The organism is Mesorhizobium sp. M0145, from assembly GCF_040322355.1.
Classification (GTDB): Bacteria; Pseudomonadota; Alphaproteobacteria; order Rhizobiales; family Rhizobiaceae; genus Mesorhizobium.
The window spans coordinates 55843-111012 of sequence record NZ_JAMYTK010000004.1 but is presented as its reverse complement, the minus strand read 5'-3'; the positions used below and the strand labels follow the sequence as shown (position 1 = coordinate 111012).

Annotated in this window: 55 protein-coding genes and 3 pseudogenes (2 of these 58 cut by a window edge); 13 read left to right on the top strand and 45 right to left on the bottom strand. The window is 62.1% G+C overall.

Annotated features, from left to right (window positions below; all coding sequences use genetic code 11):
• The 6 genes from NKJ28_RS09565 to NKJ28_RS09540 all read left to right on the top strand — a co-directional run.
• A protein-coding gene (locus tag NKJ28_RS09565) for a DMT family transporter (RefSeq protein ID WP_352635207.1) crosses the window boundary here: on the top strand, window positions 1-565 show its 3' portion. It extends 341 nt beyond the left edge of the window; only the last 565 of its 906 coding nucleotides appear in the window; its start codon lies off the left edge, out of view; it ends in the stop codon at window positions 563-565.
• A 147-nt stretch (window positions 566-712) separates the two neighbouring features.
• Entirely contained in the window at window positions 713-1432 is a 720-nt protein-coding gene (locus NKJ28_RS09560; RefSeq protein ID WP_352635205.1) for a FadR/GntR family transcriptional regulator, read from the top strand.
• A gap of 51 nt (window positions 1433-1483) precedes the next feature.
• Window positions 1484-2458, top strand: a complete 975-nt coding sequence (locus NKJ28_RS09555) for a sialic acid TRAP transporter substrate-binding protein SiaP (RefSeq protein ID WP_502893778.1) — start codon at window positions 1484-1486, stop codon at window positions 2456-2458.
• Window positions 2459-2602: 144 nt separating this feature from the next.
• Entirely contained in the window at window positions 2603-3175 is a 573-nt protein-coding gene (locus NKJ28_RS09550; protein ID WP_352455843.1) for a TRAP transporter small permease, read from the top strand.
• 3 nt (window positions 3176-3178) lie between these two features.
• Entirely contained in the window at window positions 3179-4585 is a 1407-nt protein-coding gene (locus tag NKJ28_RS09545) for a TRAP transporter large permease (protein ID WP_352635202.1), read from the top strand.
• A gap of 8 nt (window positions 4586-4593) precedes the next feature.
• On the top strand, window positions 4594-5631 hold the full coding sequence (locus tag NKJ28_RS09540; RefSeq protein ID WP_502902175.1) for an L-idonate 5-dehydrogenase: 1038 nt from the start codon (window positions 4594-4596) through the stop codon (window positions 5629-5631).
• A gap of 188 nt (window positions 5632-5819) precedes the next feature.
• Here the strand turns inward: NKJ28_RS09540 and NKJ28_RS09535 are convergent.
• The 13 genes and pseudogenes from NKJ28_RS09535 to NKJ28_RS09475 all read right to left on the bottom strand — a co-directional run bounded on the left by NKJ28_RS09535 (window position 5820) and on the right by NKJ28_RS09475 (window position 12861).
• A pseudogene (locus NKJ28_RS09535) lies at window positions 5820-6129 on the bottom strand (type II toxin-antitoxin system RelE/ParE family toxin).
• On the bottom strand, window positions 6126-6386 hold the full coding sequence (locus tag NKJ28_RS09530; RefSeq protein ID WP_352452153.1) for a CopG family ribbon-helix-helix protein: 261 nt from the start codon (window positions 6384-6386) through the stop codon (window positions 6126-6128). The pseudogene NKJ28_RS09535 and the gene NKJ28_RS09530 overlap by 4 nt, the downstream one beginning before the upstream one ends.
• A 56-nt stretch (window positions 6387-6442) precedes the next feature.
• Entirely contained in the window at window positions 6443-6841 is a 399-nt protein-coding gene (locus NKJ28_RS09525; RefSeq protein ID WP_352635198.1) for an ABC transporter permease family protein, read from the bottom strand.
• A complete protein-coding gene (locus tag NKJ28_RS09520; RefSeq protein WP_352635196.1) occupies window positions 6838-8580 on the bottom strand; it encodes a relaxase/mobilization nuclease domain-containing protein in 1743 nt (580 codons plus the stop codon). The genes NKJ28_RS09525 and NKJ28_RS09520 overlap by 4 nt, the downstream gene beginning before the upstream one ends.
• Entirely contained in the window at window positions 8577-8828 is a 252-nt protein-coding gene (locus NKJ28_RS09515; protein ID WP_156937256.1) for a hypothetical protein, read from the bottom strand. Before NKJ28_RS09515 ends, NKJ28_RS09520 begins: the two co-directional genes overlap by 4 nt.
• On the bottom strand, window positions 8825-9589 hold the full coding sequence (locus tag NKJ28_RS09510) for a lytic transglycosylase domain-containing protein (protein ID WP_352635194.1): 765 nt from the start codon (window positions 9587-9589) through the stop codon (window positions 8825-8827). Before NKJ28_RS09510 ends, NKJ28_RS09515 begins: the two co-directional genes overlap by 4 nt.
• Before the next feature lie 286 nt (window positions 9590-9875).
• Window positions 9876-10202 (bottom strand): DUF736 domain-containing protein, encoded by a 327-nt coding sequence (locus tag NKJ28_RS09505; protein ID WP_023674284.1) that lies wholly within the window; start codon window positions 10200-10202, stop codon window positions 9876-9878.
• 54 nt (window positions 10203-10256) lie between these two features.
• On the bottom strand, window positions 10257-10808 hold the full coding sequence (locus NKJ28_RS09500) for a S26 family signal peptidase (RefSeq protein WP_352635192.1): 552 nt from the start codon (window positions 10806-10808) through the stop codon (window positions 10257-10259).
• Window positions 10805-11236, bottom strand: a complete 432-nt coding sequence (locus tag NKJ28_RS09495; RefSeq protein ID WP_352635188.1) for a replication initiator protein A — start codon at window positions 11234-11236, stop codon at window positions 10805-10807. The genes NKJ28_RS09500 and NKJ28_RS09495 overlap by 4 nt, the downstream gene beginning before the upstream one ends.
• A gap of 17 nt (window positions 11237-11253) precedes the next feature.
• Window positions 11254-11544 (bottom strand): helix-turn-helix transcriptional regulator, encoded by a 291-nt coding sequence (locus tag NKJ28_RS09490; RefSeq protein WP_352635186.1) that lies wholly within the window; start codon window positions 11542-11544, stop codon window positions 11254-11256.
• A gap of 114 nt (window positions 11545-11658) precedes the next feature.
• On the bottom strand, window positions 11659-12183 hold the full coding sequence (locus NKJ28_RS09485) for a DUF2285 domain-containing protein (protein ID WP_352619337.1): 525 nt from the start codon (window positions 12181-12183) through the stop codon (window positions 11659-11661).
• Between the two features lie 46 nt (window positions 12184-12229).
• Complete coding sequence (locus NKJ28_RS09480) at window positions 12230-12415, bottom strand: transcriptional regulator domain-containing protein (protein WP_352455880.1); 186 nt, start codon at window positions 12413-12415, stop codon at window positions 12230-12232.
• A 167-nt stretch (window positions 12416-12582) separates the two neighbouring features.
• Window positions 12583-12861, bottom strand: coding sequence for a DNA -binding domain-containing protein (locus tag NKJ28_RS09475; RefSeq protein ID WP_023674289.1), 279 nt, complete (start codon window positions 12859-12861; stop codon window positions 12583-12585).
• Window positions 12862-12987: 126 nt separating this feature from the next.
• Between NKJ28_RS09475 and NKJ28_RS09470 the strand changes: the two genes are divergently transcribed.
• A complete protein-coding gene (locus NKJ28_RS09470; protein WP_023674290.1) occupies window positions 12988-13203 on the top strand; it encodes a helix-turn-helix domain-containing protein in 216 nt (71 codons plus the stop codon).
• A 193-nt stretch (window positions 13204-13396) separates the two neighbouring features.
• On the opposite strand, the gene NKJ28_RS09465 is transcribed toward NKJ28_RS09470, so the two are convergent.
• The 6 genes and pseudogenes from NKJ28_RS09465 to NKJ28_RS09440 form a co-directional block, all read right to left on the bottom strand.
• Window positions 13397-13726, bottom strand: coding sequence for a DUF736 domain-containing protein (locus tag NKJ28_RS09465; protein ID WP_352455854.1), 330 nt, complete (start codon window positions 13724-13726; stop codon window positions 13397-13399).
• A gap of 849 nt (window positions 13727-14575) precedes the next feature.
• Window positions 14576-15511, bottom strand: coding sequence for an SLOG family protein (locus NKJ28_RS09460; protein ID WP_352635184.1), 936 nt, complete (start codon window positions 15509-15511; stop codon window positions 14576-14578).
• A gap of 314 nt (window positions 15512-15825) precedes the next feature.
• On the bottom strand, window positions 15826-16872 hold the full coding sequence (locus tag NKJ28_RS09455) for a DUF7146 domain-containing protein (RefSeq protein ID WP_352635182.1): 1047 nt from the start codon (window positions 16870-16872) through the stop codon (window positions 15826-15828).
• Window positions 16872-21230, bottom strand: a complete 4359-nt coding sequence (locus tag NKJ28_RS09450; RefSeq protein ID WP_352635180.1) for a strawberry notch-like NTP hydrolase domain-containing protein — start codon at window positions 21228-21230, stop codon at window positions 16872-16874. The genes NKJ28_RS09455 and NKJ28_RS09450 overlap by 1 nt, the downstream gene beginning before the upstream one ends.
• A 362-nt stretch (window positions 21231-21592) precedes the next feature.
• Complete coding sequence (locus tag NKJ28_RS09445) at window positions 21593-23713, bottom strand: ParB/RepB/Spo0J family partition protein (RefSeq protein ID WP_352635178.1); 2121 nt, start codon at window positions 23711-23713, stop codon at window positions 21593-21595.
• 237 nt (window positions 23714-23950) lie between these two features.
• Window positions 23951-24162, bottom strand: a pseudogene (locus NKJ28_RS09440) (zincin-like metallopeptidase domain-containing protein); the annotation flags it as partial.
• Between the two features lie 149 nt (window positions 24163-24311).
• Here NKJ28_RS09440 and NKJ28_RS09435 point away from each other — a divergent pair.
• Window positions 24312-25154, top strand: coding sequence for a TSUP family transporter (locus tag NKJ28_RS09435; RefSeq protein ID WP_502902169.1), 843 nt, complete (start codon window positions 24312-24314; stop codon window positions 25152-25154).
• A gap of 38 nt (window positions 25155-25192) precedes the next feature.
• On the opposite strand, the gene merBA is transcribed toward NKJ28_RS09435, so the two are convergent.
• The 4 genes from merBA to NKJ28_RS09415 are packed head-to-tail and all read right to left on the bottom strand — an operon-like array spanning window position 25193 to window position 28422.
• Complete coding sequence (merBA, locus tag NKJ28_RS09430; RefSeq protein ID WP_352635176.1) at window positions 25193-27445, bottom strand: bifunctional organomercurial lyase/mercury(II) reductase MerBA; 2253 nt, start codon at window positions 27443-27445, stop codon at window positions 25193-25195.
• Entirely contained in the window at window positions 27442-27690 is a 249-nt protein-coding gene (locus tag NKJ28_RS09425) for a mercury transport protein (protein ID WP_352455860.1), read from the bottom strand. Before NKJ28_RS09425 ends, merBA begins: the two co-directional genes overlap by 4 nt.
• A 1-nt stretch (window position 27691) precedes the next feature.
• A complete protein-coding gene (locus NKJ28_RS09420; protein WP_352455861.1) occupies window positions 27692-27985 on the bottom strand; it encodes a heavy-metal-associated domain-containing protein in 294 nt (97 codons plus the stop codon).
• Window positions 27982-28422 carry a mercuric transporter MerT family protein gene (locus tag NKJ28_RS09415; RefSeq protein WP_352635174.1) on the bottom strand — a complete coding sequence of 147 codons (441 nt, stop codon included), beginning with the start codon at window positions 28420-28422 and terminating at the stop codon, window positions 27982-27984. The genes NKJ28_RS09420 and NKJ28_RS09415 overlap by 4 nt, the downstream gene beginning before the upstream one ends.
• Window positions 28423-28507: 85 nt before the next feature.
• On the opposite strand from NKJ28_RS09415, the gene NKJ28_RS09410 reads away from it, so the two are divergent.
• Window positions 28508-28936, top strand: a complete 429-nt coding sequence (locus NKJ28_RS09410; RefSeq protein ID WP_352635172.1) for a MerR family transcriptional regulator — start codon at window positions 28508-28510, stop codon at window positions 28934-28936.
• 42 nt (window positions 28937-28978) lie between these two features.
• On the opposite strand, the gene NKJ28_RS09405 is transcribed toward NKJ28_RS09410, so the two are convergent.
• The 3 genes from NKJ28_RS09405 to NKJ28_RS09395 all read right to left on the bottom strand — a co-directional run bounded on the left by NKJ28_RS09405 (window position 28979) and on the right by NKJ28_RS09395 (window position 31165).
• Entirely contained in the window at window positions 28979-29911 is a 933-nt protein-coding gene (locus tag NKJ28_RS09405) for an ArdC family protein (protein ID WP_352635170.1), read from the bottom strand.
• 223 nt (window positions 29912-30134) lie between these two features.
• Complete coding sequence (locus NKJ28_RS09400) at window positions 30135-30575, bottom strand: hypothetical protein (RefSeq protein WP_352635168.1); 441 nt, start codon at window positions 30573-30575, stop codon at window positions 30135-30137.
• Window positions 30572-31165, bottom strand: a complete 594-nt coding sequence (locus NKJ28_RS09395) for a hypothetical protein (protein WP_352455866.1) — start codon at window positions 31163-31165, stop codon at window positions 30572-30574. The genes NKJ28_RS09400 and NKJ28_RS09395 overlap by 4 nt, the downstream gene beginning before the upstream one ends.
• 530 nt (window positions 31166-31695) lie before the next feature.
• On the opposite strand from NKJ28_RS09395, the gene NKJ28_RS09390 reads away from it, so the two are divergent.
• Both NKJ28_RS09390 and NKJ28_RS09385 read left to right on the top strand, forming a co-directional pair.
• Window positions 31696-32976, top strand: a complete 1281-nt coding sequence (locus NKJ28_RS09390; protein ID WP_352635166.1) for a tyrosine-type recombinase/integrase — start codon at window positions 31696-31698, stop codon at window positions 32974-32976.
• 505 nt (window positions 32977-33481) lie between these two features.
• Window positions 33482-33682: pseudogene (locus tag NKJ28_RS09385) on the top strand (transposase); the annotation flags it as partial.
• A 746-nt stretch (window positions 33683-34428) separates the two neighbouring features.
• On the opposite strand, the gene NKJ28_RS09380 reads toward NKJ28_RS09385, so the two are convergent.
• From NKJ28_RS09380 to NKJ28_RS09335, 10 genes are all read right to left on the bottom strand, one after another.
• Window positions 34429-35253, bottom strand: a complete 825-nt coding sequence (locus NKJ28_RS09380; RefSeq protein ID WP_352635164.1) for a 3-methyl-2-oxobutanoate hydroxymethyltransferase — start codon at window positions 35251-35253, stop codon at window positions 34429-34431.
• Window positions 35254-35398: 145 nt separating this feature from the next.
• Window positions 35399-36178 carry a TIM barrel protein gene (locus NKJ28_RS09375; RefSeq protein ID WP_352635162.1) on the bottom strand — a complete coding sequence of 260 codons (780 nt, stop codon included), beginning with the start codon at window positions 36176-36178 and terminating at the stop codon, window positions 35399-35401.
• Between the two features lie 6 nt (window positions 36179-36184).
• Window positions 36185-36493 carry a MocE family 2Fe-2S type ferredoxin gene (locus tag NKJ28_RS09370; RefSeq protein WP_023674304.1) on the bottom strand — a complete coding sequence of 103 codons (309 nt, stop codon included), beginning with the start codon at window positions 36491-36493 and terminating at the stop codon, window positions 36185-36187.
• An 11-nt stretch (window positions 36494-36504) separates the two neighbouring features.
• On the bottom strand, window positions 36505-37464 hold the full coding sequence (locus NKJ28_RS09365) for a sugar phosphate isomerase/epimerase family protein (RefSeq protein ID WP_352635160.1): 960 nt from the start codon (window positions 37462-37464) through the stop codon (window positions 36505-36507).
• Window positions 37461-38465 (bottom strand): Gfo/Idh/MocA family oxidoreductase, encoded by a 1005-nt coding sequence (locus tag NKJ28_RS09360; protein ID WP_352635158.1) that lies wholly within the window; start codon window positions 38463-38465, stop codon window positions 37461-37463. The genes NKJ28_RS09365 and NKJ28_RS09360 overlap by 4 nt, the downstream gene beginning before the upstream one ends.
• A 102-nt stretch (window positions 38466-38567) precedes the next feature.
• Window positions 38568-39413, bottom strand: coding sequence for an ATP-binding cassette domain-containing protein (locus NKJ28_RS09355; RefSeq protein ID WP_352457196.1), 846 nt, complete (start codon window positions 39411-39413; stop codon window positions 38568-38570).
• Between the two features lie 52 nt (window positions 39414-39465).
• Complete coding sequence (locus tag NKJ28_RS09350) at window positions 39466-40488, bottom strand: ABC transporter permease (protein WP_352635156.1); 1023 nt, start codon at window positions 40486-40488, stop codon at window positions 39466-39468.
• A 9-nt stretch (window positions 40489-40497) separates the two neighbouring features.
• Complete coding sequence (locus tag NKJ28_RS09345) at window positions 40498-41433, bottom strand: ABC transporter permease (protein ID WP_352571232.1); 936 nt, start codon at window positions 41431-41433, stop codon at window positions 40498-40500.
• A 207-nt stretch (window positions 41434-41640) separates the two neighbouring features.
• On the bottom strand, window positions 41641-42606 hold the full coding sequence (locus NKJ28_RS09340) for a sugar ABC transporter substrate-binding protein (RefSeq protein WP_502902168.1): 966 nt from the start codon (window positions 42604-42606) through the stop codon (window positions 41641-41643).
• A gap of 102 nt (window positions 42607-42708) precedes the next feature.
• A complete protein-coding gene (locus NKJ28_RS09335; RefSeq protein ID WP_352635153.1) occupies window positions 42709-43752 on the bottom strand; it encodes a sterol desaturase family protein in 1044 nt (347 codons plus the stop codon).
• A gap of 195 nt (window positions 43753-43947) precedes the next feature.
• On the opposite strand from NKJ28_RS09335, the gene NKJ28_RS09330 reads away from it, so the two are divergent.
• Window positions 43948-44982 (top strand): LacI family DNA-binding transcriptional regulator, encoded by a 1035-nt coding sequence (locus tag NKJ28_RS09330; RefSeq protein ID WP_023674313.1) that lies wholly within the window; start codon window positions 43948-43950, stop codon window positions 44980-44982.
• Between the two features lie 391 nt (window positions 44983-45373).
• Window positions 45374-45895, top strand: coding sequence for a hypothetical protein (locus NKJ28_RS09325; RefSeq protein WP_352635151.1), 522 nt, complete (start codon window positions 45374-45376; stop codon window positions 45893-45895).
• A 1148-nt stretch (window positions 45896-47043) separates the two neighbouring features.
• Here NKJ28_RS09325 and NKJ28_RS09320 read toward each other — a convergent pair.
• The 9 genes from NKJ28_RS09320 to NKJ28_RS09280 all read right to left on the bottom strand — a co-directional run.
• Entirely contained in the window at window positions 47044-48111 is a 1068-nt protein-coding gene (locus NKJ28_RS09320; RefSeq protein WP_352635149.1) for an ABC transporter ATP-binding protein, read from the bottom strand.
• Entirely contained in the window at window positions 48111-48899 is a 789-nt protein-coding gene (locus NKJ28_RS09315) for an ABC transporter permease (protein WP_352457202.1), read from the bottom strand. Before NKJ28_RS09315 ends, NKJ28_RS09320 begins: the two co-directional genes overlap by 1 nt.
• Entirely contained in the window at window positions 48899-49768 is an 870-nt protein-coding gene (locus NKJ28_RS09310; protein ID WP_352571236.1) for an ABC transporter permease, read from the bottom strand. The genes NKJ28_RS09315 and NKJ28_RS09310 overlap by 1 nt, the downstream gene beginning before the upstream one ends.
• Before the next feature lie 67 nt (window positions 49769-49835).
• A complete protein-coding gene (locus NKJ28_RS09305) occupies window positions 49836-50897 on the bottom strand; it encodes an ABC transporter substrate-binding protein (protein WP_352635147.1) in 1062 nt (353 codons plus the stop codon).
• 39 nt (window positions 50898-50936) lie between these two features.
• Window positions 50937-51923 (bottom strand): PfkB family carbohydrate kinase, encoded by a 987-nt coding sequence (locus NKJ28_RS09300; RefSeq protein WP_352635145.1) that lies wholly within the window; start codon window positions 51921-51923, stop codon window positions 50937-50939.
• The gene (locus tag NKJ28_RS09295) at window positions 51920-52978 is read right to left on the bottom strand and encodes an ADP-ribosylglycohydrolase family protein (RefSeq protein WP_352635143.1); all 1059 of its coding nucleotides are present in this window, start codon (window positions 52976-52978) and stop codon (window positions 51920-51922) included. Before NKJ28_RS09295 ends, NKJ28_RS09300 begins: the two co-directional genes overlap by 4 nt.
• 3 nt (window positions 52979-52981) lie before the next feature.
• Complete coding sequence (locus NKJ28_RS09290; RefSeq protein ID WP_023679209.1) at window positions 52982-53707, bottom strand: GntR family transcriptional regulator; 726 nt, start codon at window positions 53705-53707, stop codon at window positions 52982-52984.
• Window positions 53708-54119: 412 nt separating this feature from the next.
• The gene (locus NKJ28_RS09285) at window positions 54120-54893 is read right to left on the bottom strand and encodes a hydroxymethylpyrimidine/phosphomethylpyrimidine kinase (RefSeq protein WP_023679208.1); all 774 of its coding nucleotides are present in this window, start codon (window positions 54891-54893) and stop codon (window positions 54120-54122) included.
• Window positions 54884-55170: the end of a thiamine phosphate synthase gene (locus tag NKJ28_RS09280; RefSeq protein ID WP_352635140.1), read on the bottom strand. 319 nt of this gene lie beyond the right edge of the window; 287 of the gene's 606 nt are visible here — the last part of the coding sequence; its start codon lies off the right edge, out of view — the gene reads right to left on this strand; its stop codon occupies window positions 54884-54886. Before NKJ28_RS09280 ends, NKJ28_RS09285 begins: the two co-directional genes overlap by 10 nt.

Sequence of the window (55170 nt, the reverse complement as noted above, 5' to 3'; positions counted from 1 at the left end):
CATGCTGCTCGGTGCCTTGGTCATCGGCGAGCGCCCGGCGCCGCGCATTCTCGCCGGCGGCATCATCGGCTTCGCCGGAATAGCGCTGATGTTCTTTCCCGAAATCGCTGCCAACGGGCTTTCCGGCGGTACGTTGGTGGGCCTTCTTCTGTGCCTCTGCGGCACGCTGAGCTTCTGCGCCGGCAATCTCGTCTCCGTCGCAAACCAGCGCCGCGGCTTGCCGCTCGTTTCAACGAGCGCCTGGGGCATGCTTTATGGCACTCTTTGGTCGGCGTTCCTGGCCTTCCTGCTCGGTGAGCCGTTCGTGTTCGCGACGACTGCCTCTTATATCGGCTCGCTGGTCTTCCTCGCCGTCATATCGACGGTCATGGCTTTCGCCGCCTACCTGACGCTGCTCGGACGCATTGGCGGCGCCCGCGCCGGCTATGCGACTGTCATATTTCCCGTCTTTGCGCTTTTGATCTCCACGGCGCTGGAAGGCTATGCCTGGACTGCGTACGCGATCATCGGGCTCGTCCTCGTCGCCGCCGGAAACGTACTGGTCATTCGCGGGGGACGGCGCTGACGCATGCAATGCTTGCGCAGTGCCGCCGCGTTCCGGTTGTGCGGGCCGCGGTTCTATCGAGCTTGACTCTCCGCATCCTCTGTCTAAGCTGCGGTCAATGGGTCAGACCAATGTACCAGGGTTGGCCCGGGAGGGAACTAAACGCTCATGCCGATCCAGGCCGTTGAACCACGCCGGCTTTACCGACAGGTCGCCGATCAGCTCAGGCAGCTGATCGATGCCGGCGAGTTTTCCGTCGGCGACCGCCTGCCGACCGAGCGGGATCTGGCCGACCAGCTCGGAATTTCCCGCCCGACAGTCCGTGAAGCGCTGATAGCGCTGGAGGTCGAAGGCCGCATACGCATCCGCGTCGGCTCGGGTATCTACGTCCTCGATCCGCCGAGCGCCGCCGCCTCCGAACCCGAAGTCGAGGAAGGCCCGTTCGAGCTGTTGCGCGCGCGCGAATTCGTCGAAGGCGCGATCGCCGCCGAAGCGGCCCTCCATGTCCGGCCTGCAGATATCGAACGGCTCGACGACGTGCTGCGCCGGATGGAGGCCATGCGTCACCCCAACAAGATGACCATTGCGCTCGACCGGGAATTCCACACCGCTGTCGCCGGCATTCTCGAGAACGCGGTGCTGGTGCGCTTCATCGGCGAGCTTTTCGACCAGCGCATGAACCCGTACTTCGAACGCCTGTCGATCTATTTCGAGACCAGCGATTCCTGGCAGGTCGCGGCAAAGGAACATCGTGCCGTGCGCGATGCAATTGCCGCGCGCGACCCCGAGCGGGCCAAGGCCGCCATGCAGCAGCATCTGCGCCAGTCGCAAATCAGATTCTCACGCAATTTCGATGAGAGAGCCGCAGCCAAGGAGGTTGCGGAATAGCAGTTGGCCGGGGGGAGATCCGGCCGTCAAGTTCAACCAGGGAGGAATTAGATGCTGAGAAAATACGCAGTTCTGCTCGGTGCGATCGCCGCAATTGCCATACCCATGGCGTCGGCCTCGGCGGAAACGGTCCTGAAATGGGCACATGTCTACGAGACGACGGAGCCCTTCCACACCGAATCCGTGTGGGCGGCCGACGAAATCAAGAAGCGCACCCAGGGCCGCTACGCCATCGACGTCTATCCGGCCTCGCAGCTTGGCAAGGAAGCGGACATCAACCAGGGCCTGATGCTCGGCACCGTCGATATCATCATTTCCGGATCGAGCTTCGCGGCGCGCGAATATCCACCGATCGGCGTCACCTATTTCCCATACACTTTCCGCGATGCCGACCATCTGCTGAAATACACCAAGAGCGACGTCTACAAGGCCCTGACCAAGGGCTATGAGGACAAGACCGGCAATCACATCGCCGCCACCACCTATTACGGGACGCGGCAGACCACCTCGAATCGGCCGATCGCCAAGTGCTCCGACATGCAGGGCCTGAAGATGCGCGTTCCCGACGTGCCGGCCTATCTGGCCATGCCGCGTGCCTGCGGCGCCAACACGGCGCCGATTGCCTTCGCCGAGGTCTATCTGGCCCTGCAGAACGGCACGGTCGAGGCCCAGGAGAACCCGCTGACCACCATCGAGGCGAAGAAATTCTACGAGGTGCAGAAGAACATCGTGCTCACTGGCCATATCGTCGATCATCTAAACACCATCATATCGGCGTCGCGCTGGGCCTCGCTTTCCGATGAGGACAAGAAGATCTTCACCGAGGTGATGCAGGAGGCTGCCGCTCGCGCCACCGCAAAGATCGTCGCCCGCGAAAAGGAACTGGTGCAGGTATTCAAGGACCGCGGCATCAGCGTAACCGATGTCGATCGTGCCGACTTCGAGAAGAATGTGCTGGAGAAGGTCACCTTCGAGGAGTTCGGCTACAACAAGTCCGATTGGGAAGCGATCCGCGCCATCAAGTAGGGCACCGGGAAATCGGATGCTTAATCAAGAGGATAGAGCGGCAATCGGATTTGTTGCTTTAACCTAGCCTTCCGTCCGGCTCCAAATTGCGCCGGACGGCCTTTTCAATCCTTGACGACCCACCAGCTTCGGGAGCCCGCGCCGATGGCCGAGGAACACCACACCGAGATCACCGTCGAAGAGATCGCGCACGCCTTCGAGGAGGTGCCGGTACACGTCGACCTGTCGGACCACGGCATCGAGGACTGGATTACGCTTGCCGTTTTCTGGGGCATGGTCGTCTGTGTCTTCCTGCAGTTCTTCACCCGCTATGCGCTGAACAACAGCCTTGCCTGGACCGAGGAGATCGCCATCAACGCGCTCGTCGTCGTCGTTTTTCTGGGTGCCGCCATGTGCGTGCGCCTTTCGCGCCATATCCATGTCGACGTGCTTTACCACTATCTGCCGGAGCGCGTCGGTCGCTGGCTGGCGCTCGCCGTCGATGTTATCCGCATCGCATTCTTCGCCTACGGATCCTGGCTGATGTGGCGCTACGTCACGATCGTGGCGCATGAGCGCATGGTCACCGTCAACCTGCCGCGGCGCTGGTTCTTCTACGCCGTACTGGCGGGCTTCGTGCTGATGCTTCTGCGCTCGATCCAGGTCTTTATCGGCAATTACCGGCGCGGCTATTCGGTACTCGAGCGTCCTGGTGCGTTCGAGACGGCGGGGGTCTGAGCGATGCTGCTTCTGGTCGGGGGCTTTCTTGTCCTGATGCTCATCGGCGTGCCGGTCGCCGTTTCGATGGCGGCCGCGTCGATCCTTTACCTCGTCATCTACGGCGTCGCGCCCGATATCATCGCGGCCCAGCGCATGATCGCCGGGGTGGAGAGCTTTCCGCTGCTCGCCGTGCCCTTCTTCATTCTGGCCGGCAACCTCATGAACATCGCTGGCGTCACCGGGCGCATCTATTCCTTCGCCCTTGCCCTGGTCGGCTGGATGAAAGGCGGCCTGGCGCAGGTCAACATCATCGGATCGGTGATCTTTTCCGGCATGTCGGGCACCGCGCTCGCCGACGCCGCCGGCATCGGCACCATCGAGATCAAGGCGATGAAGGACCACGGCTATCCTATCGACGCCGCGGTTGGCGTCACCGCCGCTTCCGCCACGCTCGGGCCGATCTTTCCGCCCTCGCTGCCCTTCGTCATCTACGGCATGATGGCCAATGTCTCGATCGGTGCCCTGTTCATGGCCGGCATCCTGCCCGGCGTGGTCATGACCGTGCTGATGATGATTACGGTTGCCATCTTTGCCTACAATCGCGGCTGGGGTTCCGACACGCCTTTCGAGCTTCGGCGGCTCGCCGAAGCGGCGGGCGAGGTGCTGGTGGTGGCTGCCTTTCCGATTGGCTGTTACGTGCTTGTGCAGCTTGGCCTGTCGATCAACATCGCGGTCGGCATCGCGCTGCTGGTGCTGATCGCGGCGGACTGGTATTTCGATTTCTCCGCGGTCATGGCGCTGATGACGCCGGTCATCCTGATCGGCGGCATGACGATGGGGTGGTTCACGCCGACCGAGGCGGCGATGGCGGCCGTGATCTGGTCGCTTTTCCTCGGGCTGGTGCGCTACCGCACGATGACGCTGCGTTTGCTTGCCAAGGCGAGCTTCGACACAATCGAAACGACCGCGTCGGTGCTGTTCATCGTTACCGCCGCATCGATCTTCGCCTGGCTGCTCACCGTCAGCCAGGCGGCACAGCTGTTTTCGAACTTCATTTTCGCGCTCACCGAAAACAAATGGGTCTTCCTGATCCTGGTCAACATCCTGATGCTGGTGGTCGGCTGCTTCCTCGATACGATCGCCGCGATCACGATTCTGGTGCCAATCCTGCTGCCGGTCGCCGCCGTCTACGGCATCAACCCGGTGCATTTCGGGCTGATCATGACGCTCAACCTGATGATCGGCCTTTTGCACCCGCCGCTCGGCATGGTGCTCTTTGTGCTGTCGCGCGTCGCCAAGCTCTCGGTTGAGCGCACCACCATGGCGATCCTGCCGTGGCTGGTGCCGCTTATCGTGGCGCTGCTTCTGATCACCTTCATACCCGCCATTACGCTTTGGCTGCCGACCGAGATGGGACTGATCCGGTGAGCGGCCAGATGATTGCCGCGACGCTGTTCGGCCCGCAGGACCTGCGCGTCGTGGAGCATCCGCTCGAACCGCTGGCACCAGGCATGGTGCGGGTGCGCTTTGGGGCAGGGGGCATCTGCGGCTCCGACCTGCATTATTTCCGCCATGCCCGGACCGGCGACTTCGTTGTGACCTCGCCGCTTGTCCTCGGCCATGAAATCTCCGGCGAAATCGTCGAGATCAACGGCGCGGCACCCGGCCTGGGCGTCGGCGACCATGTCGCGGTCAATCCGTCGCGCTGGTGCGGGCATTGCGCGCGATGCCTGGAAGAGCGCGCCAATCTCTGCGAAAACATCTACTTCATGGGTTCGGCATCGAAGACGCCACATATGCAGGGCGGCTTCGCCAGTCTGTTCGACGCCACGCCCCCGCAATGTTTCAAGGTTCCATTTGATGTGGCCTACCAGGCGGCCGCACTTGCCGAGCCGTTGGCGGTCAGTCTGCACGCCGTCGCGCGGGCGGGCGACATCAGGGGCCGCCACGTCATCCTCTTCGGTGCCGGCCCCATCGGTCTCTTGACCATGCTCGCGGCCAGGCTTGCCGGCTGCGGTGAACTGACCGTCGCCGACATCGCCGCCGCGCCGCTCGCCTTCGCCCGCAGTTTGGGCGCCGACAGGACGGTGGACCCTTCCAGCGGCGACGCCGAGCTCCAGGGGCTTGCTGCCGGCGGTTCGCTTGATGTGGCGTTCGAGATTTCGGGCACCACGGCCGGCCTTGCCGCTGCGATCGCCTGCGTCCGGCGCGGCGGCACGGTGGTCCAGATCGGCAATCTTCCCGGTGGCCAGATTCCGCTGCCGGCCAATGCGGTGATGGCCAAGGAGATCGACCTCAAAGGCGCCTTCCGCTTCGGCAGCGAGTTCGGTCGCGCAGTGGATCTCATCGTGTCGGGGGAGGTGGACGTCCTGAAGCTGATGACAGCGGAGCGCACGCTTTCTTGCGCCCCGGATGCCTTCCGACTTGCCGCCGACCGTTCACAGAGTGTCAAGGTCGTGCTGACCGCGGACTGAATCGTGGTTTTGCCAGATCGTTAGTAGCCATAACTCATTGCGAACGGACGAAACTCAGAACGTGCTCGACGTATATGCTCCCACTCAGGTCTCCGGTTAAACTCGGGAGCAATACCCGGCAGCTTGCTGTCAAAATTGTTGGCAGCAAATCCGCTCGCGATTAAAGCCCCTTCGTCGCGAGATTTCGCTCAGTTCGGCCATTCCTCGTCCTGCCAACCGGGCGCTGCGTGGATCACCCGCAAAATTGAAATGCTTTCCCGGCCGCCCTTGGCGGTCACGGCATAAGCGATGATGTAGGGCAGGCGACTCACAGGCTTTTCATAGGTGCCGGATACACGGCCGGGTCGCCCGGTTGCCATTTCCCCAAGCGCGGCCCCTGCGTCCAGAATTCCGGTCTGCGACCAGGCGCGCAGCGCGCGGATTATCCTGCGAGATATAGGCGATCTGTTCCTTGATGTCGTCCAGCGCACCGCGAGACCACTGAACGGCTCGCGTCACACCTTGCGGCCCGTGCCGGCATCAATCGCGGCATAAATTTCTGCCATGGCCTTATCATGAGACACGATGCGCCCAGCTTCGACATCAGCAAGGCCGCGCTTGATACCTTCAATGATTTCAAGCTCGCGATCGACATACGCTGCGACGGCTTCACCTGCGAGGAACGACTTGCTACGCCGGGTGTCGGTTGCGATCCGGTCGAGCTTTTCCTTTACATCGGGACTGACGCGAATTGTCATAGTGGTGCTAGCGGCCATAGCGGTGTCCTGTGTTGATCTGTGTACACCTTAGCACAGAGCGCCGCGCTGGTCCATTATCCCTTGACCGCCGAGCCGACGATCGAATCCACGAAGAAGCGCTGCAGGAAGGCGAAGAGCATCAATGGCGGCAGCACGGCGAGCGTGGCGCCGGCCATGACCAGTCCTGTATTGAGGGCGCCTCTGTTGTAGCTGAGCAGGCGGCTGAGGCTAATGACGATCGGATAATCCTCTGCATTGCCCTGCAAAACTGTCAGCGGCCACAGATAGCTGTTCCAATGATAGACGAAGGCAAACAGCGCCAGTGCCGCGATCGCGGGCGCCAGACTGAATCGAGGATGCGCAAAGTCCCTGTTTTGCAAGGCAATCGGCGCTTCACTGTGCGGGTACAAATAGAATGTGCGACCGTGCTGGCTTCCCAGCATCAGGATAGAGCATACGCCTGTAACCTTCATAGCCCGATGCCGCGCTTCTTTCCCAGGTTCCAATCCACGCCCCCCGTATCCGAGCACACGACCCCGATGACTTGATTACCCAATCGCTTTTCGAGCGACGGCGACCAGGGCACGAGCTTGAATTCGAGCCCATTGTCGATCATCGCGAGCCGGCCTGAAGCCAGCGAGAAACGCCGCCGGTAAATCCCAGCCACATGATCGCCGTTGGCAGCCTTCGTGAATGAGAGGCCCGTCTCGGCGGCGAGGCGGGCACCGAGCGATTCCACCTCATGATCGTGTAGAGTATCGATCAGATTGCGCACAAGAATGACGCGCTGTCCCTCGCGCCTGGCCAGATCGCGGCTGACAAGGTGGTCGACCCGATCTTGCAGTGCCTGTCTTACGTCCCTGCCAAAGCCGCCGTCACCGAATTCGGCAGGCTCGCGTGCAACGAGTTGGCGATCGAGCCAAGTCGCGCCGGAAGCATGGACCTGCTGTTCGATTGAGAGGTCGGAGCGGACCGCGAGCGTGACCCGGCCACCGCCATTTGCACTCGCATCGCGGCACAACTCCACGACCGAGCCCGGGTCGGAGTCTCCGGCCGCATCAGGGTCATGGAAGCGAATGTGGTGCGTGCGTCCATCAATGCCATCGACGATGGCATAGGCCGCGCCGCGCCGTTCGTCATCAAGGCCGCGTTCGAGCAGTCGGCCGATCACGGGCGCATCAATCTTTTCGGCGGCCAGCACATAGTCGGCCGTCCCTTTTTCTAGCCCATGCACAGTGAGGCTGCGGTGCATGCGCTTGATGATGTCGCCGCGTTCACCGAGGGCGCGCAAAGTGGCCTCGGCCTCTTCGACCACCATCCACTGGCCGGGACGGATCTCGTTCGCGAGGCCCAGGCTTTCCAGTTGCCGCAGCCGGCCGACTTTGAGCCCCAGGAACTCGTCGGGCCGGCGATCAGGGTGTGGCGCGAGATCAATGATACCATGACGGTCGGCGTCACGAACAAGCTGGCGATCGAGCTGCGTCCAGCGCTCAGTGTCGACCTGGTGCTCGATGGCCTGGCGGATGTCGAGGTCCGTGCGGAGCCCAAGCGTCTGGGTGAGAATGTCGCTCGCCCGATCGCGCATGCCCTGGCGGATGTAGTCGCGCGAGATGACAAGGCTCTCGCCATCGTCGGCAACGCCGCGAACGAGGATGTGAACGTGCGGATGTTCGGTGTTCCAGTGATCGACGGCTATCCAGTCGAGCCTCGTGCCGAGGTCGCGCTCCATGTCGACCATCAGGTCACAAGCGAAGTTCTTGAGGTCGCCGAGCTCTATTGCATTCTCCGGCGAAACGATGAAACGGAAGTGATGCCGATCATCCTTGCAGCGGTCGCAGAAGGCGTCATGATCTGCATCTTTGGTGTCGGGACCGAACATCCTCGCCTTCTCACCATCACGTGTAACACCTTCGCGGCGAAGATATTTGAGATGGGTGGCGAGTGGCGCAGACCCTCTGAACTGCCGTACCACACGGGTCTTGACGACGGCGCCGCGTGAGCTGTCAGAGATGAGGCGACTGGCGCGGATGCTCGCTGACCTGCCGCGGCCAAACGTTGAAGCTCGCGGGGAGGTGATCCGACCCTCGCGTGTAAGGTGCCCGCCGGCGCGCTGTGTGGCCGCAAGAGCCTGGAAGATGAAGGGTCGTGCGCGCTGGCCGGCGCGGGAGCGGATGCGACCGGGGCGGACGCGAAAAATATCGTCACGCTTCATGCTAGACGGCCACGAGGTGCGGTTTCCATTGAAAGACTGAAAAATTGGGAATAGCGCACATCGCTGATTGTGCCAGCACATTGCGAAATGAGACGAAAATCGTAAGGAAAACAATCGGCCGAACCGAGCCGGACCTCGCGGCCCTTTATCCTGCCAATCTCTCTGTTCTCATCCACAGCCAACCCTTCCGCCGCAATTTCCGCGACGGAACAGGCCGGAATGCAATTGAGGAGGAACGTGGCGATCATCGCGATATGGCTAAAGAGGGCTGAGCGAATAGGCCGGAAACAGCGTGGTTCGATTGGAAATCGGTTTCACCCGGCCGTGGCTCGATCGCGGTCAGGTCCGCAACAGGATTGCCCATTGGCGACCGCATTGCGGACGAATGAATCGCCGCAAAGATCGTCTCGCCATAACCATTGCCATCCGATGCAGTGGCGTTCCGAATGTCATGGGGATGCGCAAAGATCGTTGCACGGAGCGAGCTGGCTCTGCCCCTTCCCTGCCGCGCGCGCCGCGGACTGAGAACTGCACCATCGAGCAGCGGCGCGAGTTTCCTGACGTAGTCGACCGTCTCGCGTGGCAGCGGACGGCCGGTTATGAGATGTTCCGTGTACCGACCAGGACCGGCATTGTAAGCGGCAAGAAAGCCGCTGCGCCCGAAGCTGTCGAGCATTTCGCGAAGATATGCTGCACCTGCAAGAATGTTGTCACGCGGTTGATAGGGATCGTCACCGAGACGGTATTTGATGCGCAGTTCTTCCCACGTCGCCGGCATGATCTGCATCAAGCCCATTGCGCCCTTGCTTGAAAGCGCACGAACATCGCCGACGCTCTCAACATGCATGACGCCGCGCAGCAACCGCTCTGGAATGGCGAAGCGTTTTGACGCTTCCCGGATATGCCGCGACCACGGGCCAGCCGACAAGATCGTCGACTCGGAGTGCGCCGGCCGTTCACCAGCAGAGGAAGCCGCTGCACCAGTTTCGGGCGCCACGAAGCCGAGCATGACACATGCGGCAAACGTCGTCATGCCTCTGTGGGCTGCATCCCGCAGACCGCAGAACCGATGCGCTGCCAGCCTGCGACGGTGTTCGCTTCCGTTAAGGGCAGGGGCTTGCCGATCGAATCGGCTTTGCCAAAACTGTGATGAAATCGGCGTCCGCAGCCACAAGCAAGTGTCCGGCCCCCTCTGGGCTGCCTCGCGGGCGGTCGGATCGAAGGGTTTGACCGGCGCGCAATGGATCAAAAGGGTTGGCGAGAAAGATTCGTCGAAGGGCTCCAGAAGCATCTGTTCAGCCTCGCCCGTCGCGCTTCGATGATCGGTTCCAGTGCAGGCTCCAGACGCTGTTCTCTGCATCGGACCGAAACAGCTTGGCGCGGATCGGCTGCGTAAAGGACGGGTCGTCAATTGAGACGGAGAGGTAATCCCCAGCCTTGTCTCCGGCGCGGTCCCAAGCCGCACCGACCGCCATCCCTTCGCAATAGATCAGATGGTCGGGCGCGTTTTCGGTTTTGGATTTCTCGGCTGGCAGGATGGCAATCTTCGCCTCGATTGTTAGCGTGGAGAGATTGCCGAAGAAGCCGTCATCATTGCGCGTGAAGGTTCCGATCTGGGTCATTGCAGTGCTCCTTTCTGAGTGTTAGTGCGCGCCGAGCCGAGCCGTCACGGCTCGCTAGCGAGGGGATCGTTGGTGATATCCCAGCACCGGAGTGGTGCGCTCCGTGGTCCAGACGGGAACCGCGCGGCCAACGATCGATGAGAGCGGGAGCGGGCCGAAATAGCGGCTGTCAAAACTGTCGGCTGCACCCGGGTTCATAAGGAAGACGTCGGCCTCGGCAATGTCGCGGCAGCCCTGCCAGATGGGCAGGGGTCGACCGCGACTGTCACGCTCGCGCGCATGTCCATACGTCTTGCCGTTGACGATGATCGTTGTGCCTTGGCGACAGACGGTTGCGCCCCCGAGTGCCAAAATACGCTTCAGGAGCGGCACATTTTTCGGCAGATACCCGCGTCTTGCCATGAAGGCCGCCAATGGCTCGGGCGGCATGATGACGGCGATATTGGCAATACCGATTTTGTCGGCCGGCTGGACCCGATAGAGCCCGACGGGGATGCTCGCCGATGCGTTCCAGATGGATATCGGCGGATGGCTAATCCATGCCGGCGCCGCGGCGAGCACTGCGCCGCCAACCATGGTGGCGATGATCTTTGTGCGTTTGCTCATGACTCGATCCCGGGGCGCAGCAGGCAAGCTTTAAGACGCTTGCCCGTGTATGGACTCGGCTGCTCGCGTGCGGCTATCCGGCTGTGGACGTGCCGCCGTTGACGCGGCGACTTGAAGGTCAGGGTTTGCTGCTGTTTCGCCGCTACCAGGCGGCGCGGTTGCAATCTCCTGGCTTGCGCGTGGATGTTTTGCGACACAGCCCAGACCAGGATGGCAGCGTTCCAAATCGTTGCCATGCCGTGCACACTCGCCGCCTCAACGCAGGTCGATTCCTCGCGCGCATGAGAGTGGATCGGTGTCAGGCGGCGGGATTTCACCAATAAGACGAGCTGCCGCGCCACGACGTCCTCCGTGCCGCGTGGAGGGAAGCCGGATGAGGGGACATGAGGCAGCGCAAATTGCTGCTGAACGGTCTCGCGATACTGCATTTTCGGTGCGCCACAGATCAGGAGCTGCGGTCGCGTCTGCCGACATAGGCGGGCGCGCGGGCTGCATGGGGTTTTGCCGGCGGAACATAGATCGCGTTGACATCGCTGGTGGAGGTGCGTGCCCCCAGCTCTATCCAGGCGTGCAGGTCGTTGATGTCGTAGAGAACGCGCCCGCCGACCTTTCGGTATTTTGGGCCGGTGCCGTAGGTCCGGTGCTTTTCGAGTGTGCGGGCGCAGAGCCCGACGATGGGTGCTGCCTCCTTCGTGCGCAAATACTTTTGGGGCGCGTCCGCGGGACCCTTCGACATCGCTCGATCTCCATTCGGTTCTGCTGTCGTCCTGGCCTGCCGGGACGCGCGAAGTGGACCATGATCGAAATCAGGAAAGGCGAGGGAGGGCAAAGATTGGGGGGCGCGTTTTTGCTACCCCGAAGAAGGACTTCGGCGGCCGGACTTTTCGCTGCGGTTGTGGGGGTAGAAGAGAAGATCGCGATAGCCGCCGGCGACTAAAAAAGCTGCACGGCGTAAGATAGCTCGGACCTTGTGGCGGAGATGATGATCACGCCAATCTCGCGGCACAATCGGCTCCTGCGAAAACAGCACCTCCGCGAGCTGACGATAGGTTGCACCCGTGCGGTGACCATCATGTGCGCGTAAATTGAGGATATGCCTGGTCTTGGTCTGTTGCGGCAGCGCGCCGTAAGATGGACTGGCTGCCCGGCCGTTCAGTGCGCGCCAGAACCGGCGCGCTGCATCGAGCCGCGTCTCGAATGCAGCGTCGAGCGGCAGAAGGATAGCGTTGAATTCACCGGCGCGGTCGTCAGCGACGAGATAACTTTTCCCAATTAAGGTAGACCAAATAATGTGAAGGCCTTCGTCCTGCGGCCAAACGCTGGCTCCGCCAAGGCTGGAAGGTCGAACTGTCTGATGGGATGCAGATACCCGCATGACCCTGAGCACGCGCGGCGAGGCCTGTTCTGTCCAGATGATATTGTCAGCTTTCGGAAGTCCGGCACCGGCAGTTTTGAAATCGCGCGCCCCAACGGGCGGCGAGATCGGGCTGACCGGCAGGTTCTCCAGAACCAGCGAATTGCGATGCAAGCTGGCTGCACTCTGCCACGAATTCGTCATTCCGGATCAGATACTCGGCGGCGAACTCCGTAGCCTGGTAGCTGCACATGTGTGCATACGCCGCCGGATCGGTCCAATCGCCTTGCACTGTTCCTGTCCTCTCCGCGTACCCGGATGTGAGGCGTCGGCGTCAACATTCAGGGGCATAAGGAAGTTGGATAGTTGGAGAGTCGGCAAACCATTATGCCGACTCAGCAAAGTGGAGCGCCGGCCGCGTCAGTGCGGAGCGCCGCCAGCGAGAAGATATCGGTAGCCGCTGGTCGTCATCCATCGCGCGCGGGCAAGATGGGTCTCCCAGGACCGGAACGCTCGTTCCGGCTCCTGCTCCGGGTCTATATGCAAGACGATCCTGGCCACCTCTCGCCAATCGGCATCTTCCGCTGCCGCGTCAAGGAGGCGAATGTAGGTGAGCAGACGCTCCTCGTCATAGCCGGTCAGGACCGGGGCATCCGGCGCAATGTCGGCGACATCAGGATCGAGCAGCGGTTTAAGCATGGTATTTGACCGTTCATATTTCGATCGCGATCTCGAAGGAGCCGTCCTTTAGATCGAGCACCAATCATAGCGAATAGGAACGATCATTCCTAGAACGATAGTTCCCTTTCTGGTCCCTAATCCGTCATGAATCTCAAGGAGATCATGGCGGCCAACATGCGTCGTCTGCGCCATGACCAGAACGTGACGCAGGAAGAACTGGCCGCCCGCTCTGGACTGAGCATGCGTTACGTCGGATCGATCGAGCGCGCTCGGGTCTCGGCCAGCATCAGTGTTCTTGGGAGGATCGCAACTGCGCTGAATGTGGACCCATGCGAGTTGATCAGAAAATCGGCACCGTGAGTTGACGCGGGAAACACCGCGAATTTTCGATTATCGGCGAGGCGACATGCAGGAATGAAGTCTCCAGTCGCGAACACGACAGGTAGTCGCCCCAAAGTCCGACGGAGCTCGTTGCGCAGCGACTGCGCTCATCTTGTCGTGAAAAGGAGGACGGCCCCGCCCTGTTCGTCCGGGCGGAGCCTTGGTCGGGGCCTTACTCCGCGTTGCGGCGGCCGTTGGGGCGCGACCAGATGAGGCTGTAGCCTTCGCCTTCCTCATCGTTGAAGAGGTTGGCGTAGATCGGAGCAGTGAAGCTCGGATCGTCCAGCTTCACGCCGAGATAGTCGCGGCCGTCATTGGAGCGCTTGGACCATGCGGCGCCGATCTCGACCCGCCCGACGAAGACACGGTGGCTGGGGGCGCTGTCGCCAGAGCGGTTGGTCTCGGGCACGACGCGGACGTTCTTGGTCTGGAGCGAGAGAGTGACGATTTCGCCGGTGAACTCGTTGTTGCCGGTCCTCTTGAAGATTCCGATTATCGCCATGAGTTTTCTCCTTGAACTCTGTTTCGAGCCCGCACCATTGCGGCCTCGATGGCGATCGGCGGGCCGGAGGCGATCGACGCCGCATCGCTTGCGACCGCAGCGCCAGCGGAGGATGGCAGCCAAGCGACTTTGTTGTTTGGCGAGGAATGACGGCGCAGCCGGCAGGGGAAGAAAGTCGATCGGCGCCATTGCGGCTTAGGCGATCGAGGCGCAGCCGACCTTCGGCCAGATCAGCCCATTAAAGAGGCCGTTTGGAGCGGCCCACCAGATAGAGACATCAACGGAGAACCTGGCGATACCGTCGCTGGCGAAATCCCGGCTACGACGATCACCGGCGTCGATGCTCCTCTGTACAGGCATCGCGAAGTCGCAAGCTGTTGTCAGCAACGCGCATAAGACACGCACGTGATGGTTCAAGTCACGGCTGACGTGCACCACCGGATATGCGCTATCTTTGGAACGAGACGGCACGCCGTGGTGGATTCGAACTGTGCGTCGCGCGATGCCGAGTCAGCGACGACGCTAACAATGCGACGGCCGAAAAAAGCATCCTGCCCACGCCGGTTGTTCGGTGAGTTCGCCCAGATCCAGGCCCTGTTCGGTTAAACGGGCGTCGTTATTCGCAGCTGTGATGCCAGGTGCGACGCAGCTGAAACGTTGACGGCAAGCGTGACGGCGTCGCGCGCCTTTGCTAGGGCGCGGACTTGAGTATCGCAAAAAGACGGGCGGCGCTGGGAGCCTGAGATCCGGCATCCCGGGCCAAGCACTCCAGCGAGCTGCAAATACAGTACGCGCTGCCCGATCGCGGCCGTATCGTACAATCGAAAAAAGGGTAGGGGCGGGCAGCGCTTACGCGCCGCCTCCCTTGGGGCGGAAGTCGAGGACTGGGATGCCGAGCTTCTTTGCCTTGTCTGCAAGATTGTCCTGAATTCCGGTCCCGGGAAAGACGATGACGCCTATCGGCAGTACCTCCAGCATTGCGTCATTGCGCTTGAACGGGGCGGCTTTGGCATGCTTTGTCCAATCAGGGGCAAAGCCGATTTGGGGTACCTTGCGGTGGTCTGCCCAACAGGAGGCGATCTTTTCGCCACCCTTCGGCGATTTCCCATGCATCAAGACCATGTCGGGATGCCTGGCGTGGACCTGGTCGAGCTTGGCCCAGATCAGCTGGTGGTCATTGAAGTCGAGCCCAGCGGTGAAGGCGATTTTCGGGCCAGGTGGCAGAAGGACTTCCTGCGAGGCGCGTTTCTTGGCGCTGAGAAAGTCGCGGCTGTCGATCAGCGCAGAGGTCAGGTTGCGGTGGTTGACCATCGATCCGCTGCGCGGTCGCCAACTCGATCCGGTGTGGCGCTCGTAGTGATCCGCGGCCTGATCACGCATCAGTTCGAAGGCGCTTTGGCGTTCGATCAGCGTCTGCCCTTCGGCCGTCAGGCGTTCCAGCTCGACGGATTTCACTTCGCTGCCGTCCTGCTCACGCTGGCTGCGGCGTTGCGCCTGCTCGTTGTGATCGAGTTCGCGCTCGATCCGATCTGCGGCGCGGTGAAAGATGTTGACGGTCGACCACAGAAGATCGTCAAGATCGGGCTCGAGGCGAGTGTCTTGCAGTGCCACGATGAGAGCGTCGAAGATGTCGGCGATCGCGCCGGCGACGCAGTGGCCCTCTGGAAGCGGTCGAGGATCAGGCTCATCCGCGAAGGGTCGGTAGCCATAGAGCTGGAGTTCGGTGAGGACGTGGTCGATGGGTGAAGACGAGTGCTGTGGTTCGTAGTCGTCATGCTCGCTCATTGGATGCTCCGCCGGTTGGACCGCGACCCTCGCGGCCTTCATGGCGACGGAAGCCGGCGGACGGGACGGACCTGCACCCGCAGCGAAGCGAAGGGCCGGAGTGTCAGCGGAGGAGGGTGAAGGCCGGCTATTTTGCTTCGCGATGGAAAGCGCTCCCTTGGGGAGCGCGCCGGAAAATAGTCGGCCGAAGACATTGCGGGTCCGGGTCGTTTGCTGGCCGATCGCCCTCTCGAAGGCCCTCAGGCGCGGTTCTCTCCGACTTCGGAGGCATCCGAGCGATGCAAGCGACAGCGGACAGATTGTTTCGTTCCGAGTTATCCCGCCACTGCCATGAACCGGGCGATGTCCTGCGGGGCGAGCTGAACACGGACTGCTGCTCGAACGGCATGCACGCCTAGCGTACAGAGATCTTCGTTGAGGTCCCCAAGTGCCGGCGAGAGCACGACCGCCTCGATCCCGGCAGCATTCGCTCTTTCGATCAAGGTGTCACGCGCGCCGTTACCGGCTGGATCGGCGTCGCGCACGATGTAGAGCCGTCTCAGCGTGAGGGGGAACAGCATGGCAGCAAGATGGGCGGCCGAGAGTGCCGCTGCCATAGCCATATCGGGCAGGATGCACCGAAGCGACAAGACGGTCTCGATGCCTTCGCCGCCCGCCATGACGTCGCCCGGCAGGCCAAAGCGAACCGCGTGACCGAGAAGATCGCCCATCGCGCGCCTCGGCGTACCGACCGATGCCTTGCCTCTGCCGGAAGGATCAAGCCAGGTGCGATGTGCGCCAGTCAAATGGCCGTCGAGATCGGTGACGGAAGCGATCATCGCCGGCCAGGTCTCAGTCGGCGCGTGTTCGTCGGGCCGGTAGTAGCAGCGCGGGTGAAAACGCAGGCTTTCGGTCCCGTGCAAAGCGGTAATACTGCGGTTGCGCAGATACGCCTCTACGACCGTACCCGCAATCGGCTGCGACATCGTAAACAGCCGACGCGCTGCTTCAGATGATCCGGATGGCGTGTCTACCGATTTCGGCCGGGGAGAAATCTGCTCTGGTTCGGGATGCGGCAAGCCGAGAAACGTCATTGCTTCATTCGCAACGTCCTTGAAGTTGCTGAAGCCGCGGCTTTCGCGGATGACGTCTAGAAGGTCGCCATGCTCGCCAGTCGCCGCATCGGCCCACTTGCCGGCGGCTCCTTTTCCGTTCGCTGACCCGACGAGACGCACGAACATTGAGCGGCCCGGCGTGTTTTGCACATCGCCGACAAGCCAGTAGCGGCCCTCGCGATGCCCGTTCGAAAGATAGTAGCGACAAACCGCCTCAGCCTGCTGGCCGAGGCGGTGCGCCAGTTCTGACGCATCGTGGCGGGCCATCACGCATCCTCCCGCGTGTCGATGCGCTGGACTGGATAGCCCTTCAGCAACCTGCCCAGAATTGCGGGTCCAGATGCGTCGGCGGGCACGAACATGCGCAGCTTCCAGGAGATGATCTCTCGGAAGAGGCCGTAAGCCGAAAGACGGTCACGCATTGTGTCGTTGAAGCCCGTCAGCTCGATTCGGCTGACGCCCATGAGGCGGCTGCGCCGAAGCTGCAGACCATCGGCGAGGTCGAGGATCGTTCGACCGCCCAGAAGCGCAACGAAAGCATCACTGGCTGTGATCGAAGGCGAGCTTGTTGCCAGTGCGCCCGCGATCCATGCTGGCGGGACCTGACGACCGATGATGCGCTCGCCATCGTCAGTCTGGAGCCGGTACACACGTGAGAATTCCCTGGGCAGACGCTTCCAGATCGGCAGCAGCATGCCGGCAACGACATGGATAGTGCTGTCCGTGAATTCGGGCACGTCAGCCGTCTCGACACTCCAGGCGTCAGCGAATGCAGCCTGCTCAGCCTCAACCCAGTGGCTCTCCGCCATCATCTTCAATGAGGCCTGATGGTGCTCCATCGGCCGGATCAGCCGGACGCGCCATTCGATCTCGCCATTGTCGAGCATCAGCGCGGGCGCTGGCACCTGTACGGCGGCGCGGCCGGATCGGTTGTTGACCAGGAGCTTCGCGCGGGGATCGTGAAGCTGGGCAAGGGCATCGGCAAGTGAAACGGGTCGATTGCGCTTGCGCTGGGCGATGGTCAGCAGTCGCGTTTCCGCACCGGTGGCGGCATGGACATGGATGACGCGTCGCTCGGTGACGACGAAGCTCTCCGCACGCAGTGTTTCCAAGCCGATGTCGTAGGCACCGGAGGCAATGGCGCCCTCGATTTTCGCATTTAGCAATCGTTCGAAGGCTGTAAACAGGACGGTTTGAAGTGCGATGGTAAGCGCCAGCAGCCGATTGAGGAAGGTCGTGATCGGTGGCAGCTCGTCCTTGATGCCGGTGGAATCCGTCAGTGTGAGGCCGGTCGCTTCCTCGAACATCTGGAGTGAGCAGCCGTCCACCTTGCCGCGAACCAGCAGCAGGTAAAGCTGCCGCAGCGCGTCGCGGGCATAGTGCGACTCCAGATTGTCCTCAGGGCGAAATAGGCCCTGGCCGCCGGTCTGGCGCTGGCCGCGCGTAATGGCGCCCAATGTGTCGAGCCGCCGGGCTATCGTCGAGAGAAAGCGCTTCTCAGCCTTCACATCGGTCGCAACCGGCCGGAACAGCGGCGGCTGCGCCTGGTTCGTGCGGTTGGTGCGCCCCAAGCCCTGGATGGCGGCATCGGCCCTCCAGCCCGGCTCAAGCAGATAGTGAACTCGAAGGCGGCGGTTCTTCGCAGTGAGATCAGCGTGATAGCTGCGGCCAGTGCCACCGGCGTCGGAAAACACCAATATGCGCTTACAGTCATCCATGAATGCCTGTGCCTCGGCGAGATTGGCCGATCCGGCGCGGTTTTCGACGACAAGGCGATCGATGCCTCGAGTGCTGGTCTTGCGAACGACGCGGCGCGACCGGCCTGTCACTTCCGCTACGAGGTCGGTGCCGAAGCGCTGTACGATCTGATCGAGTGCCCCCGGGACGGGGGCCAGTGAAGCGAGTTGCTCGATGAGGCGATCGCGGCGGGCGACCGCTTCGCGGCTCTCGACGGGCTGGCCGTCGCGATAGACCGGACGTGACGACAAATTGCCTTCGCTGTCGGTGAACGGCTCGTAGAGTTGCACGGGGAAGGAATGCTGCAGATACGAGAGGACATATTCGCGCGGCGTGATGTCGACGCGAACGTCGTTCCATTCCTCGGTTGGAATTTCCGCGAGGCGCCGTTCCATCAGTGCCTCGCCGGTCGAGACGATCTGGATGACGGCGGCATGGCCTTGATGGAGATCGCGCTCGATCGAGCGTATCAGGGTCGGCGTCTTCATGCCGGTGAGCAAATGCCCGAAGAAGCGCTGTTTCGTGCTCTCGAATGCCGAACGTGCAGCCGACTTTGCCTGACGGTTCAGTGTCCCGGTCTCGCCTGTGACGTTGGCGGCCCGCATTGCGGCGTCGAGATTGTTATGAATGACGCTGAACGCTCCCGCATAGGCGTCGTAGATGCGGGTCTGCTCGGAGGTAAGCTGGTGCTCGACCAGCTCGTATTCGACACCATCGTACGAGAGCGATCGTGCCGTATAGAGACCGAGTGCGCGAAGGTCTCGAGCCAGCACTTCCATGGCGGCAACGCCGCCGGCCTCGATCGTCTCGACGAATTCGGCCCTGGTCGCGAAGGGCAAATCCTCACCACCCCATAGGCCCAAACGCTGCGCGTAAGCGAGGTTGTGGACGGTGGTTGCGCCCGTCGCCGAGACGTAGACGACACGGGCGTTCGGCAGGGCGTTTTGGAGGCAGAGCCCGGCGCGTCCCTGCTGTGAGGCGGCGACGTCGCCGCGTTCTCCCTTGCCGCCTGCGGCGTTCTGCATGGCATGGCTCTCGTCGAAAATGATCACTCCGTCGAAGTCGGTGCCCAACCATTCGACGATCTGCCGCACGCGCGAGACCTTCTCACCGCGTTCGTCGGAGCGCAGCGTGGCGTAGGTGGTGAATAGGACCCCTTGATCGAGGCGGATGGCCTTGCCCTGCGGGAACCGCGACAGCGGCGTGACCAGCAGGCGCTCCATGCCGAGAGCAGACCAGTCGCGCTGGGCGTCTTCGATCAGCTTGTCGGATTTGGAGATCCACACCGCCTTGCGGCGGCCCTGCATCCAACTATCCAGGATGATGCCGGCCGACTGGCGGCCCTTGCCGGCGCCCGTCCCGTCGCCGAGCATGAAGCCCCGGCGGAATCGCACGGCGTGCGCAGCATCGTCGCGCGCGGCAGAGACAAGATCGAAGGTCTCGTCCACCATCCAGGAACCGGCGAGGAACTCCGAATGGGCCTCGCCGGCATAGATGACTGTTTCTAGCTGCGCGTCGGACAAGAGGCCGTCGCTGACAACCTTGGCAGGAAGAATCGGCCGGTAGCTCGGCTTCGGCGGAGCAACGGATGCCATCGCCGCCGATTGAACCAACTTGGTCGGATGCGGATGGGCGCCCGGAATGCGGATCGCCTGCAACCCGTACTCCTCATAGATGCCATCGGTGATGTGCCTACTTTCGGCAGGCCTCCAGTCCAAAGTCTCGTAGGCAAGCTCGGCGCCTTCCGGCTCGGCGAGGCTGCGCACCGGAGAGGAAGCGGCGGATCTGGCGAGATCACCGCGCACCGTGCGCGCTGTTGGCCCCAGTGCCTTGACGGCGGGCGCAAAAGCCGAAGCGCTGACCGGCAGCCGTGCGGGAACGTGCTCGCCAATCCTGGCGATCAGTGTGGCGACATCGGGCGCCGTGCCGGCTGATGCTGGAAAGGTGCCTGGATTGTCGGCCGGCAGTTTGTCGATGACGGTCAGCCGGGTCTCGACGGTGGTGCCATGCCTGGCGTAGACGGCGCCGTCGATCGCGGCGGTGAACACCACGCGACCGCGCTCCTGGAGCCTGACGAAGGACTCGCGCCAGATGGGCAGCTCTGGGGAAAAATTTGCGCCAGTGATTGCGACAAGCCGCCCGCCCTCGGCGAGCCGGGCCAGCGCAGAGGCGACGTGACGATAGGCAGCGTCGGACACGCGACCCGAGACATTGGCCAGAACCGAGAACGGCGGGTTCATCAGCACGACGCTTGGTGCAATGCCGGGATCGAGATAATCATCGATCTGCGCTGCGTTGAAGCGAGTGACGGGGATAGCCGGAAAGAGCAATGAGAGAAGCCCGGCGCGGGCCTCGGCCAGTTCGTTGAGCAGCAACGTGCTGCCGCTGATCTCGGCCAAAATAGCAAGTAACCCGGTGCCGGCGGAGGGCTCAAGCACGCGGTCGGCAGGGGTGATTGCCGCGGCAGTCACGGCCGCCAGACCGAGCGGAATGGGGGTGCTGAACTGCTGAAGCGCTTCGGTCTCTTCGGAGCGGCGCGTGTGAGTTGGGAGCAGGCCGGCAATCTTGCCCAGCATCGGAAGTGCGGCGGCCGCAGAACCGGCTTTGCGGAAAAGCGACTTTCCGTATTTGCGCAGGAACAGCACCGTCGCGACTTCGCAAGCGTCATAGGCTGATTTCCAGTCCCATGCGCCGGACGCATCGGAGGCACCGAAGGCAGCTTCCATGGCGGAGCGAAGGCTCGAGGCGTCGACGCGCTGACCGCGTTCGAGATGGGGCAGAAGAAACTGCGCCGCGCTGTGGATGGCGGCAGCTGGTTCGACAGCCGGGGATGAGACAAGCGGAAGCGGCACTGCCGGAGCGGCAGTCTTCGAAGAAACATCAAGCATGGAGAAAACCTCGAGGAGAGCGGAACGGGAATGAACCGGGCGGCCCTCTCTCTCGACCAATCCGGCTCAAATCCGCCCTGGCCGGCCTCTCCCCTCTGGACTGCGGTCCTGCCGATAACGATCCTTCTTCGATCCAGGCGCTGCGCCGCTACCCGCCGTCAGTCCAACGACGACAGCGGCAACGCGGTTGGCAGCCCGGGGGCGATATCTTGGCACGCAGTGGGGACGGCGGGGCAGCAGCCGCCGAGCGAGAAGGACGCGGCAGAAGCGGCCAATTGGCTTTGCCCGTGTGTGAGAAAGTGAGCGTCCGGCAGGGGTAGGAAAGGGCGCGGAGCGGCCGAAACCGCTCCGCGCGAGGCGATCTATTCAGCGGCCATGTGCGGTTCGCTGTCTTCAATCTGCGCATCGTCGTCTGAGAGGAATTCGGGCAGCTCTTCCCCATAGCCGTCGGCGCCGGCGCCGCTATCAGCGCCAGCACTGCCGTCGAGGTCGACCAGGCGCAGTGGCTCGGGCAGCCAGCCACTATCGGTCAGCAAGCGCTCGGCTTCCTTCGCCATATCTCCCTTTTTCAGGTGCTCGATCAGCTGCGCGGCCTGTTCGCCCTTCGCCTCTCGCACCGCCTCGAGAATGCGGGACTTGGTGATGCGGCCGAGATAGTTTTCGACTGTCGGTGTCCAGCCGGCGTCGACCATATCGAGACCGACCGCGCGTGCCAGTCGATCAGCTTGCGCGATCCGCTGCCGAACGCCGTGTGCCGAGACGGCGCCGCCATAGCGGTCGCCTTTCTCGTGGAGCGCGTTCACGCCGTAGCTGACGCAATGGGCGAGCAACGCCGCGCGGCTGGTCTCATCAAGTGAGGCGATCCAGTCCCAAAGTGCATCGTCCTCGGTCGGCAGGTCCGATTTCCAGGCCTCATGGCGTTCGGCCACCGATTTCGCCGAGGGGCTGTCCTTCAGGTCACCTGCCTGCAGAGGGAAGAAGACGTGACGGATCGAGGCCTCCAGGCATCCGTTCGTGGTGCGGTGCTGGAACGTGTCAGTGACCAGCTTGTGCAAGAGCGCTGTCATGGCGACGTGAGGGTTGCCGGCAACCGCATCGCGCAACGCCAGTGTCCGGTGTGCGGTCAACTCTGTCATCAGTCGGTCCGGCAGGGGCTTGACCGCATCGTCCTCGTCTTCCTCGCACTCGACTGTCTGGCCGCCAATGGTGACAACGGCACGGTGCACCGACGAGCTGTCGGCAGCCCCGGACCCGCCGTCCCTTTTCGATTCATTCGCGCCGTCAAATGACATCGGCGGCACGTCCTCAGGCCGGAGAAAGCCGCGGTCGACCGAGAGTGAGCCGTCAGTGTCGATGCTGACGAACGCGCCGGCGATGGCGATGTCCGCCGGATCGAACTGCTTTGGGCGCTTGTCGAAATTGGCGAGCGCGGTCTCGATTTCACCGAGTCGCTGATCGACGTCTTCGGGCAGCTCGTCAGCACCCTCATATTCGGTTTCAAGCTTGGCATGCTCGACGTTGAGGGCATCGATGGTAGCCTGCTCCTCGGCAGAGAGATCGAGCGGATCACTCTGCAGCTGATACAGCCCACGCGTTGCGTCGTAGGGGAAGCTGACAGCGACCTCGACCCACTTCCAACCCTCGGCTGCAATTTCCTGGGCAGCCGCCTTGAGCTTCTCGGTGACCAGGCGGTCCAGCAGCGCTGCATCCTGCAGCCAGCCGCCGTCATCCGACTGGAACAGGTCGTGCATGACGATACCACCCGCGGCCTCATAGGCGTCGATCCCCACGAAGACGGCGCGCTTGTCGGAGGCGCGCACCGTCGTTTCGGTCAGCATGCGCCGGATTTGATAGGGCTCTTTCGACCAGGCATCCCTGATCGCCTCCCAGACCTGCTCCTGGCGGGCGCGGTCTTCGGAGACCGTGAAAGCCATGAGTTGCTCCAGTGTCATGCCGTCATCGGCATACACATCGAGCAGCACTGGCGAGACAGAAGCCAGCCTAAGCCGTTGCTTAACGACGTTGACCGGCACGAAGAAGGCTGCGGCAATCTCCTCCTCGCTCATGCCTTTTTGGCGCATGTCCTGGAAGGCGCGAAACTGGTCGAGCGGGTGCAGCGGCGCTCGCTCGATGTTCTCGGCGAGCGACACTTCCTCGGCAACGATCGCGCTGTGACGGGCGCGCACGACACAGGGCACGAGGGCGGTCTTGGCGAGGCGCTTTTGCTTCACCAGCAGCTCAAGCGCGCGGAAGCGCCGGCCTCCGGCAGGTACCTCAAACATGCCTGTCTCGTTACCGTCGCTGTCGACGACGGGCAAGACGCTGAGGCTCTGGATCAAGCCGCGGCGGGCGATCGAGGCCGCAAGATCCTCGATCGAGATGCCGACCTTGACGCGCCGGACATTGGACTGGGAGAGCACCAGCTTGTTGAAGGGAATGTCGCGCGAGGACGACAGGGTGATCTTCTGAACGGCAGTAGCCATCGGGATGTACTCCGCGACGGGCGGCCGAGAGCCTCTCTCTCGACCTCCAAACCCGTCATGAGAATTCCGTCACTCCTCGCCCTCTGATGTGCTCGGCAGCCACGCGACACTTGTCGCGGAGCAGCAGGTCGGTCCTGGCGCTCTGCAACGATTTCGCCGTAGCGGGGTCCGGCATCGAGGCAGACTTCGGTCATGAACGCATCCGCAGCAAGACGCCGAACTGGAAGCGGGTGGCCATTACGCTGCCTCCCGCCGATCGTCGTCAGCGGCGACTTTGTCGGGCAAGAACCCCAAGAGATAATCCGCAGCCCTGCTTGCCAGAGAGGCGGCGCGAACGATCGCACGGTTATCCTCGCGCAGCACGTCCAGCCACGAGCCGATAGGTCGGCGTGACGCACGGTCGGCGTGATGCCCAGCGAGGCGCAGCAGAAAGCCGCACATATCTCGGCGCGTTATCTGAACAGTCAAGCTGTCTCATTACAGCGCCATAGCTGCGAGCTCGCTGATTCCACGCGTTAGTTCGGTCGGGCGTTACCGTGAGACACTTTCGACACTGTCCGGCTATAGTCGTGTGGCTACATCGAGATTGGAAGCCAGGATGCAGATGGACGAAGCCGCCACGCCAGCAGATAACGTCGGAACGCAATCTGCCGCTGCGCAGCGAAGCATCCTCGGTGCCTTTAGCGGAGGCGCTGGCATTGGCGCCCTCGGTGGACTGATCGGGCTCGGCAGAGCTGAGTTCCGGCTTCCTTTACTGATCGGTGCGTTCCGGTTCGTTGCATTGGAAGCGGTGATCCTCAACAAGGCGATGAGTTTGGTTGTGGTCGCTTCGGCGCTGCCGTTCCGAACGGCGGCCGTTCCCTGGGAGGCCGTCGCGGCAAATTGGACGATCATCGCCAACCTGCTGGCAGGAAGCCTGGCCGGAGCGTGGTTCGGTGCGGGATGGGCGACGCGGCTGAGATCCGGCACACTCTACCGGATCATCGCGGTCCTGCTGCTCTTGATCGCGTTGGTGCTCCTGGTCGGGCACGATCCGCATGGTGGCGGCCATCCGTTGCTCGAAGGGCCTGCCCAGTTCATCGCCGGTGTCGCTGCCGGCGCGGTGATCGGGGTGGTCGCGGCTCTCCTCGGAGTGGCCGGAGGCGAACTGCTGATCCCGACGCTCGTCCTCCTGTTCGGCTGCGACATTAAGCTAGCCGGGAGCCTCTCGCTCGCAGTGAGCCTGCCGACGATGCTGATGGGCTTCACACGCTACAGCCGCGACCGGAGCTTTACGGTGCTCGGCCGCAACAAGCGGTTCGTGCTCGTGATGGCGGCCGGGTCGATCGTCGGCAGCTTCATCGGCGCGCGATTGCTCGGCATCGCGCCGAGTTCGGTGCTGCTGCCGCTATTGGCGACGATCCTGCTCGTCAGCGCGCTCAAGGTCTGGCGACATCGTTGAGACAGTCTGATCACGGTGGTTGTCCTGATCGTGCTCGCTCAACCGGCGCAGCAGGACAGCTTGGCGACGTCCTTGTCGAACGAGAGCGCCGCGAGCTTCAAACCTTCGACTGTAGTAAGATACGGAAAGATCGTATCTGCGAGATCGTTGATGGTGAGGCCCTGCCGAATCGCGAGTGCCGCGGTCTGGATGCTGTCGGCGCCTTCCGGCGCGAGAATATGCGCCCCGAGCAGCCGGCCGCTGCCGGCGTCGGCGACGAGCTTGATGAGCCCACGGGTATCGCGAGCTGCGAGCGCGCGCGGCACCTGGTCGAGACCGATTGTCGAGACGCGGACGGCATGCCCGGCCGCGCGCGCCGCCGCCTCGGTCAGGCCGACGCTCGCCACCTGCGGGTCAGTGAACACGATGGCAGGCATGGCGCTGTTGTCGTAGCGCAGGCTGTCGCCATTGAGGGCGTTTTTGGCGGCGAGCTTGGCGCCATAGGCAGCCATGTAGACGAACTGGTCGCGACCGGTGACGTCGCCGGCGGCATAGATGCCGGCCCGGGTGGTGCGCATGCGCTCGTCGACGACGATGCCGCCCTTTGGTGAAACGGCGATCCCGTGTTCGGCGAGCCCAAGGCCTCCGATGTTGGGCGTGCGACCGGTGGTGATCAGCACCTGATCGGCGTCGATCGTCGTGTTCTGGCCGTCGAGCGAAATGCCGTCCTCGGTCTTGCGGATCGCACGGTAGGCGATGCCAGAGATCACGGCGATCCCTTCGTCCTCGAAATACCTTGTCAGCGCTGCGCTGATCTCGGGCTCGGCCTCGGGTAGCAGGCGAGACCGGCACACGAGCGTCACCCCGACGCCGGCCCGAGCGAACATCTGGGCGAGTTCCGCCCCGATATAGCCGCCGCCGATGACGAGCAACGATCGCGGGAGTTCCTCAAGGTCGAGCGCGGTCGTGCTGGTCAGATAGGGTACGGTCTCGATGCCAGGGATGGCGGGCACCGCCGGTCGCGCGCCGGTCGCGATGATGATCTTGCCGGCGGGAATGCGCGCGCCGTCTACCTCGACACCACCTTCCACGAGCCGCGCCGCGCCCTCGCGATAGGCGATGCCGTTATAGGCCGGCAGCAGGTCAATGTACTTGGCCTGGCGCAGATCGGAAACCAGCGAGTCCTTCTGGCGGACGGTTCCGCGCCAATCGGTCAGTTCGGCTTCGGCCATGATGCCGGCGAAACGTGCTGCCACGCGAGCGTTGTGAAGTGTCTCGGCGGCGCGGATCAGCGTCTTCGATGGGACGCAACCGATATTGACGCAGGTGCCGCCGATGGTGCCGTGGCCGATGAGGGCGACTTGCGCACCCTGATCGGCGGCCGTGATCGAAGCCGAGAAGCCGGCCGAGCCCGCGCCGATGACGACGAGATCGTAGGCGCCACCATTGCGACCGTTCGCGCGGACGGGGCGGTCTGTTGCTGCAGCGCTCTTCGATGTCGAGCCGATCGACGCGTGTGGTACCATCTCGAGGCCAGCGAGGCTGGGTCCGAAGAGAGCCCGACCCGCCTCCAGTCCTTCTTCGATCGACAGCCGAAAACCGGGCTCGTCCGCGTTGCGCTCGCGGCGCCAGGCGGATAGATGGTCTTCCGAACAGAAGAACGCCGTTGTCGCGCATAGTGAGTTCGCCGCGCACGCGCCTTCGTAATGGACGCTAAGCCACACGACCGCCGCCTCCGGTGCAACGCCGGCCAGAGCCCAGCCCCGATCCCGCGTGGCGATCCGGATCGGCATGCCACAGTGGCGGCAGAGCGATGCGACCTTGATGTCGCGATCGGTCATGGCGCCGATGCCCAGCGCGTCGACCGCGCACATGGCATTGAGCGTGCATCCATCCAGCGTGACGTGGTGGCCGGTGTCCCGGTCGGTGAAGGGATAGGCGCCGACGATCCCGTCGCCGTCGAGCACGACAAGATCGCGACTGCGAAGCTCGTCGAGCAGAGGCCGGACGGCCGTTGCACTCAGTCCCGCACGCTTGGCGAGCGCGCCCGGGGTCGGGGCTCGACCATGTTCGGTGTAGAGCTGAAGCAACGCAACACGCACGCAGTCCGTGGTGGCCTCGTAGCCGCTCCAGCGATCGAACACGTGTTCGGAGCCGACCATTGCCAGCAGGGCATCCTGGACCACCGGCGATGTGACCACGGACCAGTCCGGAAACGTCACGCCTGGCCGCACGGGGTAGCTCGGCGGTGCCGCGGATGTGGAGGCCGCAGCCTTGTCCCCAGGCAAGGGGGATGCGCAGCAATCGTTCATGGCTTCACGCCTTCCTTGTGAATCTTCGTCTCGCAGCCCGCGACCGTTGCCCGGCGATGATGGACGCCCCACGCGACGAGGCCGAGGCCCGCGCCGATCAGGGGAAGCACCACCAGACCGGCGCCTGCCAACCACGCGCCAAGGCCGGCCAGGGGCAGACCCACGGCGAGGAGCGGCGCCGCGCAGCAGATCGCGGCGAGGATGGCGCCGGCCACGCCGGCGCGGACCAGGGCGCGGTCGCTCATCTCAACTGCCCTGCTGTGTCGGATGGGCCGGATAGCCGGCATTCATGCTGGCGGTCGCGATAGTATCCGGGTTCGTCTTGGCGTCGTCGAAGGTCACGGTCGCGGTCTTGGCTTCGAAAGAGACCGCCACCTTCGCAACGCCGGGGACCGCCGCCATTGAGTTCTGCACGATATAGGGACATGAGGCGCAGGTCATGTTGTCGACGGCGAAGGTGACGGTACGCTCGCCGGCCCACGCGGCCGGAGCCACGATAACGGAGCCGATCAGGGTGAGCGCGCTCAAATACTTGGTCATGGATGAAACTCCTTTGTCTCAGGCGCGAGCGGCGCGATGTAGTCGAAGGCGAAGGCGGCCACTACGAGCACCGTCGCGATCCAGAGCGCGAGTTGAACGAAGCGGCTAGGGATCGGGCGGGCACAGGCTGCGCCATCGGCGCAGGCGCGTCTGGGCTTCCAGTAGACGAGGTAGAAGCCGTAGCCGAGAAGGCCTGCCGTGCCGGTGACGAAGAAGGGCTTGTAGGGCGCAAGCGCCGTCAGGTTGCCGATCCAGGCGCCGCCAATACCGAGGCTGAACAGGATCAGCGGCACGATGCAGCAAGACGAGGCGGCAAGCGCGCCGAGAATACCGCCAACGGCGATCAGACGCTGCCGGCCAGCTTCGCCCCGCTCAGAGGCGGGCAAGTCTGTCGAAGCCGTTGTGATCCCCGCCGTTCCGGATCGCGATGCAACCATGTCTGCTCTCTCTTTCCTTGCCGAAATCCTCACTGTGCCGTACCATGCGGTCTGTAGTTCCTACAGGGTCAAGGGATAATTTGCGATGCGCGATCACGCCGTGGTGAAGGGCCTGCAGCGGGCCGAGCTCGCCCGGCGGACGGGCTGCAATCTGGAGACCGTGCGCTATTACGAGAAGGTTGGCCTTCTGCCCGAGCCGCCGCGCACGACGAGCGGCTATCGCAGTTACGACTCCACGCACGAACGGCGCCTCCGCTTCGTGCTGCGGGCGCGCGAGCTCGGCTTCTCTCTCGATGAAATCCGTGAACTGTTGCGTCTCGTCGACGAGCGTGACCGGCCCTGCGCCGAGGCGCGCGCCGTCGCTGCCGCGCACCTCGACGACGTGCGGGCAAAGATTGCCGATCTGAAACGCATGGAGCGGGTGTTGAAGGACGTGGTCGCGCAATGCGCAGACGGCACGTTGCCGGAATGCCCGTTGATCGAGACGCTGTTCCGGGAGCGTGCGGTCAACTGATTGCGCCCGGTCGGACTCCCTGAAATGCCCAGCTTGGGGCGCCTATGCGGCGCCCCGGATCTTGTCGTGCTGAGCATCGGCCTGTCGGGCGTGCATCCAGTCGGCGATCTCTTGTGCCTTGCTAGCTGCCGTGAAGATGGCGCGCTTGTCGGACCGCAGCGCCTCGAGCCAGGAGGCGATGTAGCGGGCGTGATCGGGCCTCGGCTCGACGCTGAGGTTCAAGTCGGCGCAGATCATGGCGCTCAAGAGCTCGACCGTGCATTCCTCCATTGCGTAGGCGGCCGAGCCAAACCGGCCGGCGAGATCGCGGTCGAGGCGATGCTTGGCGCCGGAGGCGTGTCCGCATTCGTGGAGCAGCACGGCGTAGTAGGCGACGGCATCCCGGAAGCAGGCGAACTCGGGCATCTGCACATGATCCCTGGATGGGATGTAACAGGCCTGCGATCCGCCGTGGCGGACATCGATGCCAAGGGCGGCGCAGAATCGCTCGGCGTGCTCGATCCGCTCGGCCATCGGGAGCAGCGGCATCTCGGGCGGTGTGTATCCGTCGACCTGGGCGGCATTGAAGACGGTGTAGCCGCGGGCAAACAGGCGCCGTGCGGGCTTGTCGTGATCTTCGTCATCGTCCTGACGATCTGTGTCGGCGCTGCGATCGCTCGTCTTCCAGAATACGACGAGCTGGCCGCGCTCGCCCTTGCGAACCTGAGCGCCGAGTTCGTGCCATTGGCGATAGGTGCCCCAGATGCCGGCGGGATAATCGGCCGCATGCGCCGCAACCCAGAGGGTGATGACGTTGACGCCGCGATAGGTCTTGCGTGAGGCGACGTTAACGGGCGTGGTGATGGCCGACCCGTCGTGATGCCAGGGCATGCGGTACTCTCCTGCGCCGGCCTCGATGGCGGCGATGATCTGGTTGGTGACGCGCTCGTAGATATCGTTGACGGTCCGGGCCTGGCTGTTGCGATCGATGGTCATGGATGCCTCCTGTGCTCGCCCTCTCCGTCGAGGGCGAAGCGGGCAGGGGCAGGCGCGGCGAGCCGGGCCGTCACACCCTGTTCTCGGCTACTGGTGCGGAACAGGGTTGACGGGCCGGCAGCGTCTGCCACAACCGAGCCCCTGCCTCGACGGGCGAGCTCAGGAGACGTCGGCCATGAACGATGGCCGCAGGACCGGCCGGCGGTGAGGAATTGCGTGGCTCTCAGCCAGCGTCGTCTCGCGGCCGGCGCCGCAGCGGAACGACCTTGGCCTCATTCGGTCGCGCCAGTTCATCCTGCAAGCCGGCAATCACCGCGTCACACTCGGCAACCCGCAACGTCAGCACCTGGATGTGCTGCGCGAGCGTGCGGGTGAGCGCGCGCAGTTCGGCCATCTCGGCACCGCGCATGGCCCGGAGCTCGGCTTCGAGGGAGCGGACGCGGTCCTTCAATGCTTGAGGAGATGATCGCCGGTGGCGGGCTTCGGCAGCACGGAACGCGGCGAGAAGATCGACCGCACGGTTCGCTGTTGCCCGGCTGACGCCGGCCTCGCGCGCCAGGTTGGCGACGGTGAGCGCGCCGTCGGTGCGCTCGGGCCGGCCGTCGAGCAGCCTTGCCATGGCCGCCCTCAACGCGGCTTCGCTCTTCGGACCGGACGCGGTCATGCATCATCGTCCATGAGAGGCGCGATCAGCCGGCGCTTGCGTTCGTTGTCCTTCGTGATCGCTGTGCGCTGAAGCAGTGACAGGCGACGATCGGCAAGCAGCGCTTCGCCTTCTGCGATCGAGGCCTGCCAGGGCTCGCGATGCCGGGTAGTCAGACAGGCGTTCGGGCATCGATCAGGGCTGCATCGGGACAAGGCCGGCGCTGGTCGCTCGGTCTCCGGCGAGGCGGCCAGGCAGAGCGCGGTCGCGGCATCGAAGAGGCAATCACTGAGAAAGCCAACGTGTAAGGTCCGGCCAAGATGGGCGAGCATGGTGCGCAGTCGCTTGCGATCCATGATGCGGCCCGGGAGATCGCCAAGCTCGTTCTGCACACGCGCGAACTCGCGTCGCAACCGCGTGGCGCCCGGTCCCGCTGGACCCTCATCGCGAAGAAACGCCTCGTAATGGGCGACGATATCGTCGAGCGGGCCGAGTGCGCGCTCACGCTCGACGGCGAGGCGGAAGTCGGCCTGCGTCGAGCCCGCATAGCCCTCGAACATGGCGATCGAGGCGTGCTTGTACTGGTGCGTGACGCGATCAGCCGAACCCACTAAAGCGGCGCGCGGGAGTTCCGGCCCAAGGGAGCCGGCCAGTGAGTAAGCCGCGCAGCCGAAGCCCAGTCGGGAGCGGTTTCACCGGCCACGGAAACGGGGAGCCAGCCGAAAGGCTCGTGGAGTGCGCGTCGGCGCAACCGTTCCGATTAACAGGTCAAAGGAGCATCTTTGCCGCAGGCGCTCCAGCCGGCGCTTTTCGCAGCCGTATATTCAGAGAAAAGATCGTGTGGCAGGGCATCCGGAATGGCGAGAGAGAAAGTGTGCTCAATGCGACCCGCGATCCGTCTGTTTCCGAGCGAAACTATCGGACCATAGAGATTGGCTGAGGGCTCCGTTTTGAAAATCCCCGACCAATTCGACGAGACCACGCCCCTGCGCGTCGCGATTGCAGCGCGAATTGCCTTTCCCGATGGCTCGATGTGCGCAGCAGGCCTACGCAAGGAACGTGACGCCGGCCGACTTGAAACCGAGCTAATCGCAGGAAAGGAGTACGTCACCTTGCTGGCGATCACCAGAATGAGGGAACTATGCCGCGGGCGTCGAAAGGGCCACGCCTCGTCTGGCGCGGCGAAAGCTGGAAAAAGGACGGAACACTGCGAAACAAAGCTGGATGGTTTATCCGCGATCGAACAACGTTCATCAGCGCTGGCAGCGGCGAAAAAGGCCATCCAGGACCTGAAGCTGAAAAGGCGCTCGCGGTCTACATCGCCGGCAAGTACCACCGAGCGCGCGGTGCCGAAGATGTCTTGATAGCTGATGTCGTCAGCGTCTACCTGAGAGAGGTTGCACCGAAGCATGCCGCGCCGGAAGAGACGGCGGCTCGGCTGGACAACATCCTCGATTTCTTTGGTGAAAAGACGCTCGCCGCTATCAACGGCAAGCTTTGCCGCGACTACGTCGCGTTCTGTCCCACCGAAGCCGTTGCGCGCCGCCAACTCGAGGATCTTCGTGCGGCCATCAACTACTACCGCAGGGAAGGCCACACGACTGCCGCACCGACGATTGTCCTGCCTGACAAGGCCGGTGCGCGCGAGCGCTGGTTGACGCGCAGTGAGGCGGCCGCCCTTATCTGGGCCGCGTGGCGTATGAAGCAGAAATGGAAGGGCCAGGAGAGCGACCGGCGTACCGGGCGACACCTCGCCCGCTTCATGCTTGTCGCGCTTTATACAGGAACGCGCTCTGCCGCAGTTTGCGGTGCCGCCATCCGTCCCACCAAAGGGCGTGGTTATGTGGACCTCGACCGCGGCATCTTTTACCGCCGCGCCGATAGCGCAAAGAAGACCAAAAAACGCCAGCCGCCTGTGCGCTTGCCGGACAGGCTGTTGGCGCATCTCCGCCGCTGGGCGTGCACAGATCTCGATATCAGGACCAAGGCGCGCGGCAAGAGCGCAAATATTGGTCGCAAGATATCGCAAGACTTTGTGGTGGAGTGGAATGGAAAGCCGGTGGGGTCGGTCAAGAAGAGCTTTAGGAGAGCTCGCGACGCTGCCGGCCTCGGTCCCGACGTCACTTCGCACACGCTTCGCCACACCGCTGCGACCTGGCTGATGCGGGCCGGCGCCGACATGTGGCAGGCCGCGGGCTTTCTCGGCATCACCGTGGATGTTCTGGTCGATACTTATGGTCACCATCATCCCGACTTCCAGGCAGACGCCGCCGAGAAGATCGCGAAGAAGCACGTCGCCGCCAAGGCGACGAAAACCTCGCTCAGGATAGGTGACGATGAAAACGTGAACTTGGCCCGATCGCACCACAGGTTCCCCACACAAAGCCCGAAAGGAAATGCAATCATTGCGGAGCGAGCGTGACGAAGGAACCCGGGAACCTGCGGCTTTGCCGGTAGCGCACATCGTTCGGGACGATGGGGTCGCAGGTTCAAATCCTGAGCGCGCTCAGGTCCCTCCTGTCTGAGCGACCACGGGGCGAGCGGTTGAGCGAACAACAGAACCGCTTGTTGAACGCGCCGTGTCAGATCGAGCTTTAGACCCAAGGCTTTTCTGTAACGAACGCTGGCTATCGACCTGAACGTTACCTTGGTGGCGATCGATGGTGTGATATCACTTCGGAACATACCCTAAAATGACCGCTTTGCGCCGTATGCACGAACCCGCTTCGCGGGAGGGTCGCCTGGTTCTGAGGTGACGCGTATTCATAGGCCTTGAGCAGGTAAAGTCTGCGATTTGACCATGGAGTTCCCTTCAACGAGAGGAACTTGCCACGGCCACCTTGTCGACCGATGCTCCGATCACGCCGCTTCGCAGCGCACGCAGCAAGACATGCTGATGCGGGGCTTGGGACCCCATAGGCAGCAGGATGCCGGGCGGCGGCATCGCGCCGGACGGATCACGCTGGATATCGTCGCGGCCGGCCTTCCTTCTTCCAGTCAGAGTACTGGCCAACCTGTTCCGCCGTCTGTTCCTGACCCGGCTGGTCGCGCTGCACGACGTCGGTCGGCTCGCCTTCTTCGGATCGGCGGCGCACCTGGCCGACCATCAGGCCCTCCTGCGTCATCTGAAGCGCCGGTCAACAGGATGCTATATGCACGTTGCCGTGGCGCCGGTCGTCACGCACACCAATCCCGTCGGAAGCAACGCTACAGGCTCTGCAACCTGGCCCGGAAGCCGCTTCCACGACATGCCCAATGCGGGGTTCGCGACAAGCGCTGGCACCCCCGAGGCACAAATCCCCATAGGCAATCGTCCGCAGCCCACGGGTTCCTGCATGAGAGACTTTCGTACGCCTGACGCCACCAGAAACGCTTCACCAAGTCAGTCATTGCTGCGGACTTCGCCATCGCCGAAAAGCGGACATTGCCGAGGACTACGCTGCAGGTCGAGGTTGCTCCATCTCCTGCTATTCACAGCTCTCGATGATCTAAGCTAACCGGACGCGGTCTGGCCGTCTCTCAATGACGGGCTGGAAAGCGTGTCAGCTTGTTTTGCTTGGTTCTTTCGATTTAGGATACAATTTCGGAAGCAATTCTGCATTTCCTTGAAGGACCTAAAGCCGAGGCGCGGTGCGAGGCGGGATAAGGTTGTCGGGGACACTCCGCATCGGCGCGCGATCGCGGCGGCATTCTCGAAAGCCACGTAGTCCGGCTGCGCAAACATCACCCGGGCGACAGTTTCCAACTTCGTGGGAAGTACGAGCTCCTTCTTCGCAATCAGCATTTTGAGTTCGGCGAGCGTTGGCACCGGACTGTCGCGAGATACGACTTGTCTACCGCCCGCTCGTGAGGAATCAGATAGCCCCACTGGTTCTCACTGTTTGGCTGCTTGCATGAACATGTCGAACTCGGCATCCCCAATCGGAACAGTATGCTCGTCACCGGGATACCTACCGGAATCGATGTCTGCCTTGTATTCCCTGAAGGCGACAAGGCGCTCGTCCTGGATCTTCTGCAGTTCAGGGCCAAGGTGTCGGTAAACCTTTCCGTGTCGCGGCGTGTGGTTCTTGCCGTAACCACACACATCTTCCGTGAAGAGGTACTGCGCATCCGCATACTTGCCAGCGCCCATGCCAAGCATGACAAGCGATGAGTTTTCAGCCAAGAATTTCGCGACCCGATCGGGCACGACTTCCAGTTCCGCTCCGAAGACGCCGATCTCCGCAAGTTTCTGGGTGTGTCGCCAGAGGCGCATCGCTTCGTCCGCGGTCTTGCCGACTGCGCGCCAGCCCGTCCAGGTGATGTATGACGGGATTAAGCCGATATGGCCAACGACAGGGATGTAGTTGTCGCAAAGTGCCTTCTGGATGTCGTAAGACGCCGCACAATAAAAGGCGTCACCACCAATGCCAGCGAAGTGGAAGGCTGCACGCAGATAATCCTCTGCTGTCGCCAGCGGGCGGCCAGCAAAGCTGCCCCAGCTGCCATATGGCAGGCCGACCTGTACGAAACAGTCGCCCGCTGCCTGCCGCATTTCCGAATCGAAAAATCGACCCTCGATGGAAAGCATATGAATGCCTGCTGCGGCAGCGGCAGCTGCCTCGTCGGGCGTGCTGACGAAGAGCATGGAAATTTTCTGTCCATTCTTCTTCATCTTTCGGATGTCCTCGACATGAGGACGGTTGTGATACATGCCCATAATCAGCCTCCGCTGCAGTTCAGGCGACCTTGAAAATGAGTCTGCGAGCGGTGTTCGGATCGGAAAGCATAGTCGGATAGCTTGCCGCGCTTGATCATAACGCCCAAACCCGCATCGCACCTATGATGACCATTCCCGGCATAGCTCACACCGTAAAAGCCCGCCGAAAAGCGTCCAACGCCGCTTCCGGATCGTTTTGGGCAAACGCCTCCAAACCCACCGGCCCGCGGTATCCCATGTCGAATAGAGCTCTCGCGATGTACCGCCAGTTCATCTCGCCCGTTCCCGGCTCGCAACGACCCGGGTTGTCAGCCACCTGCACCTCGCCGATGAACGGCAGGCACTTCTCGCACCAGCGCACAATATCGCCCTCGCCGATTTGAGTGTGATAGAGGTCGAGATTGATACGCAATTGCGGTCTGTTGATCGATGACACCAATGCCAGCACTGCTGCCGTCGAGCCGAATGGGCAGCCGGGGTGATCAAGCCGGTTCAGATTCTCGAGCGTGAAGGTTACATCTTCGGCCTCGGCCATGTCACAGATGCGGTTTAACGTGTCCCGCGCCTTGAGCCACATCGGGCCAGTCTCGATGTCAGTTTTTACAATAGGAATGCCGCCCTCGCCGAGACCGGTGCCATGCAGGTTCAACCGAGCAACTCCGAGGCGCTTTCCGACCTTCGCGGTCTCGAGCGCCGATTTTAAGAGAATGTCGGCCCCCTCGTCATCGGCGAGCCTTCCGTGGAGATAGCCGTTCATGATTGTGAAAGTCGCGCCCGTCTTCTCGAGCTCCTCGAGGTCATGGTCCGGCCAATTCCACAATCCGATGCCGAAACCCATCTCATGCAAGCGCGCGACGCGCCAAGCAATTGGGCGATCAAGCCAAAGCATCTCGGCGCAGGCGGCCAGCTGGAAGGGTTGGCCCATGATGGCTCAAGCCTCGATCATGACGCGGCCATTCTCGACCTTCGTCTTGTAAGTCTTGAGGTTCTCGCAGGCCGGTGGCGTCTCTACTTCGCCGGTCGTGAAGTCGAAAACGGAAGCGTGCTTGGGGCATTCCACCGTATTGGCCATGACGAGGCCGTCAGCGAGGTGAATCTTCTCGTGCGTGCAAAGCCCGTCTGTGCAGTAGTATTCATTCGCGTCGTTGCGGAAAATCGCGAAGGTGCGGCCGCCATGATCGAAGCGTTTGGCTTCTTCGGCTTCTATTTCGTTGGCGGCACAGGCGTTGATCCAGGGCATGGTGTCTTCCTTCAGATGGCTTGCGGTTTGAAGTCGGCAGGGGCGGACGGCATGACGCCTTGGAGTAGCGCAACGGACTTTTCGAGCCCGTCGAGCGAGTTCAAAAGGACATCCTCATGCTCGATGGAGAGCCAACCATCGTAGCCAGCCATCTTTAGGCGATAGCAGAATTGCCGCCACCACTCCTCGCCGTGGCCGAAGCCCAGCGTGATGTAGCTCCAGGATCGCGCCGGAATATCCATCAGGCTGCCGTTTTCCAATAGAGAGGTCGTCGCCTGCACCGGGCCGTTCAGCATCGTATCCTTGGCATGAACGTGGTAGACCGCCTCGCCCAACGACTGAGCCGCCGCCAAGGGATCAGCGCCCATCCAAAAGAGGTGCGAGGGATCTAGGTTGGCGCCTACGACCGGGCCGACCGCCTGCCGCAATTTCAAGAGCGAGGGCACGTTGTAGACGCACTGGTTGCCGTGGAGTTCCAGCGCAATGCGCTCCACGCCATTCTCCTGAGCCAGCGCCACGATGTCGGTCCAGAACGGGATTATCTTCTCTTCCCATTGATATTTCAGGATGGTCTGCGTTTCCGGGGGCCACGACGAGACGACCCAGTTAGGCATGGCGTCGGCAGCTTTGCCGGCAGGAAGGCCACTCATGGTGCACACGGTCCGGATGCCCATTTCCCCGGCCACGCGAATCGTATCTTTCAACCCCTGACCCTGGGCTGAGTCGGTTGGATGCAGCGGATTGCCGTTTGCATTGAGGCTGATGATTTCCAACCCGCGCTCCTCAAACGCATTGATGAAGCGCTTCTGGCCTTCCTTATCGCCCAGTAGGGACGAGAGCGGGAAATGCGGTGCGGTGGACCAGCCGCAGGTGTTCACCTCGACGCCATCGACGCCCATGCGCTTGGCATGGTCCAGCATCGTCTCGAAGGGAAGGCCGCCTAGACTGTCGGAAACGAAACCCAATTTCATGCATAAAACTCCGGCTTTTCGATCATTTGCACGGACACGTTGCGCCCTTCGTTCAGCGCCTTCACGCCCGCCTCGGCAACGGTGGCAGCGCAGTAGCCGTCCCAGCAATCGGCGGCGGTGCCGGGGAACTCGCCGGCAGTTACGAAACGAAGGAAGTCGCGATTCTGCCTGCGGTAGGCGTCGGCGTAGCGGGTCCGCCAGTCTGCATCGTAGCCCGTGCTCTGGGCGAGCGCCGAATCTAAGCGGGTGTAGGCGACATTGTTCATCGCCACAGCACCCTGCTCGCCAATAAGCTCGGCGCGCACGTCGTAGCCATATGCGGCATTGTTGTTGATCTCGATGTTGACGAGTTGGCCGTCAACTGTCTGGAGCACCATGAAGACTGGCGCGACACGTGCATCGGAGCGCTTCGGCTGGAAGGCCGAGATTGAAGCGTATTCAGTGTCGAGTACGTAGCGCACCACGTCGAATTCGTGCGGGGCGGAATTGGTGATGGCCATGGCGCCGGTGAAATCGGCCGCTGGTGTTTCAACGTTGCGGTGGAAATTGTGCATCATCAGCGGCCGTCCAAGCCGGCCACCTGATAGAGCACGTTTCATTTCCTGGTAGGAGCGGTCGTAGCGGCGCATGAAGCCGATCTGGACGAACTTCGCACCCGCCTTCTGTTCAGCCTCCATCACTGCGACACATTGGGCGGACGATGGAGAAAGAGGCTTTTCGCACAGCACGCGTTTGCCGGCCGCGATACAAGCCTGCGACAACGGCGCATGCGTGAAATCGGGGCTCGCGATGATCACCGCATCCACGTCGTGCCGTGCGATGACGCCTTCGGGGTTGGTGGAGATGTCGGAGGCGCCAAGGGCATTGGCGACCGCACGGGCACGCGCCTCGTCCCTGTCGCACACCAGCTGGAGCGTGGCGCCGGGGAGGTCCTCGGCGACTATTTTAGCATGGTCTGCACCCATTAGGCCGGCGCCAATCACGGCAATGCGGGTTGTCATGTATTCTTCTGCCTTTTTTCTGAGTTAACGGCCGCCGACCCTGCCAATCCTAAGGCGTCGGTTGATGTGGAGGCGGCGGATGCCGCGCTTGCTGAGGGAAGCCTATCGACTCGTTCGCTCCTCAACTACTTCCAGAGGCGGCGGATGGCCTTCGTGCTCATCCATATAATTTTCGATCTCGGCTTCGAGGTCGGCCATGGTCTCGCCGCCGGCCATCAGGTCGGTGATCTCCTCTCGTGTCTTTTCGTGCTTGCGGAAATCCGCGGCGATGGCACCGCGGATGAGTACGGCGAAATGGTCGCCCACAGCCATCGCGTGCATCACCTGGTGGGTAATGAAGATGACGGCGAGTCCGCGGCGCTTGGCTTCGTTGACGATGCGAAGCACGTGTGCCGCCTGCTTGACGCCGAGCGCCGCGGTTGGCTCATCGAGGATGAGGACGCGGGCCCCGAAATGAACGGCGCGTGCAATAGCCAGGGACTGACGTTCGCCGCCCGACAGGCCGCCGACCAGCCGGTCGCCATCGTCGATGCGCGTGATGCCAAAATCTTGCACCGCTTTGACCGCGATTTCGTTGGCGCGCTTACGGTCGTAGAACTTGAACGGGCCCCAGCCCTTCGTTGGCTCCAATCCCACGAAGAAAGACCGGCCTATGCTCATTAGCGGGAAAGTGCCCCCGAATTGGTGCACCGTGGCAATGCCGCGCTCTTGCGCATCACTTGGCCCGTTAAAGCTAATCGGCTGGCCGTCCATCAAGATTTGGCCGCTGGTGGGCATGAAGACGCCCGCCAGGGTCTTGATCAGGGTGGATTTGCCGGCACCGTTATCGCCCAACAGGCACAACACCTCACCTTGGCGCACTTCCAATGAAATGTCGTGCAGCACGTCGATCGCGCCGAAGGACTTGTTGATGTTCTTCAGTTCGAGAATGGCAGGTTTGTCGCTCATGACGCGTTCAGCCCTTTTTCGCGGGATTGGCCTTCAATTTCATAAACTTCTCTCAGTGCTTGGCGGCACCTCCGGCGGGCTTCGCGCCCCTCCGGGGTCTGTACGACAGGGCTAACTCGCGGAAGGACTGGTTCATCAGCACAGCCACCAGGAGCATCACACCGATGATCAAGTTCGACCAGTTGCGGTCAATCTGGGTAAAATAGATTCCCTGACTCACAATGGCGAACGTGACTGTACCGACGAAGATGCCGATCACCGAGCCGAAGCCGCCGGTGAGAAGCACGCCGCCCACCACCACAGACACGATCGCATTGAAGATGAAGCTCATTCCGCCGGAGACTTGGGCCGAATTGAATTGGATGGCTTGGCACATACCGACGAATGTGGCGCTGACGGCGGACAGCACGAACAGCGCGATGGTCATGCGGCCCGTCGGAATGCCTGCATTGCGGGCGCTTATGCGGTCGCCGCCCATGGCGAATAGCCAGTTGCCGTATCGAGTCTGATGCACGACGAAGCCGACGATCACAGCGATAAGTATCCACCAGACTATGATGACCTGGTGGCTGCCGCCGATCAGTTGGCCGAACAGAAATTTGGCCCAGCCTGGCGCGGTGACCGCCACGCTGGCATTGCCGGTCAACAACACCGAGGCGCTGAGCACCACGCCCTGCATGGCGACCAGCGTGCCGAGCGTAATGATAAGCGAGGGCACGGAAGTGCGGACGGTCAGCAGGCCGTTGACGAGGCCGACCATCACGCCAACCGCGAGCGCGCCCACGATGCCGACCATCATGGGCATGCCGTAATAGCCGGTGAGGATGGCGGTGGTCATTGAGCCCGCTGGGATCAACGCACCGATGGAGATATCGAGTTCACCCGAGATCATCAGCAGGCCGAGAGGAATGGCGACAATGCCGAGATTGGCGGCGAAGTTGACCCAGCTGGCCGCACCGACGAGGGTCCGAAGGTCGACACCGCCAAAAATGACGAAGAACAGTACGACACCGACCAGGCTGAGGATCGAGCCCGCATCGGGGCGGCGCAGAAAAGACTTGATTGCGTCAGTCATGGCTGTCCCTCACGCCTTCTTCGCCGAATAGCTGAGAGCCAGCTGCCGGAAGGTGTCGTTGGTGAGCACCGCGATCAGCAAAAGTGCGCCGATGATGATGCTTCCCATGTTAGGATCGATACCGGTGAAGTAGATTCCCTGGTTGACGACTGAGAACGTGATCGTGCCGAACACGATGCCGACGATTGAGCCGAAGCCGCCGGTAAGCAGCACGCCCCCTATGACCACGCACATAATGGAATTGAAGATGAAGGACTCGCCTGCCAGAACCTGGGCGCTTTGGTAGACCATCACTTGGCTGACCCCGACGAAAGCGGCGCTAAAGCCGCTGAACATGAACAGGCCGGTGGTAAGCCGGTTGGTAGGGATACCGACGTTGCGCGCGCTTACCTTGTCACCGCCGAGTGCATAGATCCAGTTGCCAACTGGCGAGACGTGCAGCAGCCAGAATAGGCCGACGATGAAGGCTAGCCACCAGAGAATTGTGACTTGGAACATGCCCCCGAGATACTGGCCAAGAATCGCCTTGGTGAGAGCGTCTGGCACCAACGAGACACCGGTGCTGCCGGCGATCATGACGGTGAGGCCAAGCGTGAGGCCCATCGTGCCAAACATGGTCCCTATGGTAATGATGAGGGACGGGATGATGGTTCGCGTCACAAACAGGCCATTGATGAAGCCGACGGCGAGGCCCATCCCGAGCGCGGCCAGGATGCCGAGCCAATCTGGTAGGCCATAGTGGCCGGAGATGATGGCGGCGGTCAAAGAGGCTGCGGGAATGACGGCGCCGACCGATATGTCCAGTTCGCCGGCGATCATCAGCAATCCTATCGGAAGCGCGATGATGCCGATCTCAGACGCGACGTTGAGCCAGCTGGCCGTACCGGCTGCTGACAGAAAGCCACTGCCACCGAAAAGTCCGAAGAAGAGGAAGACTGCGGCCATGCCGAGGAACGAGCCCGCCTCGGGCCGGCGCGCCAGACGGCCGAGCGCCAGTCCATAACGGGCGGGCTCTGACGTTGGGGCTGCGGGAGATATCACTGGATGCGCCGTCATGATGGATCCGCGAGCAAGCGGGCGGCCAAACGCGGTCGCCACATTATAGGGATGGAAGGGCCGCTCGCTTCTTCGCGAGCGGCCTTGGTTAAGGACTTAGCGCGTCCCAGCCTTCACGCCCGCAATGGTGGCCTCGACAGTGCTCTTGTCGATTATGCCGGGGCCGGTGAGGATTTCGCGGGTCGGCACGGTCAGGCCGTAGTTCACCTTGCCATTCAGAATCGCGACGGCGAGGTAGCCCTGCAGGTATCCCTGCTGGTCGATGGCGCAGGCCTGTTTTCCGTCCTTCACGTTATTCAGGATGGTCTCGTCGAAGTTTATGCCGCAGAGCTGAACCTTGCCGTCTTTCCCGGACTGCGTGATGCCGTTCATGGCGGAGTTGGCGTCAACGTTGCCGATGGTGAACACGGCGTTCACGTTCTGATGTTGCAGCAGATAGGCCTTTACCGCCTGGGCCACAGCTGTAGCCGAGCCGAAGGACGTGGCGGGCAAGGGCAGGACGTCGGCTTCGCCGCCGCCATTCTTGATCCCTTCTTTGAAGCCACCACAGTAAGCCTCGATATTGGCCGCACCCGGGAGGGTGTTAATGCAGACGCCTTTCTTGCTGCCGGCCTTGGCGAGATACTCGCCGCCGGCGACGCCGCCTTTGTAGTCGTCAGAGCCAACATAGTTCATGGCGCCGAGGCGATCGGCCGCTTTCAACCCGCCGGCATTGTAAATCACTAGGGGAATGCCAGCATCCACGACTGCCTTGAACGCAGGGTCCATCGCTTCCGGCACCCAGTCCGGACCGACAATGGCGTCGGCCTTCTGGTCGATTGCCTGGCGGATCAGTTCGGCGGCGTCCACGCCCAGATTGTCGTAGTTCTGGGGCCCGAGCCAGGTGACCTTGCCACCCTGGGCTTCGACCACCTTGCCCGCGTCTTCGGCGCCGCGTTTGACGATTGACCAGAACGGGTCGTCCGGCTTACCGCCGATGACGAAGATGTTGGCGGCAAGCGTCGCGCCAGTGCTAAATGCTGTCAGCACCGTTGCCGACACGAGTGTCTTGAATAACGTCACAGTCGTCCTCCCAGGTTTCACCCGCCTCGCGGGTGTTGAAATTAAGTTCTACTGTCCCGCCCGCCCACTCCTCTCAGGCACATGCGGGACGGTGTCGTTCCGTCACTCTGCCGGCATGTCAGAGGCCGCGCCGCGGGCTTCCTGCTTGGCGCGCCGCCTTTCCTTCTTTTTGAGGAAGCGCGTCTTCATCGCGTCGTCGGCTTCCTTGCTACCGTCGTGCCAAGTACCGAACAGCTTATCGAGGGGCACGAGGCCATCACCGCCGTAGTTCACCTCGAAGTACTTATGGTGCAGGTAATGCACGTAGGAATGGCTATCGAGATTCATCTTGTCGGTGAGTTCGAACGTCTCGAAGCCAAGATGGCCGTTGACTGCGCCGAAACCGGCGCCGTGCAGCGTGAAATAGGCACAGACCGGGTTGGATGGGATCAATAAGTGCAGCCAAGCCTCGGCATGGTACAGGAAACCCTCGACCGGATGCATGGACAGAGACGACCACGGGCTCGGGTTGATCGAGTTGTGGTGGACCGAATGCACCCATTTATAAAGGGGTGGCCAATGGATCGCGCGATGCAGCAGAAAGAAATAAACCTCGTGCACAAACGGTCCGATCAACACCAGGAAGGACAAGTAGAGCCAATTGGTTGTCCAGGGCAGCCAGGCCGCCCAGCTGTTGGCATAGACCCACAGCATCATGATCTCGACCACGGTCCACAGCGGGATGGTCACAAAGAAAGACCGCAGGAAATTGTCTAGGTTCTGGCGCTGGAACCAGAAAACGTCGGACGGCACATCAGACGGAAATTTCGCATTGTATTTGAAGCGCGTCCCCTGCCGGCGATGAACGTAGTAGCGCAGCTCGAAGAAACCATAAAACAGGAAAATGCCGGCGGCGTTCAGACCGTATAGCCAGAAATAGTTGAGTAGCGACAAGCTTGCGAGGCTCTGCCAGCTCGGGATGAGCAGGTTGACCCAAAGGATCGCTGTGGCGATGTGGAAAGCGTTCCATGGCCAAAAAAAATCGGGAATCCAGGCAACCACCTTTTTTGCATTGAACGGACGATGCCACAACGGCGCCGGCTCTGCACGGCGGTGCGGTGCCCAATTGCCGCGTTTGTCGCGTGTTCCATACTGAAGGTCATCCATCGTAACAGCACCTCCTTGCCCGGATCAGTCGTGTGCTTGCGGGTCCAGTCGCCCCGGGGCTCATCATCAAATTGAGCCCTAGCTCGGCACGTTTTATATCGGAGGGTTGATATTTGTAGAAGTCGAAAATAATATCAAAATGACATTTGTATCATTTAGCTTCAATCATGATGATACAAAAGAGGGTTAACATTCATGAAACGGCCGACAATTCGCGATCTCGCTACCGCGGCAGGCGTATCTACAGCGACTGTAAACAGAATTCTGAGTGGGACCGTTTCCGTACGCCCGAAAACCGTTCAACGCGTCCAAAGCGCGGCGGAAGAAATAGGGTTTTACGCTATCGGAGCGATTGATAACCGGGCCCGTCAGCTATCGCCCCAGTACCGATTAGGTTTCCTGCTCCAGCAGTCCACCCGCGACCTCTACCAGCTGTTCGGGAAGAAAATCGTCGGCGCCTGTCGCGATCGTCGGGACGAGGTGATTGAACCTGTCGTCGACTTTGTGGATCTGCTGACGCCAGAGACTATCTCGAGCCGCCTCATCGCACTCGGCGACGCATGCGATGCCGTCGCGGTGGTCGCCGCAGATCACCCGATCATTGGTCAGGCCATCCGTTCATTGAAGGAGATGGGGAAACCAGTCGTTTCTTACATTACGGACCAATCAGCGCCGGAACGGGCGGCGTATGTGGGCACCGACAACTGGAAACTGGGGCGCACTGCAGCCTTCCTGATTACCCAAACGACCCATGGTCCTGGTCGCATTGCGGTTTTCATAGGGAATCATCGGTATCAATGCCAAGACGTCGCAGACGCTAGCTTTCGCTCCTACTTGCGCGAGCACGCTCCAAGGCTCACGGTGGAGGAAAGTCGCCCCACCCACGAGGAATCGAGCGAGGCTTACCGAATGGTGGCCGAGTTGCTGAAGGCGACTGACGATCTTGTGGGAATTCTGATCGTCGGCGGCGGAATAACCGGTGTACTTCGCGCACTGAGGGAGGTTCCTTCCGAAAGGCGGTCGGGGATCAAGTTGGTTTGCCGTGACATTGGCCCCGAGACCCGAAAGGGATTATCTGAAGGGTTGATCACCGCAGCCCTTTGTCATCCGCTGGAGGCGATCTCTGCACTTCTTGTGCAGACAATGATTGATGTCATGGGACCACAAGCACCGTTCGCTACGCTTCAGCGGTCCATACCTTTCGAAATAGTCACGCCGGAGAATATTTGAGACAAATATCTCGGCGGATGAATCAGGAGATCCCTCGGGATAGCTCAACCGGTGCAAGCTTCAGACTGCCAATTCGCGCTTCCAGCAGTGAACGCGCAAATGCGCATCCCGACCCCGACCGTATCGATCCGTCAAGCGGTCGACCGCAATGCTTCGCCGCCGAGGTCGCGGTAAAGAATGATGGGCCCAGCAACTGTCAGATCGCCAACGTTGGCAAAGCATCGTCAGCTAGCGGTCAGCGTCAGCCATCAACTTTGTGATCTGAACGGCACCAAAGGCTCCTTTTCGACGAGCCGCCGTCGTACGACATACCTTGCCTAGACACAGGTTGTGAAAACGCGTGATAAGGTCGGCCCGCGCTAGACTCAAAGATGGCCCGGGGCACCAGAAGATGGCACACCGCATGTGCAACGCAATGCTTGGCTTCGCGGCGCTTGCTTTAGCCGCGTGCCAATCGGCTCCTGAAACGCCGCAACCCGCCACTCTCGAACCTGCGTTAGAACCTGATAGTATTCCTTCACAACCTGCCTTGGATCCTGGCGCTGTTCCTTCCGGCTCAGCGATCTTAGATCAATCCGTGGCGGTCACTCCCCCTGGCAAGGGCGTTCCAACAAAGTATGCTGCTTTTTCGGGTCTATGGGCCGGACAATTGGACGGGATGTATGACGCCAAACTTGCCGTTCAGACGATTTCTTCCAATGGAAAGGTGACGGTCACCTATGCGTGGGGAAATCTGGGCGACAACTATCCGGGAGAGGCCGCCGGCGCTGGAAGAATTGTAGGGAGCACGTTGAAGCTTGAGCGCTTACCGAATGGCGCGGACGTCAGTTTTGTCATGCGGCCCGACGGGGCCCTGGCCGGAACCGTTACGCTTGCCGGCCAGACCTACACGGGCGCGTTCCTCAAGCAATGATCAAAGACGCATCTGAAGGGCTATGCAGAGGGCCAGGCGACTGTTCCATATTGCGGTTGCCTGTTGTTACCGGAGTGGAGGGCCGTTCAAGGCCCAAACTGGTCGTCTACGACACTGGCGGACATCTTCTGGTTGGACGCAGCAGGATGTTCGCATCGCAGTTCGCAGGTTCCTAGCTGGCGCCGGCCTCATCTCGTCATCCGACAGACCAAGACGGTGATACAACATCCACTTGGGGCAGTACCGCCTCACAGGTCGTTCGTTGCTGTCGCCGATCGAAGGAACAATCGCACGGGGAGGGGCAGCGCATCATGCCGGCGCTCGCCTTCGTAGCCGGTTGTGAGCTAAAAGATTGATATGATCCGGGACTAACCGTTTCATAGCCTAGGCGCGGCTCCGATTTGTCTTTCGGGACCGCGCTGGAGACAGTTCCGGTTGAACGGCAATCCAAATCTGTTCCCCTCTTTTTCTTGACCGTGCCTGACAAGTCGGGGCAGGCTGACGTGACTTCTGTTCTGACCACCATCTTCTTCTCGTGCGCAACGGTGGCGGTGGATCCGGCAATCACAATTGCTGCACAAATAATCGTCAATCTCATTGCATTTCCCCCTTAGAGCGCACCGCAAAAAATGTCGTCGGCTGTCTTGAGACAGTGGCGGAGACGGTACTCGCGCTTGGCCGGTCGATGCGGCTTCCGGCTTGATAAGATTGTAATTACATTAGCTACAGCGCAAGTAATCATTTCGGACTAGGAACGGGCTCACGCGCCTACCACGTTGAAAGCCCTTCGATGGAAAGCGGCTGAGCTGCGGCGAAAAGGGGGGCGTTTCAGCCTTTTCCGTCATGCTCCGCTAGGGGGCCGACGGTGCCAAGACCTATAACGCCATAGAGGGCTCGGACGGCCCATCGGCCTCGCCGTCGATCTGCCGCGCTGAGGTCGAGCCGTGCATGAATGCGCCGAAGATGCTGCGCCCCATGCCGGCAATGCCGTGGCCGAGGAACCAGAGCCGGTAAAGAAGGAAGGCATGCCCATGGTCACCACGACGCGAGAGGTGCGGCCGCGAAGCAGCGTCTTGGTAAATCCGCCACCCTTGCCCGGATAGGCCACCGCGGCCACGCCGACGACAAAATCGACGCTGATTGTCAATCTAACCCGCCGCGATCAAGACCGTGCTTTCTGGCGACCAGCTCAGCACGACGTCCTGACCTTCCGCCAGCCTGCCAGCGCCGGTGTTCTGCACAATCACCTTGAGCGTCTGGCCGGCACGCTCGACAAAGTAAGTGCTGCTATTTCCGGCGAAGATGCGTTTGGACACTTGCCCTCGCAGCACATTCGCGTTGGCCGCATCCGGAGCCTCGGCATCAATGAAGATGCGGAGGCGTTCGGGCCGCACGGCGCAGCTTGCCTTGGCGCCAGCGGCAAGCTTGGCACCCGCGCCAGCGGCAATCGCTGTGCCGTCCGGCAGTCGGATGCCGTTGCCCGTGCTGTCGCCGCGAAGGATGTTGGCGTCGCCCAGGAAAGTGGCGGCAAACTCGCTCTTCGGCCGATCGTAGATCTCCTCGGGCGAGCCTTCCTGCACCAGCTTGCCATCGCGCAGAATGCCGATGCGGTCGCTCATCGTCAGCGCTTCTTCCTGGTCGTGGGTGACGAAGATGGTGGTGATGCCGATCTCGCGCTGGATGCGCTTGAGCTCGATCTGCATGTTGACGCGCAGCGCCTTGTCCAGCGCGCCGAGTGGCTCGTCAAGCAACAGCACGCGCGGCCGGATGACGACCGCGCGAGCGAGCGCAACCCGTTGGCGCTGGCCGCCGGACAGCTGGTGCGGCCGGCGGCCGCCGAGCCTGCCGAGTTGCACGAGGTCGAGTGCGCGCTGTACCTCGCTGGCAATCACTGCCTTGGGCTCGCCGCGTACCGACAGGCCGAAGGCGACATTGCCGGCAACACTCATGTTGGGAAACAGGGCGTAGTTCTGGAACACCATGCCGATGCGCCGTTTTTCGACCGGCACCCGCTCGACGCTCTCACCACCTATGGTGATGCGGCCGGAATCGGGAAAGTCGAAGCCCGCGATTTGTCGCAGCAGCGTGGTCTTGCCGCTGCCTGACGGCCCGAGCAGGGCATAGAAGCCGCCATCGGCGAAATCGATGGAGACATCGTCCAGCGCCTTATGGGCACCGAAAGCGCGCGACACGTTCGCTACTTGGACGCCAGCCATTATTTCTCTCCGCCGAATTTGAAGAAGCGCGCCGTCAGCAGCATCAGTGCCATCGACACGACAATGATGATCGTCGAGACCGCATTGATCTCGGGTGTGAATCCCTTGCGGATCGCGGCGTAGATTTCGACCGGCAGCGTCGTCTGGCCGGGCGTCGACAGGAAGTAGGATACGACGAACTGGTCGAAGGACACGGCGAAGGCGAACAGCCCGCCGGCAATGACGCCCGGCATGATCCAGGGCAGCGTGACGCGGTTCGTCACCTGCCATTGATTGGCGCCGAGCGAGCGCGCCGCCTCTTCCAACTCGGGCGCGAAGGTCTGCAGTCGGGCCGACACGACGACAATGACGTAGGGCAGCGCAAGCGCGACGTGCCCGAGCAGGATGGCGAACAGGCCGCGCCCAATGCCGACGCCGAAGAAGAAGATCAACATCGCCGTGCCGGTTATCAGCCACGGAATGGCGATTGGCGGAAACAGCAGCGCCTGCAGGAATTTCTTGCCACGAAACTCATAGCGGTAGAGCGCAAGTGACGCGGCCGAGCCAAGCACGACGCAGATGATGGTGCTGATGACTGCGATTTCGACGCTGTTCCAGGTGGCTGAGATAAGCTGGGCGTTCTGCCACAGCGAGACATACCATTCCGTCGTCCACTCGAACGGCAGCTGGTAGAAGGGCGAAACGTTGAAAGACATCAGCGCCATGATGACGATGGGCACATAGAGGAAGGCGAGCAATAGCCAGATGTAGAGGCGGCCGAGCCATTCGAGAGCACGTGTCGTCGCCATCACGTAGCCCTCCGCAGCACCGGCGAGGCAACCGCCAGGATGACCAGCACGACGGCCAACAGGATAAAGGAGAGCGCAGCACCCAGCGGCCAGTTGAACACGGCGACGAACTGGTCCTCGATGACAGTGCCGTAAAAGGTGCCGGTACGGCCGCCGAGGATGCGCGGTTCCATGAACGAACCAACAACCGGGACGAAGATGAGCGCTGCGCCCGCCACCAGCCCCGGCAACGACAGCGGAATGATGACCCGATTCAGCACCTGCACCCGCGAGGCACCGAGCGAGCGCCCGGCCTCTATCAGCGAGTCATCGATGGCCTGCAGGGTCAAGTAGCAGGTCAGCACCATGTAAGGCACGTAGGAGTGCACCAGCCCGATGATGACGGCCGGATAAGAATACATCAGGTCGATGTTGATCTTGAACGGCAGCACGGCGTTGAGCGTGGTGTCGAGAATGCCTCCTTCACGCAGCACCATCGCCCAGGAGAAGATGCGCACCAGCCCATTCGACCAGAACGGCAGGATGACGAGAAGGAAAATCGCCTCTCGGCTGCGGCCTTTCAGCACCTTGGCCAGCACATAAGCGGCGGGATAACCGATGACGATGCACCACAGCGTCACCTCGAGGCCGAGGCGCAGCGAGGCCAAAAGCAATGTCAGGTAAAGGCTTTGTGAAAAGAAGGCGGCATAGTTTTCGAGCGTGAACGCCCACGGCTTTCCCGACAGCGGCAGGTCGGTCATGAAGGAGAAGAAGACCATGGCTGAGAGCGGCAGGAAGATCGCAACCGTCAGCCAGAGATAGGCAGGCGCCAGCAGCGGCAAGGCCGATCTCAATCCGCTGCGCGAAGCGGCCGCAACCTGTGCTGCCATGAATCCTCCTCCCAGGATGGGGAAGCATCAGCCGACATGGATGGTCGGCTGATCCCGGCTTCTGCTGTTACTTCACGTCGACCTTGAGCTGCTGCCAGAGCGACAGATAGGTTTCGCGCTGGGCGTCTGTGATCGGCGCCTGGAACTGAATGCGCTTGGCGACTGCCGGGTCACCCATCACCTTGCGGTTGAACGCATCCCCGGGAAGTGCTTCTACAGCCTTGGTGTTGGCGGATACCGGGGCTCCGACCTTGGTGACCCATTCGACATAGAACTTCGGGTCGATCATGTAGTTGATGAAGGCCTCGGCGCCGGCGACATTCTTGGAACCGACCGGAATGGAGAAGGCGTCGAGCCAGGCGACAGCGCCCTCCTGCGGGATCACGAGCGAGACCGGCAGCTTGAAATGGGTCTTGGCGCGGTCGGCCGAGCCGCTCCAATAGGTGCCGATGTCGATCTGGTTAGAGGCAGCCATCTGGTTCCAGTCGTTCTCCGAGCTCCAGAACGTCTTGATCTGCGGCATCAGCGAGGTGAGCTTCGCCTTGACCGCCTCGATATCCTTGATGTCGTTGATGTTCTGGCCGGTGGCAATGGCGCCGAACTGAACCGCCTCGACGGCATCATCACGGATGGTGACGCGGCCCTTGTGAGCGGGATCCCACATTTCGGCGATGCTCGTCGGCGGCTTATCGAAGGATTTTTCATTGATGGCGAGCGCCGTCAGCCCCCAGACCCACGGCACGCCATAGACCTTGCCGTCATGGACGAGCATCGGCGATCCGGCCTTGTCCTTGCTGATGTCGGGAAAGTTCGGCAGCTTGGACGTGTCGATCGGCTGGATCAGCTTTTCCGCCATCGCCTGGTCGTTGAAGGCGGCGTTGATCATGACGACATCGTAAAGGCCGGGATTGGTCCTGAGCTTGGTCAGCATCTCCTGTTCGGAATTGAAAAAATCGTTGACGACCTTGTTGCCGGTCGCCTTCTCGAAGGCTTCGATGGCCCACGGCTCGTCGGCGCCGTAGCCCTTCCAGTTGAGTACGTGCACCTCGTCGGCCTTGGCGGCAAATGCGAGTGCGGAGGTGAAGACGGCGGTCGCCGTCAGCAGGGCAGTCAAGTCGGGCATGCGCATGTTCGTTCCTCTCTGTGTTTGCCCGCTTCCCGGGCTTTGTCAGGCTGTCGGGCGTTTGGCCTCTTGCTTCCGGCCATGGAGGCCGATCGGCGGACCGCCGGCATGGCTTAGGAATGTCTGGATCTCGTGGTCGGTCGGCGCTGATGAACCACCGTGGCGGGTGACGGAAATGGCCGCCGCCGCATTGGCGTAGCGCGCTGCTTCAAAAGGCGGCGCGCCGCGCGCCAGCGCACTGACGAAAGCGCCGATATGGGTGTCGCCGGCGCCATTGGTGTCGATGGCGTCGACCTTGAAGCCGGCACTCGTTTGCGCCGAGCCATCGGCCAGCCGTATGTGGCAGCCTTTCGCTCCGGCGCGAATAACGACGCCGACGGCCTTCGGGGAGTGGTCGCTAAGAAGCCGTGACGCGAGTGTCTCGACGTCGCCCGGACCGGCAATCGCGGCCGCTTCCATCCTGTTGCAGCTCAACCAGGTGGTGCGGGCGAGTATCCGAGGCAGGATAGGGCGGGGAATGTCGACGACGACAGGTGTCGGGTCGAGGACAAGCGGTGTGTCGGCCGGAAGTGCCTCGATCCAGTCGACAAGCGAGTCTCGGCTTCCCGGATAGCTAAGCGTATAGCCGGAGGTGAACACCCAATCCCCCGGCGCGACCGAGACGGGCGCCATCATGTCAAGGCTGAGCAAGCTCTCCGCACCAGGCCACGAGACGAAGGTGCGCTCGGCATCGCTGCTGATCATGGCGACGCAATTGCCGCTGTCCATGACGGGCGATGGCGTCGTCAGTGTCTCGATCCCCTCACTGGCTAAGGCCGTGCGCAGGAAGTCGCCATTGGGTCCGCTGCCGAGCTGGCCGCCGAACACCACCTTCATGCCGGTGCGGCTGGCCGCGACCATCATGTTGAAGCCACCGCCGGCGACTTGCGTGTAGCTCGACGCCGTCTTCTCCGTACCCGGCGCCGGCAAGGCGTCGATGCGGTAGACATAGTCGACCACCGCGCTGCCGACATGGACGAGACGCCCACTCATATCGCCGCATCCTTGCCGGGACCCGTCCTGTCGGCACGGCGCTTGGATATACGGGCCGCAACAAGGTCGGCGGTGAGCGCGCCAACCGCCGCTATGTCGATGCCCTTGAGGTCTGCAATGCGGTTCTGAGGCAGTCGGGAAAAGCCGGTGCAGGCGCCGGCCATGCCGGTCGCGATGGCGCCGATCGTATCGGTGTCGCCACCGAGATTGGCACTAATCACCGCCGCTTGCCAGGGATCACCGCCGGCGATTTCCAGCACCGCGAATGCAGCCGGAATGGACTCCTGACTGGCGACGCCGGTGCCGACCAGATCGGTGATCAGCCGGATCGCGTCCTTCGTCGCCTTGCCGCGCACAAGCTCCTGCGCCCACCCAATGCGCGCGGCAATGTCACCGCCGGTCACCCAATGGCCGAGCGTTGCTCCGCCCCTCGCCGCGGCGATGGCGCTGTCGGAAGCGGCGCGCCAGTCGCCGCCGGCGACGCCGCGGCTGACGGCCGCCGCAACGGCGGCTGCGGCCGCAATGGCAATCGAGGTGTTGTGCGTGGCCCGGCAGGTCTCGGCAACTTTGGCGACCAGCGCGTCCAGCGGCTCTGGCGGCATCATGATGCCGACCGGCGCAATGCGCATGGCCGCACCATTTGTGTCGCCGCTGCGCCCCGCTTCCTCGGCCGGCACGCCATTGTTGATGGCGTCGATGGCGCGTTTGGTCGATGGTCCCAGCAGATCGTAGCTGCCGCGCGCTTTGACGTCGCGCTCCCAGTCGAGCAGCGCGTTGACCCACCGCGTATGATCGAAGCGGTTGCCGGATTCGACCAGGATACGGCCAAGCAGAAGCGCCTGTTCGGTGTCGTCGGTGATCGTTCCAGCGGGAAGCCCCTTCGACACCGGATGGTCGGCGAAAGGAGCAATGAAGCCCTCTACATGGGCGTAGAGTTCGGCAATCCGGGCCGGCGACAAAAGCTGCGTCGGCATGCCCAGCGCATCCCCCAGTGCCCCGCCGACAAGCGCCCCCATGGCCCGATCAGTCATATTCCCGGTGTTGTCGTCCGGCATCACTCAGAACCTCATATGCAGCGCAAAATGCGCCGGGTTGAGCAGGCTGGTCACATATTCGATCGGCCGGTCATCGGCGGCGCGGGTCAACCGGCGACCGCGAAGGAACGGCGTGCCTTGCGGGCAACCGAGGATTGCAGAGTCCTCGGCGTTGAGCATTTCGATGCCGACCCATTCCTCGCCATGGTCGGGAATGAGGCCCGCGCCGCGCAGCGTCTGGTGCAGCGAGCCTTCGCGCAGGCCGCGCAACGGCACGTCCTCCAGTTCCGGCGACAATGGCAGGCGGCTGCGCTCGATGGAGATGGCGTGGCCGTCGCTGGCATTGGTGCGCACCCGGTCGACAGCGATGAAAAACGGGTTTTCTATACCAAGCAGTGCGGCAAGACCGGGGTCCTCGATCACCTCGAGCCGCAGCGTCCGCGTCTCGGCGTTGGCGCCGGCGTTGGCGAGCGCCCGCGACCAACCGATGGAGTCATCAACGGGCTTGCCATCGAAGGTGACGAAAGAGCCGATGCCGACTTTGGTCGTGATCAGCCCGCGGTTGGACAGTTCCTCGAGGCCTTTGCGGACGGTGTTGCGGCTGACGGAGAAACGCTGGACGAGCTTGTTCTCGCTTTGCAGCCGGTCGCCGAAGCCGAGAACACCGGAGCGGATTTCATGTTCGAGAACGGTGGCGATCTGTTCGGGCTTGCCCGTGCCGGGAGACAGTTGAACCGAGCGCCGCTTCATATGGGTACCTGTTCAGTGAGCCTGTATAATCCTGTTCATATCACGGCAGGCTTGTCAACGAGTGCCGCATGGAGCAGTTCGTGATCCCGAGTCCGGTTCAACAGGACGGCATAAGGAGCGTCAGCCTAGCGCCGCCGCAGCCGAGACGCGGGATCGACCGCTCCCGTCGAGGGGCGTCGTTTAGCAGGAGCTCGCGACCAAGGTGAATTCCAGGATCGCAGTCGGATGTGGGGAAAGGATGCCACACAACGCACTAGATACGGCGCACGACGGCCGCCTCGCCATCGTTGATCTCGCGGTCGCCGCCTGGCGAGGCCGTCAAACTACTCCTGTCGAGTGAGGTGAATTACGAAGGGAAATTACCAGCCCGGACCCGCGAGAGGCAGGCGTGTCTTTCGAGAGTTGGAAAATCTTACAAGTTTCGTCGGTCTGCTGCATTCTTCTTAAACATGGCCAAGACAAGCCGCTTGCCTTCGCGCACACTGTCTTCGAGCGGCTTCGCCTTCGCCAGATGCGCCGCAATCGCGCTAGCCAGCATGCAACCCGTCCCGCGCATTGATGCGACAAGACGAGGTGCGTCGAAGCGGATTGGTTCTTGATCCGAACGCAACAGAATATCGGTTGATCGAGGTCCTGATGCGTGGCCCCCTTTGATCAGCAGGCCCGGCACGCCGGCTGCCAGCAATTTCCGTCCCAGTCTCACCGCGTCGCTCTCGTCGGCTGGCGGTTCCGCACCAACAAGGAGCGCCAGCTCGAGGAGATTGGGGGTCACAAGGCAGCAAAGCGGCATCAGATCGCGCCTCATGGCAGCGATGGCACCTGCTTCCAGAAGCCCCCGGCCGGAGCTCGAGGCCAGCACCGGATCGAGCACTGCCGGCACCTGCGGATTTTCGCGCAGCACGCCGGCAATGGCAACGACGATCTCAGCCGTTGCGAGCATGCCGATCTTAATTGCCGCCACCTTGTTGGCCTGCAGCGCGGCGCACATCTGATCGGCCACAAGATCGGGCTGCGAAGGATGGATTTCCATCACGGCTTCGTGCGTCTGCACCGTCAGCGCTGTGACAGCCAGGCAGGTGCGCACGCCAATGGAAGAGATCGTCTCGATATCACGTGCAATTCCAGCCCCACCGCTGGAGTCTGATCCGCCGACCACGAGCACATGCGGTTCTCGCCTCAGCGCCATGGCTTTGTCTTTTCGATCCATTCTCGCGTGCGCGCTTCGGGATCGGCATTCAACGTGATGTCGGTGACCACCGCCGCGCTGTCCGCACCAGCCTCGAAGACACCGTCGAGCCGGTCGGGGTTGAGGCCGCCGATGGAGACCAATGGGATCGGCGCCACCCGATGCTTCCACTCGCTGATCCGCTCGAGCCCTTGCGGCGCCCATTTCATCTGCTTCAGGATGGTGGGATAGATGGGGCCGAGCGCGATATAGTCGGGCTCGGCAGCGATGGCCGTTT

Bases quoted from the DNA above. Each gene is read 5' to 3' on its own strand.
- NKJ28_RS09480 (WP_352455880.1), bottom strand. From the start codon at position 12,415: ATGTGCAGCTACCAGGCTACGGAGTTCGCCGCCGAGTATCTGATCCGG.
- NKJ28_RS09445 (WP_352635178.1), bottom strand. From the start codon at position 23,713: ATGGCTACTGCCGTTCAGAAGATCACCCTGTCGTCCTCGCGCGACATT.
- NKJ28_RS09365 (WP_352635160.1), bottom strand. From the start codon at position 37,464: ATGAAATTGGGTTTCGTTTCCGACAGTCTAGGCGGCCTTCCCTTCGAG.
- NKJ28_RS09500 (WP_352635192.1), bottom strand. From the start codon at position 10,808: ATGAGCAAACGCACAAAGATCATCGCCACCATGGTTGGCGGCGCAGTG.
- NKJ28_RS09305 (WP_352635147.1), bottom strand. From the start codon at position 50,897: ATGCGCATGCCCGACTTGACTGCCCTGCTGACGGCGACCGCCGTCTTC.
- NKJ28_RS09300 (WP_352635145.1), bottom strand. From the start codon at position 51,923: ATGAGTGGGCGTCTCGTCCATGTCGGCAGCGCGGTGGTCGACTATGTC.
- NKJ28_RS09400 (WP_352635168.1), bottom strand. From the start codon at position 30,575: ATGACCGCGTCCGGTCCGAAGAGCGAAGCCGCGTTGAGGGCGGCCATG.
- NKJ28_RS09520 (WP_352635196.1), bottom strand. From the start codon at position 8,580: ATGAAGCGTGACGATATTTTTCGCGTCCGCCCCGGTCGCATCCGCTCC.
- NKJ28_RS09485 (WP_352619337.1), bottom strand. From the start codon at position 12,183: ATGCGGGTATCTGCATCCCATCAGACAGTTCGACCTTCCAGCCTTGGC.
- NKJ28_RS09290 (WP_023679209.1), bottom strand. From the start codon at position 53,707: ATGAAGCGGCGCTCGGTTCAACTGTCTCCCGGCACGGGCAAGCCCGAA.
- NKJ28_RS09320 (WP_352635149.1), bottom strand. From the start codon at position 48,111: ATGGCTGGCGTCCAAGTAGCGAACGTGTCGCGCGCTTTCGGTGCCCAT.
- NKJ28_RS09335 (WP_352635153.1), bottom strand. From the start codon at position 43,752: ATGGATGACCTTCAGTATGGAACACGCGACAAACGCGGCAATTGGGCA.
- NKJ28_RS09465 (WP_352455854.1), bottom strand. From the start codon at position 13,726: ATGGCGATAATCGGAATCTTCAAGAGGACCGGCAACAACGAGTTCACC.
- NKJ28_RS09420 (WP_352455861.1), bottom strand. From the start codon at position 27,985: ATGACCAAGTATTTGAGCGCGCTCACCCTGATCGGCTCCGTTATCGTG.
- NKJ28_RS09310 (WP_352571236.1), bottom strand. From the start codon at position 49,768: ATGGCAGCACAGGTTGCGGCCGCTTCGCGCAGCGGATTGAGATCGGCC.
- NKJ28_RS09345 (WP_352571232.1), bottom strand. From the start codon at position 41,433: ATGGCCGCAGTCTTCCTCTTCTTCGGACTTTTCGGTGGCAGTGGCTTT.
- NKJ28_RS09360 (WP_352635158.1), bottom strand. From the start codon at position 38,465: ATGACAACCCGCATTGCCGTGATTGGCGCCGGCCTAATGGGTGCAGAC.
- NKJ28_RS09495 (WP_352635188.1), bottom strand. From the start codon at position 11,236: ATGCAGTATCGCGAGACCGTTCAGCAGCAATTTGCGCTGCCTCATGTC.
- NKJ28_RS09370 (WP_023674304.1), bottom strand. From the start codon at position 36,493: ATGCCCTGGATCAACGCCTGTGCCGCCAACGAAATAGAAGCCGAAGAA.
- NKJ28_RS09455 (WP_352635182.1), bottom strand. From the start codon at position 16,872: ATGGCCCGCCACGATGCGTCAGAACTGGCGCACCGCCTCGGCCAGCAG.
- NKJ28_RS09325 (WP_352635151.1), top strand. From the start codon at position 45,374: ATGGCACACCGCATGTGCAACGCAATGCTTGGCTTCGCGGCGCTTGCT.
- NKJ28_RS09390 (WP_352635166.1), top strand. From the start codon at position 31,696: ATGCCGCGGGCGTCGAAAGGGCCACGCCTCGTCTGGCGCGGCGAAAGC.
- NKJ28_RS09540 (WP_502902175.1), top strand. From the start codon at position 4,594: ATGATTGCCGCGACGCTGTTCGGCCCGCAGGACCTGCGCGTCGTGGAG.
- NKJ28_RS09470 (WP_023674290.1), top strand. From the start codon at position 12,988: ATGAATCTCAAGGAGATCATGGCGGCCAACATGCGTCGTCTGCGCCAT.
- NKJ28_RS09525 (WP_352635198.1), bottom strand. From the start codon at position 6,841: ATGAAGGTTACAGGCGTATGCTCTATCCTGATGCTGGGAAGCCAGCAC.
- NKJ28_RS09550 (WP_352455843.1), top strand. From the start codon at position 2,603: ATGGCCGAGGAACACCACACCGAGATCACCGTCGAAGAGATCGCGCAC.
- NKJ28_RS09450 (WP_352635180.1), bottom strand. From the start codon at position 21,230: ATGCTTGATGTTTCTTCGAAGACTGCCGCTCCGGCAGTGCCGCTTCCG.
- NKJ28_RS09405 (WP_352635170.1), bottom strand. From the start codon at position 29,911: ATGACCATCGATCGCAACAGCCAGGCCCGGACCGTCAACGATATCTAC.
- NKJ28_RS09530 (WP_352452153.1), bottom strand. From the start codon at position 6,386: ATGGCCGCTAGCACCACTATGACAATTCGCGTCAGTCCCGATGTAAAG.
- NKJ28_RS09315 (WP_352457202.1), bottom strand. From the start codon at position 48,899: ATGGCGACGACACGTGCTCTCGAATGGCTCGGCCGCCTCTACATCTGG.
- NKJ28_RS09505 (WP_023674284.1), bottom strand. From the start codon at position 10,202: ATGACCCAGATCGGAACCTTCACGCGCAATGATGACGGCTTCTTCGGC.
- NKJ28_RS09435 (WP_502902169.1), top strand. From the start codon at position 24,312: ATGCAGATGGACGAAGCCGCCACGCCAGCAGATAACGTCGGAACGCAA.
- NKJ28_RS09555 (WP_502893778.1), top strand. From the start codon at position 1,484: ATGCTGAGAAAATACGCAGTTCTGCTCGGTGCGATCGCCGCAATTGCC.
- NKJ28_RS09330 (WP_023674313.1), top strand. From the start codon at position 43,948: ATGAAACGGCCGACAATTCGCGATCTCGCTACCGCGGCAGGCGTATCT.
- NKJ28_RS09410 (WP_352635172.1), top strand. From the start codon at position 28,508: ATGCGCGATCACGCCGTGGTGAAGGGCCTGCAGCGGGCCGAGCTCGCC.
- NKJ28_RS09415 (WP_352635174.1), bottom strand. From the start codon at position 28,422: ATGGTTGCATCGCGATCCGGAACGGCGGGGATCACAACGGCTTCGACA.
- NKJ28_RS09490 (WP_352635186.1), bottom strand. From the start codon at position 11,544: ATGTCGAAGGGTCCCGCGGACGCGCCCCAAAAGTATTTGCGCACGAAG.
- NKJ28_RS09560 (WP_352635205.1), top strand. From the start codon at position 713: ATGCCGATCCAGGCCGTTGAACCACGCCGGCTTTACCGACAGGTCGCC.
- NKJ28_RS09515 (WP_156937256.1), bottom strand. From the start codon at position 8,828: ATGATCGCCACGTTCCTCCTCAATTGCATTCCGGCCTGTTCCGTCGCG.
- NKJ28_RS09475 (WP_023674289.1), bottom strand. From the start codon at position 12,861: ATGCTTAAACCGCTGCTCGATCCTGATGTCGCCGACATTGCGCCGGAT.
- NKJ28_RS09425 (WP_352455860.1), bottom strand. From the start codon at position 27,690: ATGAGCGACCGCGCCCTGGTCCGCGCCGGCGTGGCCGGCGCCATCCTC.
- NKJ28_RS09545 (WP_352635202.1), top strand. From the start codon at position 3,179: ATGCTGCTTCTGGTCGGGGGCTTTCTTGTCCTGATGCTCATCGGCGTG.
- NKJ28_RS09375 (WP_352635162.1), bottom strand. From the start codon at position 36,178: ATGGGCCAACCCTTCCAGCTGGCCGCCTGCGCCGAGATGCTTTGGCTT.
- NKJ28_RS09285 (WP_023679208.1), bottom strand. From the start codon at position 54,893: ATGGCGCTGAGGCGAGAACCGCATGTGCTCGTGGTCGGCGGATCAGAC.
- NKJ28_RS09460 (WP_352635184.1), bottom strand. From the start codon at position 15,511: ATGAGCGAGCATGACGACTACGAACCACAGCACTCGTCTTCACCCATC.
- NKJ28_RS09295 (WP_352635143.1), bottom strand. From the start codon at position 52,978: ATGCCGGACGACAACACCGGGAATATGACTGATCGGGCCATGGGGGCG.
- NKJ28_RS09350 (WP_352635156.1), bottom strand. From the start codon at position 40,488: ATGACTGACGCAATCAAGTCTTTTCTGCGCCGCCCCGATGCGGGCTCG.
- NKJ28_RS09355 (WP_352457196.1), bottom strand. From the start codon at position 39,413: ATGAGCGACAAACCTGCCATTCTCGAACTGAAGAACATCAACAAGTCC.
- NKJ28_RS09510 (WP_352635194.1), bottom strand. From the start codon at position 9,589: ATGCTCGGCTTCGTGGCGCCCGAAACTGGTGCAGCGGCTTCCTCTGCT.
- NKJ28_RS09380 (WP_352635164.1), bottom strand. From the start codon at position 35,253: ATGGGCATGTATCACAACCGTCCTCATGTCGAGGACATCCGAAAGATG.
- merBA (WP_352635176.1), bottom strand. From the start codon at position 27,445: ATGAACGATTGCTGCGCATCCCCCTTGCCTGGGGACAAGGCTGCGGCC.